At 42.9% G+C, this 57,061-nt stretch carries 59 protein-coding genes, 2 pseudogenes and 1 riboswitch (1 of these 62 cut by a window edge); of the genes and pseudogenes, 22 read left to right on the top strand and 39 right to left on the bottom strand.

The features are described from left to right. The 5 genes and pseudogenes from AC3EBE_RS02390 to AC3EBE_RS02370 all read right to left on the bottom strand — a co-directional run. Positions 1-632, bottom strand: partial view of a potassium channel family protein gene (locus tag AC3EBE_RS02390; protein ID WP_488593413.1) — the 5' portion only. The gene continues 25 nt to the left of window position 1, outside the view; 632 of the gene's 657 nt are visible here — the first part of the coding sequence; its start codon is at positions 630-632; its stop codon lies beyond the left edge, outside the window. A 12-nt stretch (positions 633-644) separates the two neighbouring features. Then, complete coding sequence (locus tag AC3EBE_RS02385; protein WP_488593412.1) at positions 645-1,985, bottom strand: TrkH family potassium uptake protein; 1,341 nt, start codon at positions 1,983-1,985, stop codon at positions 645-647. Positions 1,986-2,164: 179 nt separating this feature from the next. After that, positions 2,165-2,307, bottom strand: a riboswitch (cyclic di-AMP (ydaO/yuaA leader). 301 nt (positions 2,308-2,608) lie between these two features. Continuing rightward, positions 2,609-3,337 (bottom strand): annotated as a pseudogene (locus AC3EBE_RS02380) (amino acid ABC transporter ATP-binding protein). Between the two features lie 28 nt (positions 3,338-3,365). Then, the gene (locus tag AC3EBE_RS02375; protein WP_488593411.1) at positions 3,366-4,031 is read right to left on the bottom strand and encodes an amino acid ABC transporter permease; all 666 of its coding nucleotides are present in this window, start codon (positions 4,029-4,031) and stop codon (positions 3,366-3,368) included. A gap of 37 nt (positions 4,032-4,068) precedes the next feature. Further along, positions 4,069-4,848: a transporter substrate-binding domain-containing protein gene (locus AC3EBE_RS02370; RefSeq protein ID WP_488593410.1), complete on the bottom strand. Its 780-nt coding sequence runs from the start codon at positions 4,846-4,848 to the stop codon at positions 4,069-4,071. Positions 4,849-5,254: 406 nt separating this feature from the next. Here AC3EBE_RS02370 and AC3EBE_RS02365 point away from each other — a divergent pair, with 406 nt between their 5' ends. Beyond that, on the top strand, positions 5,255-6,148 hold the full coding sequence (locus AC3EBE_RS02365) for a diacylglycerol/lipid kinase family protein (RefSeq protein WP_488593409.1): 894 nt from the start codon (positions 5,255-5,257) through the stop codon (positions 6,146-6,148). Between the two features lie 108 nt (positions 6,149-6,256). Here AC3EBE_RS02365 and AC3EBE_RS02360 read toward each other — a convergent pair whose 3' ends face one another. The 7 genes from AC3EBE_RS02360 to AC3EBE_RS02330 form a co-directional block, all read right to left on the bottom strand. After that, complete coding sequence (locus AC3EBE_RS02360) at positions 6,257-8,083, bottom strand: M6 family metalloprotease domain-containing protein (protein WP_488593408.1); 1,827 nt, start codon at positions 8,081-8,083, stop codon at positions 6,257-6,259. A gap of 246 nt (positions 8,084-8,329) precedes the next feature. Then, positions 8,330-9,106 carry a sulfite exporter TauE/SafE family protein gene (locus AC3EBE_RS02355; RefSeq protein ID WP_488593407.1) on the bottom strand — a complete coding sequence of 259 codons (777 nt, stop codon included), beginning with the start codon at positions 9,104-9,106 and terminating at the stop codon, positions 8,330-8,332. Positions 9,107-9,186: 80 nt separating this feature from the next. Next, on the bottom strand, positions 9,187-9,414 hold the full coding sequence (locus tag AC3EBE_RS02350) for a sulfurtransferase TusA family protein (RefSeq protein ID WP_023626705.1): 228 nt from the start codon (positions 9,412-9,414) through the stop codon (positions 9,187-9,189). A gap of 82 nt (positions 9,415-9,496) precedes the next feature. Next, positions 9,497-10,618, bottom strand: coding sequence for an MBL fold metallo-hydrolase (locus AC3EBE_RS02345; protein ID WP_488593406.1), 1,122 nt, complete (start codon positions 10,616-10,618; stop codon positions 9,497-9,499). 43 nt (positions 10,619-10,661) lie between these two features. Beyond that, positions 10,662-11,240, bottom strand: a complete 579-nt coding sequence (locus AC3EBE_RS02340) for a sulfurtransferase TusA family protein (protein ID WP_488593428.1) — start codon at positions 11,238-11,240, stop codon at positions 10,662-10,664. 75 nt (positions 11,241-11,315) lie between these two features. Continuing rightward, positions 11,316-11,795, bottom strand: a complete 480-nt coding sequence (locus AC3EBE_RS02335) for a DsrE/DsrF/DrsH-like family protein (protein ID WP_488593405.1) — start codon at positions 11,793-11,795, stop codon at positions 11,316-11,318. Between the two features lie 530 nt (positions 11,796-12,325). Further along, the gene (locus AC3EBE_RS02330) at positions 12,326-12,460 is read right to left on the bottom strand and encodes a hypothetical protein (RefSeq protein WP_488593404.1); all 135 of its coding nucleotides are present in this window, start codon (positions 12,458-12,460) and stop codon (positions 12,326-12,328) included. Between the two features lie 146 nt (positions 12,461-12,606). Between AC3EBE_RS02330 and AC3EBE_RS02325 the strand changes: the two genes are divergently transcribed. From AC3EBE_RS02325 to AC3EBE_RS02300, 6 genes are all read left to right on the top strand, one after another. Further along, positions 12,607-12,729 (top strand): hypothetical protein, encoded by a 123-nt coding sequence (locus AC3EBE_RS02325; RefSeq protein WP_475094856.1) that lies wholly within the window; start codon positions 12,607-12,609, stop codon positions 12,727-12,729. A gap of 222 nt (positions 12,730-12,951) precedes the next feature. Further along, positions 12,952-14,325, top strand: coding sequence for a cbb3-type cytochrome c oxidase subunit I (locus AC3EBE_RS02320; RefSeq protein WP_488593403.1), 1,374 nt, complete (start codon positions 12,952-12,954; stop codon positions 14,323-14,325). A gap of 15 nt (positions 14,326-14,340) precedes the next feature. Continuing rightward, a complete protein-coding gene (locus AC3EBE_RS02315) occupies positions 14,341-14,883 on the top strand; it encodes a cbb3-type cytochrome c oxidase subunit II (protein WP_488593402.1) in 543 nt (180 codons plus the stop codon). Between the two features lie 126 nt (positions 14,884-15,009). After that, entirely contained in the window at positions 15,010-15,390 is a 381-nt protein-coding gene (locus tag AC3EBE_RS02310; protein ID WP_488593401.1) for a c-type cytochrome, read from the top strand. A 17-nt stretch (positions 15,391-15,407) separates the two neighbouring features. Then, on the top strand, positions 15,408-16,019 hold the full coding sequence (locus tag AC3EBE_RS02305) for a 4Fe-4S binding protein (protein WP_488593400.1): 612 nt from the start codon (positions 15,408-15,410) through the stop codon (positions 16,017-16,019). A 28-nt stretch (positions 16,020-16,047) separates the two neighbouring features. Then, a complete protein-coding gene (locus AC3EBE_RS02300) occupies positions 16,048-17,634 on the top strand; it encodes a beta-propeller fold lactonase family protein (RefSeq protein WP_488593399.1) in 1,587 nt (528 codons plus the stop codon). Between the two features lie 24 nt (positions 17,635-17,658). On the opposite strand, the gene AC3EBE_RS02295 is transcribed toward AC3EBE_RS02300, so the two are convergent. Beyond that, the gene (locus tag AC3EBE_RS02295) at positions 17,659-18,561 is read right to left on the bottom strand and encodes a LysR family transcriptional regulator (RefSeq protein WP_488593398.1); all 903 of its coding nucleotides are present in this window, start codon (positions 18,559-18,561) and stop codon (positions 17,659-17,661) included. Between the two features lie 43 nt (positions 18,562-18,604). On the opposite strand from AC3EBE_RS02295, the gene AC3EBE_RS02290 reads away from it, so the two are divergent. The 7 genes from AC3EBE_RS02290 to AC3EBE_RS02260 all read left to right on the top strand — a co-directional run bounded on the left by AC3EBE_RS02290 (position 18,605) and on the right by AC3EBE_RS02260 (position 23,454). Next, a complete protein-coding gene (locus tag AC3EBE_RS02290; RefSeq protein WP_488593397.1) occupies positions 18,605-18,790 on the top strand; it encodes a hypothetical protein in 186 nt (61 codons plus the stop codon). 519 nt (positions 18,791-19,309) lie between these two features. After that, positions 19,310-20,023: a cytochrome c biogenesis CcdA family protein gene (locus tag AC3EBE_RS02285; protein ID WP_488593396.1), complete on the top strand. Its 714-nt coding sequence runs from the start codon at positions 19,310-19,312 to the stop codon at positions 20,021-20,023. A gap of 26 nt (positions 20,024-20,049) precedes the next feature. After that, positions 20,050-20,754, top strand: coding sequence for a response regulator transcription factor (locus AC3EBE_RS02280; RefSeq protein ID WP_488593395.1), 705 nt, complete (start codon positions 20,050-20,052; stop codon positions 20,752-20,754). Next, positions 20,741-21,808: a sensor histidine kinase gene (locus tag AC3EBE_RS02275; RefSeq protein WP_488593394.1), complete on the top strand. Its 1,068-nt coding sequence runs from the start codon at positions 20,741-20,743 to the stop codon at positions 21,806-21,808. Before AC3EBE_RS02280 ends, AC3EBE_RS02275 begins: the two co-directional genes overlap by 14 nt. Before the next feature lie 51 nt (positions 21,809-21,859). Continuing rightward, the gene (locus AC3EBE_RS02270; RefSeq protein ID WP_488593393.1) at positions 21,860-22,261 is read left to right on the top strand and encodes an OsmC family protein; all 402 of its coding nucleotides are present in this window, start codon (positions 21,860-21,862) and stop codon (positions 22,259-22,261) included. Between the two features lie 6 nt (positions 22,262-22,267). Next, the gene (locus AC3EBE_RS02265) at positions 22,268-22,876 is read left to right on the top strand and encodes a hypothetical protein (RefSeq protein WP_488593392.1); all 609 of its coding nucleotides are present in this window, start codon (positions 22,268-22,270) and stop codon (positions 22,874-22,876) included. Then, positions 22,873-23,454, top strand: coding sequence for a redoxin domain-containing protein (locus AC3EBE_RS02260; protein ID WP_488593391.1), 582 nt, complete (start codon positions 22,873-22,875; stop codon positions 23,452-23,454). The genes AC3EBE_RS02265 and AC3EBE_RS02260 overlap by 4 nt, the downstream gene beginning before the upstream one ends. Before the next feature lie 413 nt (positions 23,455-23,867). Here AC3EBE_RS02260 and AC3EBE_RS02255 read toward each other — a convergent pair whose 3' ends face one another. From AC3EBE_RS02255 to AC3EBE_RS02225, 7 genes are all read right to left on the bottom strand, one after another. Beyond that, positions 23,868-25,295, bottom strand: a complete 1,428-nt coding sequence (locus AC3EBE_RS02255) for a bifunctional metallophosphatase/5'-nucleotidase (RefSeq protein WP_488593390.1) — start codon at positions 25,293-25,295, stop codon at positions 23,868-23,870. A 116-nt stretch (positions 25,296-25,411) separates the two neighbouring features. Beyond that, complete coding sequence (locus tag AC3EBE_RS02250; protein WP_488593389.1) at positions 25,412-26,533, bottom strand: MBL fold metallo-hydrolase; 1,122 nt, start codon at positions 26,531-26,533, stop codon at positions 25,412-25,414. Positions 26,534-26,554: 21 nt separating this feature from the next. After that, positions 26,555-26,944 (bottom strand): DsrE/DsrF/DrsH-like family protein, encoded by a 390-nt coding sequence (locus AC3EBE_RS02245; RefSeq protein WP_488593388.1) that lies wholly within the window; start codon positions 26,942-26,944, stop codon positions 26,555-26,557. Positions 26,945-26,958: 14 nt separating this feature from the next. Continuing rightward, positions 26,959-27,537, bottom strand: a complete 579-nt coding sequence (locus AC3EBE_RS02240) for a sulfurtransferase TusA family protein (protein WP_488593387.1) — start codon at positions 27,535-27,537, stop codon at positions 26,959-26,961. A 148-nt stretch (positions 27,538-27,685) separates the two neighbouring features. Next, a complete protein-coding gene (locus AC3EBE_RS02235) occupies positions 27,686-28,048 on the bottom strand; it encodes a hypothetical protein (RefSeq protein ID WP_488593386.1) in 363 nt (120 codons plus the stop codon). 142 nt (positions 28,049-28,190) lie between these two features. Beyond that, complete coding sequence (locus AC3EBE_RS02230) at positions 28,191-29,204, bottom strand: F510_1955 family glycosylhydrolase (protein WP_488593385.1); 1,014 nt, start codon at positions 29,202-29,204, stop codon at positions 28,191-28,193. Next, the gene (locus AC3EBE_RS02225; protein WP_488593384.1) at positions 29,201-29,773 is read right to left on the bottom strand and encodes a TVP38/TMEM64 family protein; all 573 of its coding nucleotides are present in this window, start codon (positions 29,771-29,773) and stop codon (positions 29,201-29,203) included. Before AC3EBE_RS02225 ends, AC3EBE_RS02230 begins: the two co-directional genes overlap by 4 nt. A gap of 110 nt (positions 29,774-29,883) precedes the next feature. Between AC3EBE_RS02225 and AC3EBE_RS02220 the strand changes: the two genes are divergently transcribed. Then, on the top strand, positions 29,884-30,141 hold the full coding sequence (locus AC3EBE_RS02220) for a hypothetical protein (RefSeq protein ID WP_488593383.1): 258 nt from the start codon (positions 29,884-29,886) through the stop codon (positions 30,139-30,141). Positions 30,142-30,860: 719 nt separating this feature from the next. On the opposite strand, the gene AC3EBE_RS02215 is transcribed toward AC3EBE_RS02220, so the two are convergent. The 6 genes from AC3EBE_RS02215 to uptA form a co-directional block, all read right to left on the bottom strand. Continuing rightward, positions 30,861-31,193: a hypothetical protein gene (locus AC3EBE_RS02215; RefSeq protein WP_488593382.1), complete on the bottom strand. Its 333-nt coding sequence runs from the start codon at positions 31,191-31,193 to the stop codon at positions 30,861-30,863. 57 nt (positions 31,194-31,250) lie between these two features. Further along, a complete protein-coding gene (locus AC3EBE_RS02210) occupies positions 31,251-32,138 on the bottom strand; it encodes a helix-turn-helix domain-containing protein (RefSeq protein ID WP_488593381.1) in 888 nt (295 codons plus the stop codon). A gap of 263 nt (positions 32,139-32,401) precedes the next feature. Beyond that, on the bottom strand, positions 32,402-33,658 hold the full coding sequence (locus AC3EBE_RS02205; protein ID WP_488593380.1) for a Ger(x)C family spore germination protein: 1,257 nt from the start codon (positions 33,656-33,658) through the stop codon (positions 32,402-32,404). Continuing rightward, positions 33,633-34,742, bottom strand: coding sequence for a GerAB/ArcD/ProY family transporter (locus AC3EBE_RS02200; protein WP_488593379.1), 1,110 nt, complete (start codon positions 34,740-34,742; stop codon positions 33,633-33,635). Before AC3EBE_RS02200 ends, AC3EBE_RS02205 begins: the two co-directional genes overlap by 26 nt. A 3-nt stretch (positions 34,743-34,745) precedes the next feature. Continuing rightward, positions 34,746-36,290, bottom strand: coding sequence for a spore germination protein (locus AC3EBE_RS02195; protein ID WP_488593378.1), 1,545 nt, complete (start codon positions 36,288-36,290; stop codon positions 34,746-34,748). Between the two features lie 415 nt (positions 36,291-36,705). Beyond that, positions 36,706-37,290, bottom strand: a complete 585-nt coding sequence (uptA, locus tag AC3EBE_RS02190; protein ID WP_488593377.1) for an undecaprenyl phosphate transporter UptA — start codon at positions 37,288-37,290, stop codon at positions 36,706-36,708. A 164-nt stretch (positions 37,291-37,454) separates the two neighbouring features. On the opposite strand from uptA, the gene AC3EBE_RS02185 reads away from it, so the two are divergent. Further along, complete coding sequence (locus AC3EBE_RS02185; protein ID WP_488593376.1) at positions 37,455-38,861, top strand: amino acid permease; 1,407 nt, start codon at positions 37,455-37,457, stop codon at positions 38,859-38,861. Positions 38,862-38,916: 55 nt separating this feature from the next. Here AC3EBE_RS02185 and AC3EBE_RS02180 read toward each other — a convergent pair whose 3' ends face one another. Further along, positions 38,917-39,111 (bottom strand): hypothetical protein, encoded by a 195-nt coding sequence (locus tag AC3EBE_RS02180; RefSeq protein ID WP_488593375.1) that lies wholly within the window; start codon positions 39,109-39,111, stop codon positions 38,917-38,919. 224 nt (positions 39,112-39,335) lie between these two features. Here AC3EBE_RS02180 and AC3EBE_RS02175 point away from each other — a divergent pair, with 224 nt between their 5' ends. Continuing rightward, the gene (locus AC3EBE_RS02175; RefSeq protein ID WP_488593374.1) at positions 39,336-40,331 is read left to right on the top strand and encodes a potassium channel family protein; all 996 of its coding nucleotides are present in this window, start codon (positions 39,336-39,338) and stop codon (positions 40,329-40,331) included. On the opposite strand, the gene AC3EBE_RS02170 is transcribed toward AC3EBE_RS02175, so the two are convergent. From AC3EBE_RS02170 to AC3EBE_RS02150, 5 genes are all read right to left on the bottom strand, one after another. After that, positions 40,325-40,732, bottom strand: coding sequence for a YugN-like family protein (locus AC3EBE_RS02170; RefSeq protein ID WP_488593373.1), 408 nt, complete (start codon positions 40,730-40,732; stop codon positions 40,325-40,327). The two genes, AC3EBE_RS02175 and AC3EBE_RS02170, sit on opposite strands and share 7 nt — an antisense overlap. 180 nt (positions 40,733-40,912) lie before the next feature. Continuing rightward, positions 40,913-42,262 carry a glucose-6-phosphate isomerase gene (locus AC3EBE_RS02165; protein ID WP_488593372.1) on the bottom strand — a complete coding sequence of 450 codons (1,350 nt, stop codon included), beginning with the start codon at positions 42,260-42,262 and terminating at the stop codon, positions 40,913-40,915. A gap of 287 nt (positions 42,263-42,549) precedes the next feature. Further along, positions 42,550-43,206, bottom strand: coding sequence for a class D sortase (locus tag AC3EBE_RS02160; RefSeq protein WP_488593371.1), 657 nt, complete (start codon positions 43,204-43,206; stop codon positions 42,550-42,552). 69 nt (positions 43,207-43,275) lie between these two features. Continuing rightward, positions 43,276-44,781: an LPXTG cell wall anchor domain-containing protein gene (locus tag AC3EBE_RS02155; protein ID WP_488593370.1), complete on the bottom strand. Its 1,506-nt coding sequence runs from the start codon at positions 44,779-44,781 to the stop codon at positions 43,276-43,278. A gap of 581 nt (positions 44,782-45,362) precedes the next feature. Beyond that, on the bottom strand, positions 45,363-46,526 hold the full coding sequence (locus AC3EBE_RS02150; RefSeq protein WP_488593369.1) for an iron-containing alcohol dehydrogenase: 1,164 nt from the start codon (positions 46,524-46,526) through the stop codon (positions 45,363-45,365). 199 nt (positions 46,527-46,725) lie between these two features. Between AC3EBE_RS02150 and AC3EBE_RS02145 the strand changes: the two genes are divergently transcribed. Then, the gene (locus tag AC3EBE_RS02145) at positions 46,726-46,959 is read left to right on the top strand and encodes a DUF378 domain-containing protein (RefSeq protein ID WP_488593368.1); all 234 of its coding nucleotides are present in this window, start codon (positions 46,726-46,728) and stop codon (positions 46,957-46,959) included. 39 nt (positions 46,960-46,998) lie between these two features. Here AC3EBE_RS02145 and AC3EBE_RS02140 read toward each other — a convergent pair whose 3' ends face one another. The 4 genes from AC3EBE_RS02140 to AC3EBE_RS02125 all read right to left on the bottom strand — a co-directional run bounded on the left by AC3EBE_RS02140 (position 46,999) and on the right by AC3EBE_RS02125 (position 51,235). Next, positions 46,999-48,192 carry an ornithine--oxo-acid transaminase gene (locus tag AC3EBE_RS02140; RefSeq protein WP_488593367.1) on the bottom strand — a complete coding sequence of 398 codons (1,194 nt, stop codon included), beginning with the start codon at positions 48,190-48,192 and terminating at the stop codon, positions 46,999-47,001. Between the two features lie 286 nt (positions 48,193-48,478). Continuing rightward, the gene (gene yugI / locus AC3EBE_RS02135; protein ID WP_488593366.1) at positions 48,479-48,874 is read right to left on the bottom strand and encodes a S1 domain-containing post-transcriptional regulator GSP13; all 396 of its coding nucleotides are present in this window, start codon (positions 48,872-48,874) and stop codon (positions 48,479-48,481) included. A gap of 122 nt (positions 48,875-48,996) precedes the next feature. Beyond that, positions 48,997-50,685, bottom strand: a complete 1,689-nt coding sequence (locus AC3EBE_RS02130) for a hypothetical protein (protein WP_488593365.1) — start codon at positions 50,683-50,685, stop codon at positions 48,997-48,999. After that, positions 50,678-51,235 carry an RNA polymerase sigma factor gene (locus AC3EBE_RS02125; RefSeq protein WP_488593364.1) on the bottom strand — a complete coding sequence of 186 codons (558 nt, stop codon included), beginning with the start codon at positions 51,233-51,235 and terminating at the stop codon, positions 50,678-50,680. Before AC3EBE_RS02125 ends, AC3EBE_RS02130 begins: the two co-directional genes overlap by 8 nt. Positions 51,236-51,527: 292 nt before the next feature. Here AC3EBE_RS02125 and AC3EBE_RS02120 point away from each other — a divergent pair, with 292 nt between their 5' ends. The 3 genes from AC3EBE_RS02120 (at position 51,528) to AC3EBE_RS02110 (ending at position 54,627) form a co-directional block, all read left to right on the top strand. Then, positions 51,528-52,871 (top strand): sodium-dependent transporter, encoded by a 1,344-nt coding sequence (locus tag AC3EBE_RS02120; protein WP_488593363.1) that lies wholly within the window; start codon positions 51,528-51,530, stop codon positions 52,869-52,871. Positions 52,872-52,959: 88 nt separating this feature from the next. Next, positions 52,960-53,208, top strand: a complete 249-nt coding sequence (locus AC3EBE_RS02115) for a helix-turn-helix domain-containing protein (protein WP_488593362.1) — start codon at positions 52,960-52,962, stop codon at positions 53,206-53,208. A 555-nt stretch (positions 53,209-53,763) separates the two neighbouring features. Next, positions 53,764-54,627, top strand: coding sequence for an alpha/beta fold hydrolase (locus AC3EBE_RS02110; protein ID WP_488593361.1), 864 nt, complete (start codon positions 53,764-53,766; stop codon positions 54,625-54,627). A gap of 19 nt (positions 54,628-54,646) precedes the next feature. On the opposite strand, the gene AC3EBE_RS02105 is transcribed toward AC3EBE_RS02110, so the two are convergent. After that, positions 54,647-54,907 carry a DUF1871 family protein gene (locus tag AC3EBE_RS02105; protein WP_488593360.1) on the bottom strand — a complete coding sequence of 87 codons (261 nt, stop codon included), beginning with the start codon at positions 54,905-54,907 and terminating at the stop codon, positions 54,647-54,649. A gap of 82 nt (positions 54,908-54,989) precedes the next feature. Between AC3EBE_RS02105 and AC3EBE_RS02100 the strand changes: the two are divergent. After that, a pseudogene (locus AC3EBE_RS02100) lies at positions 54,990-56,164 on the top strand (MalY/PatB family protein). A 46-nt stretch (positions 56,165-56,210) separates the two neighbouring features. Here AC3EBE_RS02100 and AC3EBE_RS02095 read toward each other — a convergent pair. Then, entirely contained in the window at positions 56,211-56,660 is a 450-nt protein-coding gene (locus tag AC3EBE_RS02095; RefSeq protein ID WP_488593359.1) for a hypothetical protein, read from the bottom strand. A gap of 202 nt (positions 56,661-56,862) precedes the next feature. Next, positions 56,863-57,061, bottom strand: a 199-nt coding sequence (locus tag AC3EBE_RS02090) for a hypothetical protein (protein WP_488593358.1), incomplete at its 5' end; no start/stop codon positions are given.

The raw sequence follows: 57,061 nt of genomic DNA, 5'->3' as shown, positions 1-57,061 counted from the left end.
AAATCTCCGTTTTCTCCGAGAACGATCAGGATGTCTTCGGCTCTTAATGTTTTTTCAGGGTCAGGGGAAATGTCTACCTTCGTACCTGTTTTTACTCCGATAACGGTGATATTGTATTTTGCACGGAGATTGATCTCGATCAGGTTTTTGCCTGCCATGCTCATTGGGAGTTTGATTTCTTCAATGCTGTAGTCATCTGAAAGCTCGATGAAGTTCAGTACGTTAGGTGAGGCCATCAGCTGATGTGCTACTCTTTCTCCCATATCTCTTTCCGGGAAGATGACTTTGTCTGCCCCGACCTTGAACAATACCTGTGCATGGTGCTTGTTGAGCGCTTTTGCGACGACATTGGCTACTCCCATTTCCTTGAGGATGAGAACTGTCAGGATACTTGCCTGGATGTCGTCGCCAATCGCAACGATAACTGTATCAAAGTTCCTGATTCCAACAGCCCTCAGCGTTTGCTCATCGGTTGAATCGCCGATTACTGCATGAGTGACGTGTTCCTTGTATTCCTCAATATATTGTTCTTTTTTATCGATTGCGAGTACATCGTTTCCTTCATTATAAAGGGAGGTCGCTACACTTGATCCAAAACGGCCCATCCCGATTACTGCGTATTGCTTTGCCATAAGTACATCCTCCTAGCCAATCATCACTTTCCCAGCCGGATAGCGGTAATGGTCTTCTTTTCTTTTTTTTGCTACTGCAAAAGCTAGTGTCATCGGACCAATCCGGCCTGCGAACATCGTAAAGGTAATCAAAATCTTCCCCATCGGTGACAGCTCAGGTGTCAATCCCATCGACAGGCCGACTGTTGCGAAGGCAGATACCGTCTCGAAGAAAAGCATCAGAAACTCTTTTCCCGGTTCTGTCACGGTCAACACCATTGTAACGGATATAACGAGAAAAAGTGCAATGAGTGTTACTGTCAAAGATTTATAAATAATGGTGTAGTCCATCCTTCTGCCAAAGAAGGTGACATCCTCCCTGCCACGGATCTGGGATTTTACCGCCCCCATCAGAATTGCGAATGTGGTTGTTTTGATCCCGCCGCCAGTCGAACCTGGGGAAGCGCCGATAAACATCAGAAAAATAATCAAGAATAATGTTGTTTGCGTTAAATCGCCAATATTTAATGTATTGGAGCCAGCAGTCCTTGGCGTAACTGCTTGATAAAGAGAACTCAAGAATTTCCCGGACATGGACAACGGTTTTAAAGTAGCCGGATTTTTGTATTCAAGCAAAAAGATCAGCACCGTCCCAATCAGCACCAGAATACCGGATACTGTAAGTACGATTTTAGAATGCAGTGAAATTCGTTTCGTGCTTTTGTATTCAAACAGCTCATTCATTACGATGAAGCCGATTCCGCCCAAACTGATCAGCGAGATAAGTGTAAAGTTAACCACCGGATCGTTCACGTACGCCGTCAGCCCGCGAAACTCTCCCATTAAGTCAAATCCTGCATTATTAAAATTGGAGACAGCATGGAAAAAGCCGAAGTAAATCGCTTTGCCGGCAGCCATATCATGGGCAAACCTCAGAGATAACAGGATGCCACCTGTAATCTCAATCAACGCTGTAAAAATAAGGATCCGTTTTACAAGCCGGACGACCCCTTCCACAGAGGTGTTATTCAATGATTCCTGGATGACCAGCCTCTCTTTTAAAGAGATTTTTTTTCCCAGGACGAAGGCCAGAAGTGTGGCAAAACTCATGAAACCAAGTCCGCCAATCTGGATCATCGAAAGGATGACTACCTCACCAAAAGTAGTGAAGGTATCTCCTGTATCAACAACTACCAGTCCGGTAACGCAGGTCGCTGAAGTGGCTGTAAACAACGCATCCATCCACGAGAGCCCTTTGCCATCTACAGTAGCAGCGGGAAGTGACAGCAGAATCGAGCCAAGCATTATGATGATCCCAAAACCCAGGACAAGCACCTTAGGAGGCTCAAGCTTTAAAAGCATTTTCCTGCGCATGTTGTTTCCCCTTCTTCCCTTAGTATGAGGAATTCTGTTCTTATTATTTCCTGCAGGAGCTTCTTGTTCAGCAAATGTAAATATCCGGATTATTTAAATCAGACAAAACAAAAAAGCCCTCAGAGGCTAACGGATATAGCCTTGTGGACTTTTGAACAGACTCGTCTCACAAGCTTCACCTTCCTCTTCTGCAACGCTTACGGAGTTAGCTGTCGGATTAGGGCTCAGAATAGCCCCGCCTTTAAAAAGGCTTCACCCCAAGTGGATCACCACCCACAATAGTTGGTTCCCCCGCTCCCATTGGATTCAGCGATTTAGAAATATGAAACTTATTCAATTGTCGCTATAGAATGAAATCTGAAACTGTTGTAATCATACTCCGGCGCACTTCTAGTTGTAAAGCATGAAAAGTAAGCTAAAAATGACTCTTTGAGCCCAAATTATACGAAAACATCCAGCATATCCTTGCTTATCTCACCGAATCACTGTTTTTCTTTGTTTTTTAAGGAGAATATCTAAACTTTGTTAGATCGGCTGAGGTTACTTAAAATTAGTATTTAAGATTTTGTCTGTTCAGCAAAAAAAGCAGCCCAGCTTTGCAACTGGACTGCCTGATAAAGCATTTATTTTAGAGCAGTAGTCTGGATAAATTCCTTCGTGCGCTCTTCCTTTGGATTAGTAAAGAATGCTTCTGGCTTTGCTTTTTCAACGATAATGCCTTCATCCATGTAGACGATCTAGTCGGCTACCTCACGGGCAAAGCCCATTTCGTGGGTTACGACCACCATCGTCATGCCTTCCTCAGCCAGTTCCTTCATGGTTGCCAGTACTTCTCCAACCAATTCCGGGTCCAATGCAGAAGTCGGTTCGTCAAACAGCATGATATCCGGCTTCATTGCCAGCGCGCGGGCAATCGCCACCCTTTGCTTTTGTCCGCCGGAAAGCTTGCTCGGATAGACATCCGCCTTGTCTTCAAGACCGACCTTCACAAGCAGTTCCTTTGCTTCTCTCACTGCAGCATCTTTAGAAACTTTTTTTACATGGACTGGTGCTTCAATGATATTTTCAAGTACAGTCATATGTGGAAAAAGATTAAAATGCTGGAATACCATCCCAACCTTTTGGCGGACTTCATTTATATCATGGGTTTCCTGGGAAACCTCCTTGCCCTCGAGAATGATTTTGCCGCTGTCCTTCTTCTCAAGGAAATTGATGCAGCGCAGCAATGTACTTTTACCAGAACCACTGGCACCAACAAGGCAGACTACGTCACTTTCTTTTACAGTAATATTGACATCTTTCAGGACATGCAGGTCTCCAAAGGACTTATTTAAATTTTCGATATGGATCATTTCTTTTGTATACACACAATTTCCCTCCTTACCTGTCACTTACGGCCAATCTCTTTTCAATCGCTCTCACTGCCAATGTCAAGATCGCGACAAGTACTAAATAGTAGAATGCTACGATTAATAGATAAGTCATTTCATCAAAGTTGTTCGACCCAAGTGTTGTTGCCACGTTGAACAATTCATTCATCGAGATGAAGGCTGCCAGTGAGGAGTCCTTCAGGCCGATGATAAATTGGTTGCCAAGCGGCGGCAGAGAACGCCTGAATGCCTGAGGCAAAATGATCCTTCTCATTGTCAGGGCCTTTGACATACCCAATGAACGTCCAGCTTCCATTTGCCCTTTATCGACAGATTGAATCGTACCACGGAAAATTTCAGCAATATAAGCACCATTATGGAAGGCCAGCGCCAATGCCGCAGCCCAGAAATCAGGAATCAGGAAAATCCCGCTGATCCCGAAATATAAAATGAAGATTTGGACGATTAATGGCGTACCCCTTACGAGATAAACATACGCATCGGAAATCCATTCGAGCGGTTTAATATTAGAAATTTTTAAGAGTGCAAAGAATAGACCTATCACGATCCCTACTAAAATTGATACAACGGTCAGCTGCAGTGTAAGCAGCATCGCATCGATAAACAGGTCACTGCTGTCTATGAATGTTTTAAAAAGATGTCCTATACTTGGCAAAGCTTTTACTTCCCTTCTCTATAAATTATCTATCTGTCTACTCTGGCTTCGTGGTGATATCCTCGCCAAAGTATTCCTCGCTGATTTTTGAAAGTGTGCCATCCTTGCGCAGCTTCTCAAGCGCTTCGTTAACCCGTTTTAAAAGCTGAGGGTTGTCCTTTGGCACAACGACAGCCTGCTCACTCCGTTCAATCAGCTGCCTTCCTTCAATCTGGAAGCCTTCCTTGGCAGCACTTTTCCCTGTGACGAAGTCGGTGATGACCGCGTCATGGCGGCCTGTGCTCAAGGCTTTCAATGCAGTGATATCACTGTCATACATCTTAATGTTTGGTGTATATCTGGAGGCTGTATCCGCATATGTTGAACCCTTTGCGACAGCAACTTCCTTTCCTTTTAAATCATCGACAGTCTTGATGCCGCTATCTGGCCTTACAAATATTTGCGGACCGGAATAGTAATATGGAGTTGAAAATAATACATGCTTGCTTCGCTGAGGGTTAATTGTGTGGCTGGCAACCGCGACATCAGCTCTCCCAGTCTTTACCCCTTCCACAATCCCCTTGAATTTCATCCTTTTTTGAACGGGTTTGAGTCCCATTTCTTTAGCGATTGCTTCTCCAACTTCGATATCAAAGCCTGTCATTGTTAAATCATCATTTAAATAACTGAACGGCTTAAATTCGCCGGAAGCAGTAAAAACTAACTCGTCCTTGTCAATCAGCTCTGTTCCATCCTGAAGCTGTTCCTTTTCGGCACAGGCGGATAAAAACAATGCTGAAAGCACAAGCACTGCAAAAAGTACCCATTTTTTTGGCATTCCCCTATGATCTCCTCTCTCTTTTTCGCTTGCTAGTTAACTAAATACCCTATATCAAGAGGCGATAATCATAAAATCCAAGGAGGTTGCTGTAAGGATGGGAGATATATGGGAATTGAGGTAATGAAATTTAAAGAGGTCTCCCTCTATAGGGCATTCATTGAATACTCCTCCTCCTGAATGTCCTATAGAACTCTCATAAAAGACTTTCACTGACTACTTTTCCTTCTGAATGTCCTATAGAGCCCCTATATTAGACATTCACTGACTACTCCCTCGCCTGAATGTCCTATAGGTACGCCGAGAAGGGGATTTTCCCCTATAAATAGATGGAATGGTTTATTGGATAATTTTTAAAGGTAAATAATAGAGTTAAGAGCTTCGGCAAAGATTGGAGGCAGATGGGATGAAAGCAATGATTATCATGAATCCGTCATCCGGAAAAGAAAAAGCGAATGATTATGTGCAAAAAATCGAAGAAACCCTGCGGGGGAAATATAGTCAGATAGATATTAGGAAAACAGAAAAAGAAGGAGATGCTGCGGCCTTTGCAACTGAAGCCTGCGTTGCCGTTTATGATGCAGTGATCGCGATGGGCGGCGACGGTACGGTCAATGAAGCGATCAATGGACTTGCCGAACAGAGCCATCGACCTGCTCTTGGAATTATCCCTCTCGGCACGATCAATGACTTTGCCAGGGCACTGAATATTCCTCTCGATCCGTATGAAGCAATTGCATTATTGGAGGATCAGCATACTGCTGGAGTGGATATTGGAAAAATTGATGAAGGTTATTTTGCCAATGTGCTTGCTGTCGGCTCTATTGCCGAAGCCTCCTACAACGTTACGGCTGAACAAAAGACAAAGTTTGGATCACTTGCGTATTTCCTTGAAGGTGCGAAGTCCTTCATCAGCGGTGAATCAATTCAATTGAAGGTTGAGTATGAGGATGGCAGCTGGGAAGGAGAAGCTTTCCTGTTATTGGCTGCTCTTACCAACTCGGTGGGCGGGTTCGAAGCACTCGCACCTGATGCGGATGTAAACGATGGAAAGTTCCATGCTTTTATTTTCAAAAAAATGAGCTTTCCGCGAATCGCCACGCTCATTCCTTCCCTGTTGAAGGGTGAATTAAAGGAAAGTGAGGAAATAGAATATGTGCGTACTTCATTCCTCAATGTTTCCTCCAATAAGGATCATGTAGTGAACATAGATGGAGAAGAAGGACAGCCGCTGCCTTTCCATGCGAAGGTTTTAACAGGGCATCTGAATGTTTTTGTCCCTAAGAACGACAAAGAATAGTGCAGGTTTCTCTCGCTACTTCCTTGCTGAACGCAGCTTTAAAAGAAACTCATATTGAGCCAGACATTAAAAAACCTGAACAGGACCGATCCCGTTCAGGTTTCTTGCTTATTTTACACTAGAGTTGAAATTGTAGAAGAATTTTGCAGTGATAGAACCGTCTTTATTCTCCTTAATGTCTGTTACATGGATGCCGGAATCAGCAGGTGTATCACTAAAGCCTTTCCAGAAGTAGTAAGAACCAGAGTGAACATTTCCTGATACAGGAGTAATTTTGCTGCCAGTCTTAAAGAAGTCAGCAGCATCTCCGCGGTTTAAATTCTTCTCTAGATCATATAATCCATCGGCCTGGAGGACAGATAAACCATAGTGAGTCACAACATCACCATTGCTTGCAGTTTGTGACTGATTGTACTGGAAGCGCTTGTTCATCCAGTTTTCAACGTTGTTTGGACGGAATCCTGCAGTTTGGTATAGGTTGATGACATTTTCATCCACATGCCATGCCACTAGTCCATGAGCATCCTTCCCTTGGCGGATCATCCCTTTGTTGAAGCCGTCCTGCTGCATGTTTTCAAACAGGAAGTACTCTGTTCCATTTGAGCCTGGAACTTCCATCTTTACAATGCCATTGTCAGCTTGTGCTTTGTTGACCGCTGGCAATGTAATTGTTTGGACACCATCTTCTGGCTTTACTTCAATAGGATCTACCCATCCAAGGAAGATCTTAGAGAACGGATCAAAATGGGTTGGCGAGTTGCCGCCATAGGCAGCATTATCAGGATAACGCATCCAGGAACCGCCAGCCATCATTGAGTAGTTTCCGACACCTTCAGATGTGTACACTGTATCGTAGAAATCAGGCAGCCCTAAAGCATGTCCAAATTCGTGGGCATAAACACCAGTCTGCACTGGGAATGGGCCAGTTTTCTTTTCGTCGCTATAAGTATTTGTTGCAGCATCGAAACCAGCAACGTTACCGCCAATACCCGGCTGGATATTGTAGTTATTGACGACAACTCCATCGTAGGTCATATCTTCTTGGACTGTTTTGTCAATCCAGTCACCTTGACTCATACCCTCATATTGAGGAGTCGTTTTTCCAGTTTCATAGTATTTACCATAGTATAAAGCACTCAGGAGACTCCACTTGTGGGACCAGAATTGGCCTGGGTCGCGGCTGTATTCAGCGCCTGTACCTTCATGGATTACGAATACATTCGGAACTTCTCCATCGACTGCATACTGAGAGAAATCAACCTGCTCATCGGCAGCCTTCAATAGGTCACGGACAAATTCACCAGTGTGTGCGTCACCGTTTACGTTGCCATTTACATACTTGCCGCCTTCAGCATATATTCCTTCCTGATCTAGATAGTAGGAAGCTCCCTTAGGCATCTCAACCCATACGAATTCAGTGTTTTCTTTTCTTACTAAGTTAACTTTTCCGTAACTTGATTCTTTATAAGCATTTTGCATGGTACGGTCTTTTGGCACATCTTTACCATCAAACTGCTTGAATTGTGGCAGTTCATATGGGTTGTACTCGGTTCCGAAAATCAAGTCCTCATAGTAATGCGGCGGGACTTGTCCAGGCATATCGCCTACCGGCTCGTCACCATCAGGGTATTTGGCTAAAAGCACGAGAACCGGGACATCCCCTGTCGCTTTCTTATATGCGACATGATTATCTCCAGGCTGCTGGAACTTGGCTCCCGCCTGTGCAGCTTTTTCCGCCGGGTCAACCTTGGAAATATCAATTCCAAGCTCCTTCGCTCTGTCGACTAGCTCCGGTGCAGCACCAACATGGTGTGCAAGACTGATTTCATACTTTTTCTGGGGGTTGGCAGCCGAATCAGCCGGACTGATTCCTGCGAAAACCGCACTGCCGGCTAATGCCAGAGTAAGTGCGGAAGTTGATAGGACCTTTAACATAATCTTCACTCCCTAGTAGAATTTATTTCTGTTCCCTAATAATAATAAATATTCAGTATATTCTAAATAGGAGGAAAGCATTGATTGATAGATTCCTTAGTGATGCGAAAGACTTATTTTTCAGTATTTCGACTAGATTTTCCCAATAAAAAGACTATAAAGTAATTATTGATTTCAATCATGCCATAGTCAGCTTTGCTCATTGGCAAAATAAAAAGGCTTCGCATGAGCGAAGCCTTTGATATCTTACAAAATGTCCAGCCAAATCTTGATTGCTGTACCTAAAATCAGAATTGCAAGGATGTATTGAAGGACTTTTGTATTTACTTTTTTACCTGCGGTAGCACCTAGTGGTGAAGCGATCAGACTCGCTACAACCATGATAAGTGCCGGTACAAAATCCACCTGGCCTGTAGCAATTTTACCTACAGTTGAACCGATGGAAGAAATGAATGTGATCGCCAATGAAGTAGCGATTGTCATCCTGGTAGGGATTTTTAGGACAACGAGCATGATTGGAACGAGCAGGAACGCACCTGCTGCACCGACAACCCCTGCTCCAACACCGACGATGAACGCGAAGAAGGCCGCCAGCCATTTATTGAATGTAACCTGGTCAAGCGGGATATCATCCACGTTCTTTTTAGGGACAAACATCATGACTGCCGCGATTAACGCAAGGACACCATATACGATGTTGATGCCGCCCTCTGACATGAATCTTGAACCATAGCTTCCGATCAAGCTTCCGACCAAGATGCTCGCACCCATGTAAATGATCAATGTCTTGTTCAGGTAACCGCCTTTACGGTAGGCCCAGACACCGCCGATTGTTGCGAAGAATACTTGCACCGCACTGATACCTGATACTTCGTGGGCACTGAAAGCGGCAAGTCCAAACAATGGTGGAATATATAATAGCATTGGATATTTAATGATGGAACCGCCGATACCTACCATACCAGAAATGTAAGATCCGATAAAACCAATTAAAAATATGACGATTAAAAACGTGAAATCCATTTGGCTTCCTCCTATAAACTATTTCTGATTCTTTTTTATGAATGAAACAGGAAAAGGGGGAAAATCCCCCCCTTTTTTAGTTAGGCTTTCTTCATCCAGAACTTGAACACACCGTTTTCTTCTTCGTGCTTAAGAAGTTCGTTTCCTGTTGATTGTGCCCAAGCTGCTAGATCTTTAACAGCGCCTTTGTCAGTTGTATGGATTTCTAATACTTCACCAGATTGAAGGTCAGTGATTGCCTTCTTTGTCTTTACGATTGGCATTGGACAAGCTAGTCCTTTTGCGTCTAATACTTTTGCTACGTTCATGTTAAAATTCCTCCTCAGTTGTCATTACAAGTTTTTTTGAATTGCCATCAGGAGAACTGGTCCCCTGATGGGAAAATACAATTTATCTTACCGCACAGCGGTTTGGCCCGATTTCCATTTCTCTTTGCTTTTCTTCATCTGGGTTGATTTTACCCATGTTTGTTTCACGGATTTCCTGGTATGCATTTGGCTGCGGTGGCAGGTTTTCCGTTACAAGCTTGCGGAATTCTGCTTCGTCTTCGATGTTCAAGCCATGGTTCTTAGCGAAAAGAGTGCCTAATTTTTCAGATACGCTACCGTCTTCGTTCAGCTCTTCAATGATCATGAAGTGCGCTGGAAGTACAACAAGCTCCTCGGAAAGCTCTTTGTAACGTGTGTAAAGTGAATTTCTAAGATCTGTTACCCAGTCCTCTGCTTTACCAGCAAGGTCCGGACGTCCAATTGAGTCAATGAATAGTATATCCCCTGATAGAAGATATTTTTCATCTACTACAAATGAAGTAGATCCGATAGTGTGGCCCGGTGTGTAAAGTGCGTTGATATCGATGTTTGTTTCGCCGATTTTCACGTTATTTCCATCTTCCAGAGGCTGGTAGCTGAATGTAACTTCCTCAGCGTCTTTTGGAGGCAGCCAGTAAGTTGCACCAGTTGCTTCAGCAATTTTTCTGCCGCCTGAAATGTGGTCAGCGTGCAGGTGAGTATCAAATACATGCTTGATTTCAACGCCAACCTCTTTAGCGAAATCAAGGTAAACATCAGTCATTCTTGTAGCATCGATCAATGCTGCTTCGCCGTTTGAAACGACAGCATATGAAAGGCAGCCTTTACCGATACGGACGAATTGGTACATTGCTCCGCCATCTTTAAGATCGCCAACCTTGACTGGCTCCAGATGCTCACTCCAGGCTTTCATTCCGCCCTGGAGGTAAGAAACTTCACGGCCCGCTTCCTCAAGCATTTCAGCAACCATGACAGATGATCCTTCTTTTGCACATACTACAAGTACTTCTTTATCAGTTGGGACCTTATCCAGGATTTCTTCTACACCATCAAGAAGATCAAAATATGGCACGTTCATATATTCGAAGTTTTCGCCTTCGATCTTCCAATCATTGAAGTCACTTTCATTACGTACATCAAGAATGAAAAATGGTTCTTTATTGAATACTTTTTTTGTCACTTCTTTAGACGTCATTGCTTTCATATCAACTCTTACCTCCTAGGGTATAATTTTTTCAAAAAAATAATTAGTTCACTTTTGATTCAGTCGGCCCATTCCATTCGGACATGCCTGGCACTACGTTCCAAACTTTTTCGAAGCCTTTATCGGACAACGTTTGTGAAGCCATATCGCTTCGATTGCCAGTACGGCAGACAACTAGGATTGTTTTGTTCTTATCCAGTTCTGAAACGCGGTTTTCAAGGTCACCGAAAGGAATTGAAACAGCATTGGGAATGTGTCCAAAAGCATATTCAGCAGGTTCCCTTACATCAAGGACAACAACATCCTCATTTGCTTCAAGCTTTTTGATCAATTCATCGTTTGATACAATGTTAGGATATTTTGTTTCTTCCTTTTCTTCACTAGCTCCGCCTTTGCGGATATAATGCTTAAGGACATCGCCTTCTTCAATTGTTCCAAGGTATTGATGGCCAGAGCTTTTCGCCCATGCTTGGATATCAGCCTTAGAACCTTTATCCGTTGCGAGCACTTCTAAAACCTCGCCCGGGTTTAAAGTATTGATTGCTTTCTTCGTTCTTACAATCGGCATTGGGCAGGCAAGCCCTTTTGCATCGACTGTGGAATTCGTTTTTACAGTTTCCATCATTTGACCTCCACTTAGGTATTTTCTATTTGAAGGAGTTCACATAGAGCATCATACTCTATGTGAACATCCTGTTTAGATGAACAGATTTACATTGCCATTTTCTGCATCAGCAAGGTATGCTGCTACACCGGCAAATTCAACACCATCCATGATCTCTTCTTGCCTTAGACCAAGCAAGTCGACGGTCATCTGGCAGGCAACAAGTTTAATATCCTGCTCCTTTGCCATTTCAATCAGGTCAGGAAGCGGCATTGCATTGTGCTTTTTCATTACATCCTTGATCATTTTAGGACCAAAACCAGCATAATTCATTTTAGAAAGGCCCATTTTGTTAGCGCCTCTTGGCATCATCTTGCCAAACATTTTTTCAATGAATGATTTTTCAACCTGGATTGGTTCATCTTTTCTTAATGCATTCAATCCCCAGAATGTGTGGAAGATTGTTACTTCGTGGTCATATGCTGCAGCTCCGTTCGCGATGATGTAAGCTGCCATTGCCTTATCATAATCCCCGCTGAATAAAACAATCGTCGTTTTCTTTCTCTCTTCCATTCTTCTCCCCCTGAAAAATTACCGCAATGGGTATTTTTTATTGTAAAAAAATATCTATCTTTTCTAACGTGGTTACGTTGTTAAATACCTCACAGGGTATATACTATAGAATTTCCGGTCTAATGTCAACAGTAAAAACGAATTTTTTATGAACTTTTTCAGTAACGCATTTTCCTGCTTATAAATTCCACCTTCAAGCAGTTATTAAATGTGGATCGTCCTGATAATTTAATCCTAATATTAATTTGCACAGCGAATTCAGCATTTGTTAATATATGCCCAGTAATGGTAGGCTGCGATTAATACTTGGAAATAGCAAAAGTATAATATCGATTTGTATGAAATTATAATAGAAGTTTAATTAAAAAGTTTTTTGAAGGTTCATTTGCGGATTACCAATACTTATATAGAAGAAAAAATTTTATTTGAATAGCTTTTACGGAGTTATGTTATTAGGAAGTATCCATTTTGAGGCTGGTATGGCACAACTTTATAATTAGCAGATTGTAAAGTTTGTGTTCCCATGCCTGTTATTCATCATCAAGCATTCTGTATTTGACACTTTCGTCATATAGGCCGGCTTTCTTGCTCCACAACCAAATGATTCCTGCCGATCCTGTAAAGGCAAACATCACTAACAGCAATATCCAGGCTCCTGCAACCATCGCTGCACCTCCTTAATTATTCAAGTATTCCATTCACCGAATTACTCTAACAGAAATTCAGGAAACCGTCCAGAGTATATTTTAGGGGTTGTGCATTTCCTGCTTTAGAATTACAATGTGGTCAAATTAAATAAGGAGGTACCACTATGGAACACCAGTCACTTGGTCTTTATTTTGATTTCCTTTATTACATCGGAGTGCCTATTCTAATCATCTTTATCCTTGATACGATACGTAAGAAGTACAATAAAAAAGAAGAGCAAAACTAAAAATACATTTAGCAGGACGGATTTATCCGTTCTGTTTTTTTTTGCCTGAATTGTAAAAAAAGCCGATATATTTCCAATTGAACTCTACGTATTCAACAATTGGATAGCCCTATAGAAAAGTTGAATCACTGAATTCAGAGATGCAATGTATCATTTAACATAGCAGATTGTGAAGAAATTGTGAAATATATGTGTTTATTTTATGAACAAGGGAGTGTCTAAATGTTTACAGATGAAAAATGGAGTTCTTCAAAGAACTGGTTCATTGCTGCTGTGTTTTGGATTATCGTCGGCATGAGCATGGGACTTCTTACTGCAACAAAGCAAATCTGGCCTGAGTTGCTGAACAACCGCTGGACTACTTACGGGCATATTCGTTCTGCCCACGTAATGCTTGTCATCTATGCATGGTTATCGATGGCATATGTAGGTTCAATGTTTTACATGGTTCCTAAGCTTGCTAAAACGACTATTTATAGCGAGAAGCTTGGAAATTTCGCACTGGTATTCTATAATATCGTAATTTTGGAAGGATTCTTCGCTTTGCTTTTTGGCCAGACCGAAGTAATCGAATACGGAGAATTCCCTCTATGGGTCGATGTTCAGCTTCTTGTAGCTATTGCAATTGTTGCTTATAACATTTTCAAGACAGTTGGACAGAGAACGGAAAAAATGCTTTATGTCAGCCTATGGTACTTCTTAGGTTCTCTTTTATGGCTTCCGCTGACATGGATTGTCGGAAACTTCCCGGCCCAATTGATTCCAAGCGGTGTGCAGCAAGGCCTGATGGGCTGGTTCCTCGGTCACAACGCAATTGGTCTTTGGATGACAACAGTCGGTGTTGGCCAGATTTATTACCTGCTTCCTAAATTGACTGGCCGCCCTCTGTACAGCCATCAATTATCCATGATTGGTTTCTGGGCAATCGCAACTTTTTATGTATGGAACGGTCCTCACCACTTGATGAACGGACCAATCCCTGGATGGATTTCAAAAGCAGGTGTCATCCCTTCCATCGTACTCTTAATCCCTGTATGGGCCGTATTGGCAAACTTCTGGGGGACAATGAAGGGTTCATGGGCACAGACAAGGTCCAGTGTACCGCTGCGTTTCACAATGGCTGGGACGATTTTTTACTTATTCGCATGTCTCCAGGGACCATTGCAGGCTCTTCCATCCGTAAGTTCAGTCATTAAATTCACTCACTGGACTGTTGGGCATGCACATATGGGACCATTCGGCGCATTTTCTTTCACATCATTCGCTGCAATCTATTACATTCTGCCAAAAATTGTCGGACGTGAAATGTTCAGCAAGAGAGCTATGGAAGCTCACTTCTGGTTTTCAACAGTTGGATTTTTGGTTTTCGCGTTTTCCTTATGGATCGCTGGCGTTGTCCAGGGATTCGCTTGGATCGATGGTGTACCATTCCTGAAGACCGTCTTGATGATGAAGCCTTACGTAGAGGGCCGCGCAATTGGCGGAACGATGATCTATGTAGCTCAATTCTTCCTGGCATGGAATATGTATAAAACTATTAAACTAGCAAAAATCGAGAAAAAACAGCAAGCACAGCAGCAAGCTGCTACTGCTTAAAGAGGAGGGAACACGTTGGAACGTAAACCATCAGCTGTATTAATCGTTGCTTTAATTTTATGGACATTCGGTGTTGCCGGTACTGTTATCCTTCCCCTCTTCGACCAGGAAATCAACTCTGCGACTGCAAGCGGTGAGCTTCGCAATTATCCAGAGGACTCTGCTGAAGCAAGAGGAAGAGAAGTTTATATCCAAAACGGCTGCCAGACATGCCACACACAGTTCGTAAGGGCATTGCCTGCCGATACAAACCAAAACCTTGGTCCCGTATCACAAGGCGGCGACTATAAATATGATTTACCCCATCTGTTGGGATCTAACCGTACTGGCCCGGATTTGATGTGGGTCGGCTTGAAATATAATGAAGACTGGCAGCGCCAGCACTTGATCGACCCTCAATCAACTAGCCCGGGCTCAATCATGCCTTCATTTGATTACTTGACCAATCAGGAACTTGATGACCTCGTTGCTTACTTGATGAGCCTCAAGCCAACAGAAGAAAGACTCGAGGAATACAAGAAAGAAATGAACCACATGAAAGAATCTGATCATAAGTAGGCTGCCAGGCCTGACCATCCCTTATAAATGGCTTTGTAAAGGCCAGCACAATCCATTTCCTTAGATTTAAGATGATCTAAGGAAATGCTGCATTATTTTAACCTATTTAAAAGGCAGGTGGATTTAATGAAAAAAGAACATAAAGAAGCCGATATCGTATCTGATATCAAGGTCGAACATAACAAAGTACCTAAGCTTTTGGTTGCCGTATTTTATGTCGTCGCAATATGGGCAATCGGCTACGCCCTCTTTATGCCCGGCAAATTGGCCGTTGAACCTGCTGCAGCACCGCAGGAAAACAAGGGAGAGCTTATTTTTGAAGGAACATGCCTGAATTGCCATGCGACCGGTGCGGCTCCTGACCTTAAAGGGGTTACCGATCGTCTGAAGGAAGAGGATATTAAAAACGTTATCAAGAATGGCCGTAATACAATGCCTGCCATTGGTCACCTTTATACAGATAAAGAAATCGACAAAGTCTATGAATACTTAGAGGATTACAGATAACAGAAAGGGGGATACACATGGGTAAAAACATAAGCAGATGGGCATTTTTTGTCATTATCTTTACCCTTCCATTTTGGAATGGCTTCAGGATGGACATTGATAACGAAAAACTGTTCCTTTTTGGCTTTCAATTAAGCTATGAAGCAGGATACCTGTTTTTCGTATTTCTTTTCCTTTTCCTGATGGCTTTCCTTGCGCTTTCCATGATTGTATACAGGGCTTTCTGCCAATATGCGTGCCCGCATAATACATTCAGCATGCTGTTAAATAAAATCGAGGCTAAATTAGGCGATAAAGGAAAGGCTGTAACATTCCTGCTGAGCTTGATCGTCAGCCTATTCATGGCTTACGCATCAGTCAGCTATTTCTACGATCCAATGACCATTTTGGAGTCATTAACGAACTTTAAAATGGATAAATACTTCTTCCTTGTGACGTCTACAGCTGTACTTTATACAGCTCTATCCTTCAAGGCAAGAAATTCATTCTGCAAGGTATGCCCTTATGGACTTGCCCAGGGGATTTCCCGTGTAGAGGATAAAACAAAATGGCTTTCACATCCTGGTGTATGGATTACCTGGGGAACAACCACTGCCCTTGTACTGATCCTGCTTGTCGGATGGTTTTAATTAATTTCAAAGTGAGGTGATTCTCTTAATGAAAAAGCTTCTTAAATTATCAGCATTCGCACTATTGAGCATTTCTCTTACTGCCTGCTCTGAAGCAGCAGTTAAAAATACATCTCTTGATGATGTGAACAAGAAAGAACTCCCTGATGTTGTTAAGGACTATTCTTCGAACTGGTGGAAGGATCAGCCAAACGGCAACGCCGATACAAACAAGGATTGGAACGGAGAGGGATGGATTTTATCCGCAAACGAAGTAAGTAATGGTGTTGCGATCGCCGATATCAAGACCGGTAATCCGGTTAAATATATCCAGAGCTCAGGCACACCGCACCACATCCACCTGAACAAGGACCAGACATGGGCGTTTGCAACTCAACGCTATGGCACGAGTGTACTCGCCATTAATATGGAAACACTCGAGTATCATAATATTGATTTCCCTGGGTTTGATAAGCCCCCTGCCCCACAGCATATGACGATGTCAAGAGATGGCAAGTACGCTTTCACATCTCTCAACGGTGTCGAAGCTGTTGGGATGATTGATGCCAAGACAGCTAAATTAGTCAAGGTATTTAAAGGTGTCGGCAAAAAGCCTAGGGACCTTAATGTAACTCCTGATGGCAAGAAGCTTTTCGTAAGCTTGCAGGCCGAACCTTTCATTACTGTTATTGATATTGAAACCGGTGAAATGAGGTTCCTTGAAAGAACGGAGACTGACTACGGAAAAGGAACTGGTTCCGGTCTTGATATGTCCAACGACGGCAAATATGTTGCTGTGGCTAACACAGCAGATGATGAAGTTGCCATCTACGACGCGAAAACAGAGAAGCTTCTGAAAAAGATCGGTGACATCCCAAAGCCAGTTAACCTGAGCTTCATGGGTGAAACACATGACCTTGTTACCGGCAACCGCAATGATGGTTCTATTTCCATCATTGATACAGAAAAGCTTCGCCTGGTTAAAACTGTAAAGACTGGTGCAGGTACTAATATTGCCTACCTCGGCCCAGACGGCTATTGGTATACTTCACAGAATGGTGCTGGTTACCTGACAGTCATGGACCCTGAAGACAACTATAAGATTGTCCGCAAAATCTGGGGTGTCCAGAACATTCACTGGTTATCTTGGAGCCCAGATGGCAGCATGATGTTCGGCTCCAACTGGGGAGATAAGACACTTACAAAGATTGATATGACGAAAAAGAAGGATTTCAGACAGACCATTCGTGTTGGTTTGAATCCTAATGGCATCGCGCTAAAAACAAACGTGCCCAAGGATCAGCTTTTAGCTTACCAGAAAGGCAATGAAGAAGAAGCTAACAGAATTAAAAAAGCATCTAATCTCGTGTTCCCTGAGGCCAGAAATGATAATGAAGATGCGTTCCTCAATACATGTCTTCAGTGCCATGATATCGGCCGTATCATGAAAAATGCCAGCAAGGATGCTGATCAATGGACTTCCGTCGTAGACCGCATGAAAGGAAATGGTGCGAAAATGACGGATGACGACAGACAAAAGATCATTGACTATCTGGCATCTGGCGAGCATAAGACATTGAAGATCCAAACGGAATTAGAGCTTGAATTAGCTGGTAAAGAAGACAGCGGACAATAAAGTTCAATTAAAAATCCTAATGCCTTAACACGGGGCATTAGGATTTTCATCTAACTGTACGATATGTTTCCATAGACGTTCATGCAACTCAGACTTAAACTGCTCGTCCTTCCTAAGCAGGTAAAATGGACGGTATCTGTCCCTGTCGCTAAAGCGGCTGACGCTCAGCTGTCTAGTTTGGATTTCAGGACAAATGGCCAGTTTTGAAAACACGGCTACTCCCAATCCATTTTTCACGCCTTCTTTTATCAATGTATTGCTGTTATAGACAAGGACTGATTTGGGCTCAATACCTAGTCCCTTCCATAAATCCAATGTGGCCTGCCTCATTGCACAGCCTGGCTCTCTGATCAGCCATGTCAGCTCCTCGAGCTTTTTCGGTTCCTGATTATTTGGGTCAATGCGAAGCTGGGGAGATACACCAAGAACAAGCATGTCATCATAGAATTCGTGGGACACAAAGTTATATCTGCCGGCCTGCCCTTCTACCAACGCGAGGTCGATTTCTGAGGCATAAAGCAAATCTGTAATATGGACCGAGGTCCCAATCGTTATTTGGATTTGGCTGCTCGATATATCCGGATTCATTTTGATGAAATCCTGGACCATTTTCGAGATCAGGCATTCACCGATCGTATTGCTGCAGCCAATCTTGATGACCTGGGCAGTGCTGCCCTCGGCCAGCCTGGATTCCAATTTATCATTTAAGGCCAGAAGCTGCTGCCCATATTCAAACAAGGTTTTCCCTGCTTCTGAGAGGACGATTTTCCGCTTTCCTCTTATGAACAATTGCTTATCATAGTAAGCTTCTAACTGGCTGATTTGATGGCTGACAGCGGGCTGGGACAAATTCAGCATTTTTCCTGCCTGGGAGAAGCTCTCATATTTAGCCGCTGCAATAAATGTTTTTAAATGTTCCAAGTTCAATATGATCGCACCCCTTTATTAAAATTGAAACGGAGGGAATAAAATGAAAAAAGCAGATATCATCGTCACAGTCATCGTATTGTCTGCATTTATCTTCGGGTTGATGTACTTTACGAAAGACGATTCCATTACCTACCGCGATGTTAAATTCGAAATCGCATCAATGGCCCTATTATCCGCTGTTTCCCTGTTCACGTATTTTGGAATCAGACGGAATTTGAATCACTAAAAGAGAATTATACCATATAGGGTGTATATGAAATGTAAAACCTGGGATTATTCCCGGGTTTTATTTTTTTGGTTTATTTTAAGTCTCTGTTAAAGCTGAGTGTTGTTTTTTAAACCCTGTTGATTGTAGTGGAAGGCGCGCAGACTCCTTCGGGATGAAGCGGGACAGGTGAGACCCCGCAGGAGTGAAGCGACGAGGAGGCTCACCTCACGCCCCAAGAAAAATTCGCTCTTGAAAAAGCCGGCAATTGGGCTTTTTCATAATTTTTCAGAGGAAAGCGAAGCGCCTGGAACGAAAATCAACAGCCTTGTTTAACAGAGCCATTTTTAAAAACAGTATATGGTCAAGCATAAGATTCATTCCCCAGGAAAAAGTGATAAACTATAAGCAAATCCCATTATACAACATTTCACTTTACATACCAATAGGGGTATAATAAATAATTGAGTTGTCTAATCTTAATTAATCCTTAACAATCCCGGAAGAATATAGTGTTTATAAAAGGAGTGATATTGAATCATGAATGAAGTTGGATTATTTTTTGCATTTACCGCTGGTATTTTATCATTTTTCTCACCATGTGTATTCCCCCTCCTTCCTGCCTACATAACGCATTTGACAGGCGGAAAGATTGAAGGCTCAAAGGTAGCGGTCGACCGCGCAACCCTGTTCACACGTTCATTTGGTTTTATCATCGGGTTCAGCCTGATTTTTATTGTAATGGGAGCATCAGCATCCTTCCTTGGCCAGATGTTCGCTAACTACAGAACGATCGTCATGCAGATCGCCGGCCTTCTGATTATAATTTTCGGACTGCAAATGGCTGGGCTTTTGAACATAAAATTTCTAATGATGGAAAAGAAGATTCAATCAGAATCGAAATCGAAGGGTGTATTCAGCTCTGTCTTTCTTGGTATGGCTTTTGCCAGCGGCTGGTCCCCTTGTGTAGGACTGGCGCTCTCGTCCATCCTGCTGCTCGCGAGTTCATCTGATACTCTGTATCAGGGAATGTACCTGCTGACTTCTTACTCTATTGGCATGGCAGTTCCTTTCCTGGTCATTTCATTCGTTATTTCGTATTCATTAAAAGCGATCAAGAAAATCAACAAGTATTTATCAAAGCTGGCATTTGTAAATGGAATGATTATGGTAGGAATGGGCTTTTTGGTCCTATCCGGACAGATGCAAAAAATCAGTGCATGGCTGTCTGCTTATACCTTGTTTGAATTTTAGATTCTGGAGCAGCTGCCAAAGGAGTGATGTTCATTTTGAATAAAGACCTGATTGGCAAGAGTGTACTAGTTGTTGAAGATGATCCGAAAATCAGGACATTGGTGAAAATTTACTTAATGAATGAAGGCTATGAAGTCCTGGAAGCCGATAATGGTAATGTGGCGATGGAAATGATCGAACGTTATGATCCATGCATCCTGATTCTTGACCTGATGCTTCCCGGCAAGAGCGGCGAGGAAATTTGCCGCTGGCTCCGCAATGACCTGGAAAGCATGATGCCTATCATTATGCTGACAGCCAAAGCTTCGGAAAAGAGCAGGATAGAGGGCTTTAAGATGGGCGCGGATGATTATATCGTCAAGCCTTTCAGCCCCGCTGAATTAATGGTACGCATCGAGGCCGTCCTAAGAAGGACAGCAAGCAGATGCGGCAAGCTTACTTTTACCGGATTGACGATCAAACCGGCTAAAGCTGAGGCACGGGTCGATGGCGAGCTGCTTGACTTGACCAACTTCGAGTTCAGGCTGCTCCACATGTTCATGCAGCATCCGGGACAAATTTTATCACGGACACAGATTCTTGATACTATATATGAAAATAACGAGAAAGCTGTCACGGAGCGTACGATTGATGTCCACATCAAAAATCTCCGTGAAAAAATAAAAGAAAAGACACCTAAGGATTATATTCAGACAGTCAGAGGAATGGGGTATAAGTTTGCGGCGAATTAAGGCAGTTGCAAATCTATTGTTGTCAAAGCTCGTAGCCGTGAACAGCTTTGTCGTCCTGCTGGTCATCATGCTTGCAGGAATCTCGGTAAAGGATTATGCCTGTTACCTGGTCAACCAGGAACAAGTGACTGGCCCTCAGCTGGTAGATACCTTGAATTCCTTTTTGGTAAAGGTCAGCGTCATCGCTTTTATCACTGCTGGCCTTGTCCACTATTTTTCAGTCAGGCGGATTGTCAAACCGGTTAAATCAATGTCCGCAGCGGCCAATACGATAAAGGAAGGCAGGATTCCTCCCGCGATCATCCCTTCAGCAAAGGGTGAACTGGGAGAGCTGGTAACGAACTTCAATGCGATGACAGAAACCTTATCCGCAGTCCAGACGAGGCGCGAGGAAATGCTCAGGGATATTGCCCACGAACTGAGGACTCCCCTTACCAATATAAATGGATATCTTGAAGCACTTCATAATGGGGTCCTTACCGGTGACAAGGAGTTATTCGGTTCCCTGCTGGATGAATCCCGGAGAATCACCCGCATTGTCGATTTGATTTCTGAGCTGGACGCATGGAATAAGGAAGTCTATTTTCTCGAAAAACAATTCGAAAAGATAGACATGAAAGAAGTGATGTCAGAATCTCTCGCCGCTTTCCAGCTTAAAATTGGCAAAGGCTTTGATTCCTATCACCAAAATATGCTGCATTCCGTGGTTTATGGCCATTCGGACGGGCTTAAGCAGGTGATTTCTAATCTTCTTCAAAACATCATAGACTATGATACAGGCAGGCACTTAACAATCGAAGCCAAGTCTCTTGGAAAGGCCTATATGATTACTTTTACACATACCGGTAAGTATATTGACCCTGATAAAAAAGAGCTTATATTTGAGCGTTTTTACCGGATGGAAGATTCCCGAAGCACGAAGTCCGACGGTGCTGGCCTGGGGCTGGCCATCGCTAAGAGCATAATTGAAGCCCATGGCGGCGAAATTGGGCTTGATACTGATGGTTTTAACCATTCATTTTGGATCAAACTTCCACTTCATACCGCTTCTTAATCATTCCTTAACAAAAGCAGTTTATTGTATGGGAAAAAGGAGCGATCATACATGGACTTTACTTATTATAATGAAAAATTAATTGGCCAGCTTGAATATGGATTCCTTCCTGTTTCACCGAACTCTGAAATGGGCTACAGGCCTTTTGAACTCTTTGTTTCTTCTTTGGTGGGCTGCAGCACATCCTTGCTTGCAAATATTTTAGTGAAAAAGAGAATAGAATATAAGAGAATTGACGTGAACGTTACAGCTGTAAGAAATAAGGACGAGGCTAACCGGATTGAACAACTAACCTTTGATGTCAGAGTTCAGACCGAAGAAACTGGAAAAGAAGATCAGGCTGAGAAGCTTGCCAGCCTGGTGATAAAAAATTGCGGCATGATCCAATCGGTCATCGGAAGCATTGACATCCGTTACCGTATTGAATTTACGCCAGACCAACTCAAAAGGTGATGCTGCTTGAATTATATAACGATCGGCAGATTCACGCTGCCTGCAGATTTGCTTGCAGCCTTTGCCGCGATATTCCTCGGAGCCATGGTATACTGGCTTAAGGAACGAAAAAGCATTGGCGATTGGTATTGGAATAGTTTCTTTATCTATATCGCCATCTACAAATTAAGCTATGCTATCTTCAATTTCAGCATGTTCATTGACACCCCCCTCTCCCTGGTTTATTTCAACGGCGGAACGGGAGGGCAAATTCTGGCATTAACAGGAATTGCGGTCTATTTATTCATCAGCTCAAGGAAAAAGGAAAACAGCAGCAAGCAGGAGTTATTGCCTGCTTACTTAAGCTTTTTCATGCTTTATGAAATTGCTTTATTTGCTCTTTCCTATGATATAAAAGCTGCTGCGGTACAAGCGGTGATTTTTGCAGGTTTCCTTGTAGTTTATTTTAAAGATTTCAGGCTTAAGGAACAGCTTGGAATTTTATTCTTAATGGCAGAAGCATTAATATTGAGCCTGTTTTCAGATTTGCTGCTGGCAGAGAATCTCTTAATAATCGGACTTGGAGTGTTTTTGCTCGTTTTTCAACGTATTAATAAGGAGGAATTACAGCTTTGAATAAAAACCTTTTATCGTTTGCCATCCTGGCACTGGCAGTGGTGATTCTAGTGGTGAATATCTGGAAGCCGGATTCTACTGAGAGTGAAAAGAAAACGGCTGTGCCAACTGAAGAAGTATCAGGAGAGGAAGACATCCCGGGCGCAAAGCTTTCTGCACTTCGTGAAGGAGCAGAAGCACCTGATTTCGAACTGACGACTCTTGCTGGAGAAAAAGTCAAACTGTCTGACTATCGCGGAAAGAAAGTAATCCTGAATTTCTGGGCAACCTGGTGTCCTCCATGTAAGGCCGAAATGCCGCACATGCAGAACTTCTATGAAGAAAATAAAGACAAAGGCGTCGAAATCGTTGCGGTCAACCTGACCAACATGGATAAGGGAATGGAAGATATTAAAACCTTTGTTAAGGATTACGGTTTAACATTTCCGATTCCCCTTGATGAGGAAGGTGTAGCAGGTACAACCTATCAGGCTTTCACGATCCCAACAAGCTATATCCTTGATGAAAACGGCGTGATCACGAAAAAAATCGTCGGACCAATGGATGAGAACATGATGAAGGAATTAACCGGAATTTAATAAAAAGTCGCGGCATGCCAATGATGGCTGATGCCGTGGCTTTTTTTTCTGGGTTAAAGACCATTGGTGCTATAATAAACAATAATTATTGCAGCCAATATGGCCGATTTGTTATATAAAAAGAAAAAAACAAGAAATTTGGCAGGCTCTTTTGTTCATTTGAGGTTTGTTTTAATTGGAATTTCCCGTAAAAATCAAGATATCGACGAAATCGCAGCACTTATCGGCGGAAATTTAATTTTATCGACGAATTTTACATTTATATCGACTATAAAACAATTATATCGACGAATTGGAAATTTCGGCCGATTTTTTCCAGAAAAAAAGGTAACCAATAAACCTCTTGGCTGCCTGCACTAGCAAATTACGATAAAAGCTGTTGGCAAAGGAATCCAAACAACAAGGAAACCCCGTTAAATACTCAAGATCTTCGGTGTATCATCTGCTTTAAAACTTCCTTTGTCTTTCAAAAATTCTTTAATCACATCAACTGCATGGACGCCATGATAGGTTTTATCTGCCTCAGCTCCTTTAAATAGCTGTTTGCCTCCCCCTGTAATCTTGTATTTTTTATTCAGTTCGATCTCCTTGCCGCCAATCAGAATCTTCTGGATTCGATTTCCCTCGGGATTATACGGCTTGAAGGCCATGAACAAGCCGGAAGACCTTAAAATGTAACCGCCCTTTTGTTTGAACGGATCTCTGGAAAACACCATTTCGAGATTCTTTTCAAGAGCCTGCAATAAACGTTCCCCTGTCATATCCATCGTGAACATTTCAGGGTTCGTGGGAATGATCGTATGCAAATCGTATTCTGTAATTTCTCCTTCAGGGATTGGGGTTCCATAACGCCAGCCATGTGAAAAGGCAAGGTCGCAATCGAATGCATGCATATATGCATCGGTGATCAATTGATCCATCGGAGCTTCATTAAGTGTCATTCTATGCAAAATGGACTCTGTGCTGCCGACGATGTTATTTCGCTCCTGTGAGAAAGGTTCCAAAATATCAGCTATAAGCCTGGCCATCTCGTCATCTTCAGGGCAGCTTTCATCTACCGCGATCAATTCATAATGGGAGCTTTTGATTTTTCCATCTTCAAATATTATGTCGAGCTTTCCCAGAAAGGATGAACTGGACCCTGCCTGTACCACAATCGTGTTGTTTACTGTGATCGGCTGTTCAATCCGATCATGGCTATGTCCAGATAAAATAATATCGATGCCGTCAATCATTGAAGCCAGTTCTGCATCCAGCGGAAGTCCCATGTGGCTGAGCAGCACAACTAGATCTGCCTGGTCCTTCAGTTCCTCTACGCACTTGCGAGTTTCTTCTACGCCTTTAGAAAAAATAAGCCCCTTGGAGAAACTATCCGGCATGGTCTCATCAACATATGGATAAGTCAAACCTATGATTCCGACTTTGACGCCATCCATATCTTTAATTGTGTATGGTTTTAAAAAGGTATCTTCAGCATCTTCACTTTTAACATTGCAAGCCAATGTCGGGAAAGGCAGCCTGCTTGCAAGAGATTTGAGCTGCTCCTTTCCAAATGCGAAATCCCAGTTCCCCGGTACCCATCCATCCAGCTGCATTTTTTCCAACGCGGGCAGAAGTCCCTCCCCACGGGTCGATACCAGTGGCAAAGTTCCATGAAAAAGATCGCCGCCATCAAGGAACAGTACATTCCCTTGCGCTTTCAAATCCTTAATGTACTTTGCAATCCGCGGGAATCCTCCTGTTGGTTTTAGCTGAGGGGTATTATCTACCCAAAATAATTCCTGATGAAGATCAAGGCTGCCATGAGTATCATTCTGTTGGATAATCGTCAATTTAGTCATACTTTCTCCTCCTCATAAACTTTTTTCATAAACCTCCTGCTTGCCTGAAGCTTATGAAAAAAGCCTATTTATAGTTGAAAGGAGCACCATAAATTAGGTACTCCCTTCTATTTCTTTTATCGGACCGCACATCGGTTAGGACCGATTTCCATTTCCCTCTGCTCATCGATATCTGGATCGATTTTACCCATATTTGTCTGCCTGATTTCCTGATAAGCGTTAGGCTGGGGCGGCAGGTTTTCGGTAACCGTTTTACGGAAGGCATCTTCACTGTCGATCTGCAGACCATGATTCTCTGCATACAGAACTCCCAGCTTTTCAGATACACTGCCGTCATCGTTCATTTCATTGATGCCCATATAGTGGGCTGGAAGAACAAGGAGTTCATCAGCAAGCTCTTTATAGCGCTTGTACAATGTCTCTCTTAAATCGCCCACCCAATCCTGTGCCAACCCAGCAAGGTCAGGGCGTCCAATCGAATCAATGAACAGAATGTCACCGGTCATCAGATACTTGTCATCCACAATGAAGGATGTACTTCCAATTGTGTGGCCCGGTGAATACAAGGCGCGGATGACTGTGCCTCCAACCTTGATTTCATCTCCATCCTGAAGCGGTTCATAGTGGAAGGTTACTTCCCCGGCATCTTTTGGGGGGAGATAATATTTGGCTCCCACTTTTTCCGCCAGCTTTCGTCCCCCGGAAATATGGTCGGCATGAAGATGCGTATCAAGCAGGGCTGTGAGCTTATAATCCTTGCCTGACATAAACTCTTCATATTGCTCAATCATCCTGTTCGTATCAATGATTGCAGCTTCCCCGTTCGATTCAAGAAGGTATGAAAGACAGCCCTTTCCAATCCGGACAAACTGGTAGATTGAGCCCCCGCCGTTAAGGTCGCCTATTTTAACTGGCTCTAAATGCTCACTCCATGCCTTCATTCCGCCCTCTACAGAATAAACGTCCTTGAATCCCGCTTCTTCAATCTGGTCAGCGACAAACTCAGAAGAACCACCCTTGGCACAAATGACATAAATGTCTTTTTCCTTAGGCAGAACATTCATGATTGGGTCAATACCTTCAAGGAGATCGAAATACGGTGCGTTATGAACCTTTACTTGGCGCCCTTCGATTTTCCAATCATCAAAGTCATCAGTATTCCTCGCATCCAGGATAAAAAGATCCTCATGATTGATGACTTTTCGCGCTAGTTCTTTTACTGAGATGGTCTTGGCCATTTTGCTCCTCCTTTCAGATGTTTAGAACGTCAGCGTTATATCCGCATCACTTGCAAAATGCAGGAAGGAAGCAGCTCCGCCGACATCAATTCCATCAACAAAAGCTTCCTTCTGGAGCGTCATAACGTCCATTGTCATCTGGCAGGCGATCATTTTGACACCCATTTCCTGCGCCATTTCTACAAGCTGGTCTACTGGCGGAACATTCTCCCTTTTGAAGCCTTCCTGGAAATGCTCTGTTCCCGGAGGCATCGGCAGCTGTTTGTGCATTTCTTTATGGATCAAATTCAGTCCTTCAAACGTAAAGAAGATTCCTACTTCCGCATCTGTAGCTGCTGCTGCAGTTGCGATATTGAATACTTTATATGCATCGAACATTCCGCCGTTAGCGGCGATGATAGCTACTTTCATTATCTGGTTCCTCCTTATTTTTCAACTGTTGTTTCAGTTGGGCCTGTCCAGTCCTTCATTCCAGAGACAACATTTATAGGTTTTTTGAATCCTTTTTCTGCCAGCTTTTTCGCTGCCATATCACTTCTTGAGCCGGAACGGCAGATCACATAGACATCTTCATCTGGATTCAGCTCATTAAAACGCTGCTCAAGTTCTCCAAGCGGGATGGACTTAGCATTTGGAATATGGCCGAAAGCATATTCTGCAGATTCCCGTACATCTAGAACCGTGATTTTTTCGTCACCCTCAAGCTTGGCCATAACCTCTTCAAGAGTGGCTGTGTGAGGATGAGGAGAATCATTGGTTAGCTCTTCATTACTCGCCTTGCGCAAGTAATGCTTCAGTACATCTCCCTCGGTTATTGTCCCAAGATATTGATTGCCTGTACTTTCCGCCCAAGCTTTTAAGTCTGTCGTTGAACCTTTATCAGTTGCCTGTACCTCAATGACTTGTCCAGGCTCTAATTCATTCATCGTTTTTTTCGTTCTGACAATAGGCATAGGACACGCGAGCCCCTTTGCATCCAAAACCTTATCCGCAGAAATTGACATAGTAATCCCCCTTCCTACTGAATAGTATTGATTGCACACGGCAATCCATACTGAAAAAATTTTCCCTATACCTATACCTCATACGGTAAAAAATATGCGTGGTTTGCGAAAAAAAACAGCAGCCTGTATCTTTTGGCTGCTGTCCGTCCTATGCTTTTGAATAATAGTGATTTGGAAGGTACGGGCTGGTATAGCCTGTTCTGGTCATCCAGGGAATATAGCTGACCGGATTTACGGTTATCGCATATTTAAACATGTTGTTCATCATGCTGTCCATGCCCATAAAAGAGATAGTCATGACCATATACATTGCCTTGATGGTATTAAACTGCGAAAGTTCTGTAACATATACAATCCTGTTCGCCATTTCACCGATTTGGCCTTCTGTCCACAAAATTCTGTCTGCCATGAAACCAATTTGATTCTCTGTATATAAAACCCCATTCAGAGCCTGGGTGAAGGTATCCGCACCCATTTGCCCCACATAGACGATCGCTTTGCTTGTCGCCATCGCATTCACCTCCCGCTAATCAGACTATGTTGTGGAATTTGTTTAGGTGTATGGCTAATAATGAAGCAAATACCTAAGGGGTGCAGTGCAGGCGAAAAAAGAAAAAAAAATGCCACAGCAGACCAGCCTGTGGCATTAAAATTTATTCAATTCTCCCGTTCACCAGCAACTGCTTCCATGACTTTCCGCCATCTTCGGACTGATACAAATCATTAAGGATTGTAATGAAGGCAATTCTGCCTTCATTCTTTGCATCAGCAGCAATATAGGTAATTGGATTATCATATTTCAGTGTCGGAATTGGAAGTTCCTCGGCTGTTTCTGGCTGTGCATCTTTCAGCTTAACTAGCTTAATTTTATTTTGCTGAACAGGCGATATAAACAATGATTCCTGAGAATAGGCAGCTGCAGTAACCATTTCATAATCGCCCAGCCTCTTCATGTTTTTTCCGTAATCGTCCGTGATAAAGACTCCTTCTCTTGTTGACATTGCAAAAGTGGAGCCTTTTTCGGGATGGGCTGCAATGATACCAAGACTATCGGCATCGAGGCCCTTTAGCTCAACTGGCTGCCAGCTTCCTGCTGCATCCTTTGACACATAGACTCCCCTGTCCAGCTTTGAATTAGCCTCTTCATTGATCAAATACAGTACTTGATCCTTGAAGCTTGCTGACAGGAAGTGAAAATCACTTTCTCCATAGAAGGCGACTTTATCCAGCGACTTACCATTGTCTGTACTTTTAATGAGTCCAAGAGGATTTTTTAGATCAGAGCCCTCTTCAGGATGACCGCTCGCATAAAAGCCGTCCTCAACAGCCTGGAATCCCATATAATCATGATTCTCACTTACAGTTTCAAACCATTGGCCATCTTTAAAAATTTTTATTCCATTGTGAGAGGCTACATAAAGGCCCGCATCATTCCCCGGGTAGCCAATTCCGTGCACATGGTCGATCTGCTGCGCTACTGCCTTGACGATAAAATCCTTACCCACATTTTCGTTTTTTGTGTCACTTGATTCCTGCTTTGAATCTGTTACCGTTTCTTCCTGAGCCGTTTTTTCATTTTCTGCTTGTTCTTTATCATTGGCACACCCTGTGAATGCCAGCAGTACTGCCGCAAAGGTTATTATCACTTTGTTGTTAAAGGTTTTCATTTTTGCATCCTCCGATTTCTTTTCTTTGATGTCCAATAATAGTAGCAAACACCAGCAGCAACAGCAAAAGCAGCTGCGGCCATCTGGTATTCCCCCTTCCAGCCAAGGAGTGTATGTACTGAGTAAGCCTCTATAAAGAGGGCAGGAATTTTGCCAACAGTGCTGGATACCATAAAAGCTGCAGCACTCATCCTGCTAAATGCAGCTGCAAGGGTAACAAGTCCTGAAGGGACAAATGGAAAGATCCTAAGCAGCAAAACCAGGATGAATGCTTCTTTCCCACTGGTAGTTTTTAATTTTTCAATCCATTTATGGGAACGTGTATTTTCCTGTTTGCTGCTTAATTTCTTCATGCCGAGACGATACAGGAAAAAGCTGATTACCGCACCAGAAGCCTCCCCTAAGATAGAAAGCAACAGTCCGCCGGAAAAACCAAAATAAATGATGTTGGCAGCTGTCAGGAACGCACTTGGAACCACCCCAGCGACGGAAATCAGGATATTTACCAGAACACTGACCAAAATAGCCAGCCAGACAGGCATTCCTGTCATAAATTCTAAAAAAGTCATACAGCGCCCCCGTTATTGCTTTAAAGTTCAACAATTTGTCACTGCTTCTGCTGAGTTTTTGCATAATCATTTTCTATGATACAGACATAAACACAAAGGAGCTGATTCGTGTGAAATCCGCCATTTTAACCATCTTCAGTGCCTCAATAATCTTCGGCGCAACTTTGACAGCCTTTGCAGAAGAACCAAAAGAAAGCAATGAAATCATGAATTTCGGACAAATGAAACCACTGATGGAAAAAATGCATCCAGATCTCTCGGCTGATGAATTGAAGCAAATGTATCGTGATTGCCACGGCACAAATGGCGCAATGCCAAGCAAGAACTTCAATATGATGGATACCAGCCACATGGACATTGTAGATTAGAAGTATATTTTGGACAAAATAAAAAGGTTCTGGAATCCCGCCAGAGCCTTTTCTTGCTGATTCTTCTATTATAGTGCAAAAATGTGCAGAAAGTATGAAACATGCTTGTTTGGATGATTGCTGGCGCGGAGGAATAATTTTGGGAAGAGTGATTGGGAGTTTGTTTTTATTTAGAAGCACTCGGTGATGATTTTAAATCTTGATTGCAATATTAGAACCACTTGGAGACGATTTTATATCTTGGATTGCTCTAATGGCCCTTATTAGAACCATCCGGAATCGTTTTTTCTTCGTGGATGGTCCTAATCGGCTTTGTTAAAACCATCCGGGGACGTTTTTTCTTCCTGGATGGTCCTAATCAGCCTTGTTAGAACCATCCGGAATCGTTTTTTCTTCATGAATGGTCCTAATGGCACTTAATAGAACCATCTGGGGCACTTTTTTCTTCTTGAGTGGTTCTAATCCACCTTATTAGTACCACTCAAAGACGATTTTCTTCGTGAAAGGTTTTAATGACCCTTATAAGAACCACTTGTTTATCACACTAAATTGAAAAAGAATAGCTGTTACCTTAATAATATTTTATTTAAAGGTGTCTGATATTTAGGCACCTTGTGTCGTTATCAACAACAAAGTTTACGAAAACAGCCAAAAAAATACAAAGCGCTCTTCCATTAAAAACAGCCAGCTTCCTCTACGGAACCGGCTGTTTCATTCGTTTAGGCTAGGTTGTCACCAATGCTATGCTGTGATGGCAGGTCGGCTACCTGGATGCCACCGGTTGTGTGCTGCGATGGCAGGTCGGCTACATTTGTGCCTCCAACTGAATGCTGGGATGGCAAATCAGCTACGGTACTGCCGCTTGAGTGCTGCGAAGGAAGATCCTCTGTTTGCGCCCCGCTGGTCGAGTGCTGGGATGGCAGGTCCGCTACATTTGTGCCTCCAACTGAATGCTGCGATGGCAGGTCGGCTGCATCAATCGATGGATAGTTCAAGCCAGCTGCACCAACAATCGCGGCGGCAATCGCAGTAACCAATAATACTTTTTTCATGGTGAACCTCCTTCCTGATGGATATTTGTTCAAGTTATAAATAACTTAAAACCTTTACTAAGAATGTTTTAATAGCTTATCCATCTCTGTTAATACTAATCTAGCAAACTTTTCATTTTGCTGAAGCTGAAAAATCGTCACGGCCTTTTCCAGGTATTCTTTTCCTTCTGGTAATTTACCCAATTTTATGAAATTCATGCCTGTTTGATAGTGAAGTTCTCCAAATAAATACATATTTTCTTCATATATACAGTTATCGATCCCTTTATTGCAGTAAATAAGTGACTGCTCATATTTCTCAAGCTTCGATAATGCCTGTGCAAGTCCGTATAAAATTTTTAGCCAGATACTCGAGTCGAGCACTTGCGGAAGGGCAGTTAAATTATCCAATGCCTCGAGGAAGACTTCAACCGCTTGATCCAGATTGCCGTGATCTTTTTCAATTATGGCGATGCTGGTCAGAATCTCGATTTCGCGCTCTGTCATTTGCTTTCTCTCTGGATTTGTCAGCGTTAAAGCTTCAAGCAGCAAGCTCACGGAACGGTCTTTATCACCTTCGAGATAATAAACGCAGATTCCCTCATGCCATATTAAAAACTGCCTGAAGGATGTATGCTTGAACAGCGGGTTATCCTGCTCTTTTTTCAGGATTTCATTTATGGCTGCGTAGTCACGATCTCTTTTATATTTCTTGATCAATTGCATAACTGAAAATGCATAGTTATATGTATCAGTGGAAGCGATGTCAAAAAAGTGGTTCAGTTCCACATCTAGCTTCACTGCCATTTTATATAGCTGGTCTAACGTTGGATATTTCTTTTCTTTTTCAAATTGAATTATATCCTCTTCAGAACAAATGCCCTCTGCTAATTCAGGCACGGAGAATCCTTTAAACTCTCTCATTGATTGAAGTATTTCTCCGAAGCTATATCCAACCAGGCTCATTCGTACACCCCATTTAATATTAATTACATCTATATTATCATAATGTTGAAAACTTTTAAAAATTCAACTAAAAACCAGGATGTATTTTCATCCTGGTTCACAGCTTCATTTTACAAAAACATAATATGTTAAAGAAAGGGATACTGCTGAAAGAAGGATTACCACAATCGAACCGGGCTTATTTTTTTGCTTCCACAGTGTTGCTGCAAATGCCGCCGAATACAGAAAGACCAGTGTGACAGATATCCAGACTACCCAAATCACTAATCTCTCACCTCTTTAAGCTCTGGGAGTTTTGTCTGTCGGCCAAACTCGCCAAAGCGGATTTCTACTTTAACCTTAACGTCCGCTTCAGGATAGGATTTCATCCAATCATAGTCCCGAAATTCTTTCAATGTACCAAATTGCTTTCTTATTGGAATTGAAAGGTGGAAGGTATCTCCTTTAAATTCTTCCTGAGTCCTTTGGATGAATTGGGTGAAGTTGTATTCAATCTTTTCCGTCATAGACTCCTTCAATCTTTCCATCTTCTTCGTGTTTTTTGCATAGTTAATCATGCTTGGGTCACTTAAAACCTCGATAAATAAAGGTACTCTTATTTCTATTATGGAACGTCCAAATTTTTGCTTAAATTCAAAGGTGTTCTGTTTCCGCTCGGATATCCTTACTGATATTCGATACTTTTCATCAAAAGGGTCAAGGAATGTGGTCCTGATATCCTCAGTTTCCCATGTATTATCAAGCAGGCTGGAGATCCTTGTTTCTTCTCCCGTAATCTTGCCAATCATCATTCCTTCCTTAAATACTGCTGAACCAATAAATTGGGTATTGTTTGTTTCCCCCTCGACCTGGATTTCGCCTGCCAGGAAATCATCATCGGATCTTTCCGATCGTTCTTTTTCTGCCTTTTGTGTCGTTGCATAGATCGCTAAGAATAAATCAGCGTCACTTTCGGTTATTCGGAAAAAATCATTTAGGTCTGTATCGGGAATCATCCCGGTTTCTTGGCCTCTCTCAATCATGAACTCAAAATATTTATGAGGACGGGTTTCGAGCCTGGGTTTATTGGACCTGATAAATTCAGCAGCCTCTTCTTTGGATACAATGAACTGTGTGCTTCTTTTTATTTCACGGTCCTTTGCTGCAGCATAGACCCATCTAATAAAATTCGGGTCCTCCGCTAAGTCTTCTGAAACAATTAGCACCCTCAGAAGGTCATATGAAATTTCCTTTGCAATCACCGTGTTGGCGGTACTTCGCGAAGATATGAAATCATCTGCAGCAATGGTGATGATTTCCTGTGGCGGCTCATTTGTTCCCCCGCCAGATTGCTGTGAACCCACCTCGGGATTGGCAATCATGTATGTGACCTTCACTTTGCCTTCCACTTCATGCTTATCTAGCCCGATGGCAATAACGTAAGCTTTTTGGTCCAATTCCTTTTGGTCCCAACACCCGGCCAGAGGCAAAATCCATAACGCCAGAAGAATGAATTTAACTGGATTCTTTAATGGTGCCATTCTTAAAGTCCCCCCGAATTTTGGCAATTAGCCACATAAGTGGCGGCAGGAATAAGAACGCTGGACTGAGCAGCATTAAAATCTTTTGCCTCATGGTATAAAGGACAATCGACGGACTGTCTGGCATTAGCCCCAAAAGAATTACCATGACAGCCAGCAACGGGATTAGATACTCAAATTCTTTTATTTTTAAGATGCCTCCCAGCATGATCGCACTTAGGTAAAGGTAGAAGGAAAACCTAATGAAGGTTGCGACAAGCCAAAATGGAAAAAACAGTGTCTCGACATTTGTGAGAAATCCAATTTGTATGTAACGGATGGTTTCATGGAAGGGGTAGCTAAGCATTTCAGCTGTGGTGTAATCAAAAAGCATCACAAAGGTCCCCATTGCCAGGCAGATCTCAAGCGTTACGAATATCAGGGATAAGTACGTTCCGCGCTTATAATCCTTAAAATTTGCAACAAGCGGGGCAATAAGCCCAATAAACAGAAAATCGGCAAAGATCGAAACATTCTTTGCAGATGCTTTCAGGATTTCCAGCTTGCCTTCACCCCAAATTGGAAAAAGAAAGGCAAAATGTCCAGATTTCAAACTGAAAATAATCGCGATAAAAAGGGTGATCTTTAAATAAGGAAGAAGCAGCCAAGATACAGCGCCAATTTGCTCAATCCCCCGCTTGGCACCATAGGCACAAACAATAATTAAAAGTGCATAAATAACATATATCGGTGTCTTGGTAAAATACATCGTTCCAATAATATCTACATACATACCTGAATCCACTATTAAGGCAGCGGTGCCCATGATCAGGATCACAATAGAAACCAGGGTTCCAATAAACTTTCCAAATAGATGGATGATTACTTCATGAAGATTCTTATCCTTATGGACAGAGAACACTTTTATTAACAGGATAATTGGAACGGCAGACACTAACCCAATGACCAGGACTGCCAGCCAGCCTGCATTCTTGGCATTTTCATATATAATTGCAGGGGTATCATCACTAAGCTTTGATCCAACAGTGAGGGCAATAATGGCCATATATTCTTTTAAACCGATCTTCCCCTTATTTTGCTTCATTATTTATGCCTCATCGCTCTTTTTTTGTATATCAGAAGGTTTTAAAAATCCCGGTCTCAGTTTTTCATTTTTTATCAGCCTGCGAAAGATCGTATCCTTTGAAGATTTATAATTTGGAGATAGCGGAGCTAGATAAGGGACTCCAAACGATTTAAGAGACACCATATAAAAAAGGCCAAAAACAAACATCGCCGTCATTCCGTAAATCCCGATTACCGCCGCAGACACAATAAAACCGAAACGGATCAATCTCACTGCAAAGTTAAGGCTCAGATCCGCAACAGCGAAGGAACTTAATCCTCCGAGTGCAACGACGATAATTACAATGGGGCTGATGATATTAGCCTCAACAGCAGCCTGTCCAAGAATCAGCGCCCCAACAATTCCAATCGTTGGACCAATCGGGCTCGGTACACGTAATCCTGCCTCTCTGATCAATTCGAATGCCGCTTCCATGATCAGGATTTCGATGACCGCCGGGAACGGTACTTTTTCACGGGAGGAAGCGATTGCCAGCAATAAATCAGGGGGAATCATTTCCGCATGATATGTAGTGATCGCAACGTAGATCGCTGAAGTAAAAATGGTAATGAAAAGAGCAACCATTCTCAAAGCCCTAGTGAAATTTCCGTATAGAAACCGCAAATAATGATCCTCTGGACTATGAAAAAAAGACCAGAAGGTGGCTGGCAAAACAAGGCTGTCAGGAGAATTATCCATCAACAAAATGATATAGCCGTCCTCAAGGAATGACGCGGCCCTGTCTGGTCTTTCTGTTGTCAGAATGCTGGGGAAGAGCGAATAATTTCGTTCTTCGATGTATTCCTCAAGAAGGGACAGATTCTGGATTGAATTCACCTCTAGACTTTTTAGCCTTTCCTTGACGTTATCAACCAGTTTTTCATTGGCAAGTCCACGTACGTAGAGGACAAAAACATCATTATGAGAGCGCTGTGATACTTCCACGGCTTCCACGATTAAATTTTCGTTCCTGATTTTTTTCCTCAGCAAGGAGATATTGGCGACTGCCTTTTCGTTAAACGATTCTTTAGGACCCTTGATGAGAATTTCATTTTCCGGCTTTTCAATCCCACGGCTTTGCATATCAGGGCAGTCCATGACATAAGCCCTTGCCTCACCATCCAATAGAAAAACTGCATTGCCTCTATTGATTTCTTTGACAGCATCTTTAATAATAGAAATTTCATGGACCATCTGGACTGAAACAATATCGCGGATCAGTTTATTTTTGGATGTATTCTCTGTCAGTGGCTTAAGAATACTTTCTTCAATACTCTTCACATCGGTAATCGTACTGATAAAAATAATGGCTGCCTGCTTATTCAATCCTTCAACAAACAACTCTCTCAGTTTTACATCCTTGTTATCCGGAACGCTGTAAATTTGTTTTAGAATGGCAAGATTGGATTGAAGATTGCTGCTGATTTCTTTTTCCTTGAGATCCGCTTGCTCTCCAGCAATCTTTGGCTGCTGGGAAGCTTGTTTTTTCTGCTGTTTCTTGAACAGATTTAACATTTCCGCTAACATACCAATCTTCCCCCTGCAGGTTTGACCCAGCTTTTCCTTTTGTTAACATTTGCTAATCTGCTAATTTTTATGAGCTTAATGTAAAAAAACAAATTAATTATGTATGAATTTATCTTTTGAGGTTTAATACAGAGGTTCTGGTTATAAAAAAGAGTTACTGGTGAAATATTCTGAGTTACTGGTGAAAAAACAGGAGTTACTGGTGAAAAAACAGGACTTACTGGTGAAATATTCTGAGTTACTGGTGAAAAAGCCTAAGTTGCGGGCAAACTGGCATGATCTAATTACATTTTTTCTGGGAATGTTTAAAAAAATCTATTTTTTTAATAAATCTTCCTGGATTCATTGATATTTTGTCTTAATATTACTTAATAACAAACACCAAAAAACCCAGGATCCACTCCTGGGTTCGTCTTCAGCTCTTTTTCCTTGATGCCACTAAGTATACTATTCCAGCTCCCAAAGCAATGATCGCAACTGGGATGATATAAGGCTTTGCCACATCCTTGATCCCCGCCCAGTTTTCCCCTAGGACAATGCCTAAATATAAAAAGAAAATGGTCCACGGGATTACTGCAGCGACGGTGTAAAGTGTAAACTTCACGAACGACATTCTCGCAATGCCAGCAGGAATCGAGATGGCATGCCGAACAACAGGGATGAATCTTGCCGAGAAAATCACACCTGGTCCATACTTGTTGAACCATTGCTCAGATACGTCTATGTGATGCTTATTGATTAAAAGGTATTTTCCGTATTTTTCAAGCACAGGCCTGCCGCCATAATATCCAAGCCAGTACAAAAACAGCTGTGCGATCGTTCCCCCAATCGTACCTGCTATGACAGCGCCGACAAATCCGATTGTTCCCTGGGAAATCATATAACCACCATAGCCAAGGACGATTTCACTTGGAATCACTTCAAGCATCAAACCCAGGGCGATGCCCAGGTAACCCAGGCTTGATAGCAAGTCCAATACATTTAAAATAAATTCCTGCACAGGAAATTCCACTCCATTCTTTTTACTTGCATTGATTCATTATAAATCTCTGAGGGAAAGCATGTAAACTGCTGAAGCACGCACTCTCGCTATCATGTGTTTTTTTATCTAAAAGAAGCAAACTAGCCTTATAGAAAATTGGTAGCTATAAGGAGTAGATCAGCATGGAAAGCAAGAATAAATTAAGTGTCTGGATCTTAACAGCCCTGGTGGTTGGCAATATGGTGGGTTCAGGCATCTTTATGATCCCGCGCTCATTGTCTGAAGCGGCGAGCCCGCTAGGTGTTTTACTGGGCTGGCTTTTAACAGGATTTGGCGTCTTGATGACAGCCCTAGTGTTTGGGAATCTCGCATTGCGGAAGCCAAACCTTACCGGCGGTCCGCAAATCTATGCCAAGGAGTTATTCCGGGCCGGTTCACATGCCGGAACTCTCTCGGGCTTCATGGCTTCTTGGGGATACTGGATTGGCAATTTTGCCGGGAACATTGCGATTATCACTACATTTGCAAGCTATTTGTCGACCTTCTTTCCAATACTAACAAGCAAGGCAGAGCTTTTCAGCGTCGGAAATACGGCCATCACCACTGGAAATTTATTGACGTTTATCGTATGTACAATTTTGTTATGGGGAACGCACTTTATCATTTTGACTGGTATGGAACATGCCGGAAGGATCAATTTCCTTGCCACTGCTGCAAAGGTTTTAGGTTTTTTCCTTTTCATCATAATTGGTTTGTTTGCTTTTCAAAAAGCGAATATCGTGCCGTTCTCTGCACCCCGATTTGATGAAGCAGGCCGATCCATTGGATTATATGGCCAGATCAACAATGCTGCGATTACAACACTTTGGGCATTTATCGGCGTAGAGTCCGCTGTAGTCTTTGCATCGAGAGCAAGGCGGCCAGCAGATGTCAAACGGGCCACAGTGCTCGGTTTAATGATTGCGCTAATCATTTATATAGGCATCAGCATGCTCGTCATGGGTATGCTTGATCAAAAAACACTCACAACATCAGAAAAGCCGCTGATCGATGCAATAGAAACTGTGCTTGGGCCATTAGGAGGCAAAACCCTGGCAATCCTTGGCCTGGTCAGTCTATTTGGCTCTACGATTGGCTGGGTGTGGCTGAGTGCAGAAGTGCCTTATCAGGCTGCGAGGCAAGGACTTTTCCTTCCTTCATTTTTAAAAGAAAATAACAAAGGGCTTCCCACTACCTCTCTGGTCATCACTAACCTGTTGGGGCAGCTGTTCATCTTTTCAACGATTTCTAATTCCATCGCAAATGCCTTTGACTTTATTATTTTTATTGCGACTTTGTCCTATTTAGTCCCATATTTTATCTCTTCGGTTTTCCAGCTGAAGCTTGTCCTTACCGGAGAAACCTACACGGACACGAAATCCAGAATTGTTGATGGCATTATTGCCGGCATCTCCACTCTGTATTCCATATGGGTCATCATAGCAGGCACTTCGGACATAAAAACCTTTACATTCGGAGTCATTCTCCTTGCCAGCGGGATATTCTTTTACAGAAGGGTCGCACCACAGAGGCTCAAGGAGCTATCATAAACACAGAGAAAGAGCCTAACGCATAACAATGAGGTAGGCTCTTTCCTTATAATTATTAACGCCATCCACCGCGCAGCAGTGCCCTAAATGCAATATATATGATGACTAAAGCAAAAATTAGGATAACAAGGATTCCAATTATTTTAAGAAAAGGCAATGCAAAAAGTGCAGCAACTGAAGCTGGCGCGAATCGAATAAGTGCATATCCCGCCAGAATGGCAGCAAGGAAAAGCCAAACAATTTGATTCATCTTAATCCCTCCTTTACTTACAGCTTATGTACAAACCGAATTTCAGGTACGGGCTAACGCACATTTTGGGCGCAAATGAGCCGAAACGACTGGTTAAAAATCAGACTGTTCGCCGACAATATAATTACATAATTTTCAATTGCTGGCTGTTTTTTATTTTAAAAAAAGGGAAAAGGAATGAATATTTTCTTACATATCCATTTATTGAAAAAGGGGGAGATCGAGTGACGAACCAGATTTATATACGCTTTATCCGGCTGCCGATTTTAATGAGGTTTTTACTCATCGCGGCATTGATCATCTTCATATTTGGGGCTGTGGTACATTTTATTGAACCACATAGCTTTCCTACGGTTTTTGATGGTGTGTGGTGGGCCATTATCACAGCATCTACAGTCGGTTATGGGGACTATTATCCTGCAACATTGGCGGGCAGGATCACTGCCATTCTTCTATTGCTGGTGGGTACAGGCTTTCTGTCGTCCTATTTCATCCACCTGTCGGCGTCAACCGTCAATAAACAGAATGAATACCTTGAGGGCAAGGTTGCTTTCAAAGGAAATGACCATGTTATCATCATTGGCTGGAATGAACGCTCAAGGTCAATCATCCATACACTTTCAGACGAAGGCCGTTCCATCATCCTGATTGATGAATCACTTGGGGCTAATCCAATCAAGAATGAGAGAGTCCATTTTATCAGAGGGAGATCGAACAGGGATGATGTGCTCCTGAAGGCGAGGATCCAGACAGCCAGGAAGGTCATCATCACTTCAGATCAAAACCTGGATGAGCTCCAGGCAGATATGAATACCATCCTGACCCTGCTGGCGATAAAAGGCTTGAATCCCGATATACGCTGCATTGCCGAAATCCTCACAAATGAGCAGGTCAATAACGCGCGCAGGGCCGGAGCTGATGAGCTGATCCTGACAAATGCCTTGACGAGTGCTGTATTCCTGAACAGCATTTCGTCAGCTGATTTTGTAAATCCGCTCCTTGACTTATTAGGTGAATTGAACGGGAAGCATCTGGCATACCTTCCAGCTGACACCAACATCATCGATATGAGATTTCAGGAAGCCAGTGAGTATTTAATGAAAAAAAGGAATATTACCTTGATCGGCGTAAAAAAAGGGGATGACATCAGCGTCAACCCCATTAACAATATCAAAATTGAGTATGACGACCAGCTTCTGGTCATTACAAATGATCAATGATTCAATAGTGCAGCCTCTGCTTCCTTGACGAGGGATTTTCCTACTTCGATGTACTTATCAGGAAAGCTTGCATCTTTGTCGACCGGCTCCTGGAACTGGTTGAAAGAGGCACTGGCATTGCCGATGGTCGCATGGTCGTCAAGCCCCCGCTGGTATTTGTGCGATAACAGGAAAGGCCTCTGCAATTGGACAGTACAGCCTCTTGAATCCAGCTGGCCATCAATTGATTTGAAAGGAAGCCGCAAAAATTGGTAGCCGACTTCGTCATCAATTTTGTAATCAAAGGCACCGTGGTCATAATCCCAGTTGCCGCCTATCGAATAGCCCAGAGGCTTTAGCATCTGCTCCAATTTAAACAGATCAAAATGTTTGCCTTCAAGTTCAGATGGAATTTCAATCACTGGATATTCCGCCTTTCTGTGCATTTTAAGGTTAGTGTTAACCAAACAGAAGTTTTTCATTATCGTTTAATTAAAAGCCTTTTGCCAGAAAAGTTACCAGTTCGCGAAACATTGTTATTGGGGAACTCGCGCATAAACTAATAAAAGGAGTACCTACTGATAAGGTACTCCTTTGTCATGTTATTTTAAGCGTTTTTCAAGCTCAGCTTTCTTTTCTTCAAAGCCTGGTTTTCCAAGCAGGGCGAACATATTTACTTTGTATGCTTCAACGCCTGGCTGGTCAAACGGATTGACACCTAGAAGATAGCCGCTCATTGCGCATGCTTTTTCGAAGAAATACACAAGGTAGCCGAATGTGTATTCATCAAGCTGCGGAATGGTTAATACAAGGTTCGGAACGCCTCCGTCTGTATGGGCAAGCATCGTGCCTTCGAATGCCTTGTTGTTAACAAAATCAACTGTCTTTCCTGCCAGATAGTTCAGGCCGTCAAGATCGCTTTCCGCTTCTTCGATCATCATTTCATGGCGTGGCTTCTCAACCTTGATGATGGTTTCAAAAAGGTCGCGGCGGCCTTCCTGGACATATTGTCCAAGTGAGTGAAGGTCTGTAGAGAAGTTTGCAGAAGACGGATAAATTCCCTTCTGGTCTTTTCCTTCGCTTTCGCCGAACAGCTGCTTCCACCACTCAGAGAAGTATTGCAGTGATGGCTCATAGTTAATCAGCATTTCAATTGTTTTTCCTTTATTGTAAAGCGCGTTGCGGACAGCAGCATATTGGTAAGCAGCATTCTCTTCAAGCTCTGAGTTGCTGAAGTCTTCCCTTGCCTGAGCTGCCCCCTTCATCATCGCTTCAATGTCTGAACCGCTGACAGCGATTGGCAGCAATCCAACTGCAGTCAGGACAGAATAACGGCCGCCTACATCATCCGGAATCACGAATGATTCATAGCCTTCTTCGTCAGCAAGCGTTTTTAGTGCGCCGCGAGCTTTGTCAGTTGTTGCATAAATGCGTTTGCGGGCTTCATCAGCACCGTATTTTTCTTCAAGCAATTTGCGGAAGATACGGAATGCGATCGCAGGCTCTGTAGTTGTTCCTGACTTTGAAATAACATTGATGGAGAAATCTTTGCCTTCAAGCAGATCCATCACATCTGTCATATACGTGGAGCTGATATTGTTGCCAATGAAAATAATTTGCGGAGTCTTGCGCTTTTCTTTTGGAAGTGCGTTATAGAAGCTGTGCTGTAAAAATTCAAGAGCAGCGCGTGCCCCCAGATAAGATCCGCCAATCCCGACAACTAGCAATACATCGGAATCACTTTTGATTTTTTCAGCTGATTTCTGGATGCGTGAAAATTCTTCTTTATCATAGTCCACAGGCAAGTCGATCCAGCCTAAAAAGTCACTGCCTGCGCCTGTTTTTTCGTGCAAAGAATGATGTGCAACTTTAACAAAATCCCTTAAGTATGTAACTTCGTGTTCACCAAAAAAGCTTAACGCCTTTGAGTAATCAAAACGAACATGTGTCATGTCTGATCCTCCATTTAATTGTATTCTCTATCACTTTAACGAAAGCTTCCTCAAGAATCAAGAATCACAAGCCAGTGTAAGCGTGACCAATTGTGAAATATTTTCTAAAGTTGAAGGCTTCCATCAAATTGAGCAAATTACTATGTTATTTTTTTCCTAGTTCTAGGATTTTAAACCTTACATCCGCTAAACATGGCTGCTGATTTCCATTCCAGGCGATTCGTTTTTCTCTGAAGACTACACTTAAAAACACAAAAAGCCCGGGCTATTAACCCCGGACGGTTATATTAAGGCATTTTCGCCTTTATGATCAGCCTGTGTGTTGCCGTATCGATTGGTGTGCAGGTGATAAGCGTCAGAGTTTTTTCATCATTGCGGCCATTGAGCACGGATAAGTCATTCGGCTGCACTACGAGGGTTTCGTAGACCTCATACTGATATGTTTTGCCCTGGTCCCTGACGGTCACGATGTCTCCCCTGCCAATTTCATCAAGACGGTTGAACATTTTCCCATAGGCTCTGCTGCGGTGCGCGGCAATTGCGCTGTTGCCCGTGTTTCCCGGAAGCGCTGTTCCCTCCAGCAGGCCAGCCCCTACATCAAGATTCGCCATCGATGCACCCTTTAAAACAGGCAGTTTCAGGCCAATCTTATCAATCTCAATGACCCCAAGCATTCCCGGCTGACTGTTCTGTTCCTCAGCTATCTTTTTTTCATCCTTTTCAATCAGGGTCTCGTCTTCATTGGTTTCCGCCTTTGTTTCTACACTGAATACTTCTTCCAGTTGGCCAAGGCTGGCTGCAGCTTTGGGTTCATCCTGTGCCTGTTCCTCCCAATTGTCAATCATTTGCTTCTGGCTGTATGAAGTATATAAATCCTTGATAGCCGGATAAAAGAAGATCGTAATACCAGCCAGTATCAACAAGATCGATAGTACTTTTTTCAAATTATTCACCTCTATCATCAATCAACTGAAACAAGAGAGGAACGCATCCTCTCCCGTTCTGGTGCCAGACTAGTTTTTCAGTGGATTCCTGAACCTGAGCAGGATACCTCCCGCGGCAAACAGAAGCCCAAGGATGTAATAAATCATTCTGCTGCTTTCACCGGTTTGCGGCAGGACATCTCCATACATGCTTTGTGAATCTGCGCCTCCGGGAGGATTCCCATTGCCAGTATTGCTTACTGGGGCTGGTGTTGCGCTCTCATTTTGTTCCTCACCAACAATTTCTCCCTGTATGCCCCAGTTCAGCTGGACAGTTAGCATACCCTCAACAAGCTGTACATTTTCTGCCAATTGGGCAATCGGAATCAATTTTGTTTGTCCTTCGCTGCTCAGCTCAATTCCTTTTATCTTATCCAATGTAGCTTCTGCTTCTAAAATAATTGTCCATACACCGTTAACAAGCTTGAATTCTATCCTTTTTCCATCGATCAGCACAAGGAATGCCGAATCGATTTTCCCTTTGCTTTGATCAATCTTAAGGGTTAATGTCTTGAAAGTATTCTCTATCGGCATTTCACAGCTTTCAAGCCAATAATTGATTGACCCTTCGGCCTCGGTGCCTACTTTCATTTCACTGACCGGGACAATGAGCTCTCCGCCTTCAGCTAGCGTAAACTTAAAAGCCGTAACATCGTCTTTTACAAATTCTCCGCCATCCAGCAATTTATACAATGGCGACTTGCCTGGGTTGGTCATTACTTTCCACTCACCCTTTACCTCAACAAAAACTTGTGAGGCAGGCGGGACACAATCCTTCAGATGTAAATGAATCTGGGTGTTTTTGTTTGTATCTTTTTCCTGGGAAGTCCCTTCTTCCTCAGGGATATCACAGTCTTCAAGCCAATAGTTGATTGTTCCTTCAGCCTCGACACCTGCTTTCATTTCACTGACTGGAACAGTCATTTCCTCACCATTTGCAAAAACAAGCCTGAAGGCTGTTACATCATCCTTTACATATTCCCCGCCATCAGGCAATTTGAATAATGGCGAGCTGCCCGGGTTGGTCATTTCTTTCCACTCACCCTTTATTTCCACAAAAACACTTGCTGTTGGATTGATACACTTGTCGAGGTGCAAATGGATTTGCGTGCTTTTATTCGTGTTTACGTCGCTGCTTGAAACAGTTGCTGCCTTAGCTTTTTGATCTTCCTCTTTAGTTTGGGATGCTTGGGCAGGTTTTTCTTCAGGTGTTGAGGCCTGCTCAGTTTTCCCTTCAGGTTTCTCTTCAGTTTTTTCTGTGGACTGTGGTTCCTTTTGCTGAACCTGTACCGGGGTCTTTTTTACAGTGCTGGCGTTATCCGCTTTTTGGCTGTTTTCGGGTTGATTTTTTTCGTCTTTTGACGGTTTAGATTCACCAGATCCTTTAACTTCATGTTTGGAGGATGGTGCTTCTTTTTCATTTTTTACCGCTTGTGAATGGCCATTTTCTGCTGCAAAAGCACCAGCTGCAGGAAAAATGATTGCGAGTAACAGCATGAAGGACAACAGGATAGATACGTGTTTCAGAGCTTTCAAATCTTCATTCCTCTTTTCGTTAAAATATTTTAATTAAAAATAGGCATGACAAATAAGGCTGAATATTCAGTAATTTTAAGAAAGAATTATTTTCTTCAATTCGAACATTCAGCTAACCCTTGACAATAAAGACAGAAGGAACTTTTCACATATGACTCAGGAATAGGATGTTTTATTAGTGCCCAGGTCGAGCTGAAAAACAATGATGGAGGTAACCTAGAAGATTATTGATGACCTGCTTCAGTTGAATTTCTTGGTGAAGGTAACCTAGAAGGCCTATTGACGGTCTGCTAGAGCTTGATTTTCTTCAGAATGGCAGCTAATAAGCACAATTTCCCGAATATGAAATGTTTTCCTTCCGTCCCATTGTCTTACAGTTAGTGAATTACCACAATGAACCATCTTGTTAAACATAAAGTCCTAGGAATAATATTGGTAAATATTTCCCCTGTTTCGTTTTTCCTTCAAATAACGGGCTAAAATAAGTACATTTATTGGTTGTTAATTTTGAATGCCAAGAGGAATGTCCTATAAACAAAGAAAAAGGACCCGGAATAACCAGGTCCTTCTTAAAACTTCTCTTATAAAGACATACGATAGATGTCCAGTACATCGTTACGTTTTAATTTGGCGAAGTTGCCAAATTCACCATTTACCATTGCTTTGTCTGCCATTACTTCTAGCTTGCTGTCATCAATGTCATAATCTGCAAGGCGTGACGGAGCTCCAATGCTTGACCAGAATTCGCGAAGCTTTTCAATTCCTTCCAGGCCTGCTTCTTCATCTGTCTTTCCTTCAGGGTTGACGTTGAATACTCGGACAGCCATCTTCTTGAAACGCTCTGGCTTCACCTTCAGATTGTGCTTCATCCAATTCGGGAACAGGATGGCAAGTCCGCCGCCATGCGGAATGTCATAAACAGCTGATACTGCATGCTCGATGTTATGGGTTGCCCAATCACCGCGGTAGCCCATATTCAAGATCCCGTTCAATGCCATTGTGCCTGCATAAAGGATGGTGGCACGATGTTCATAGTTCTCCAGGTCTTCAAGCAGTTTAGGAGCTGTTTCCATAACCGTAAGCAACAGTGATTCACACATTCTGTCCTGGAACTCAGTATTCTCAGTCAGATGGAAATAGTGCTCAAACACATGGGACATCATATCGACTATTCCATAGATGGTCTGATCCTTTGGAACCGTAAACGTATTGACCGGATCAAGGATGGAGAATTTCGGGAATGTCACCGGGCTTCCCCAGCCATACTTTTCATTTGTTTCCCAGTTCGTGATAACAGAACCTGCGTTCATTTCTGAACCAGTCGCCGCCAGCGTCAACACTGTTCCAAATGGCAGTGCTTCTGAAGCGAAGACCTTCTTGATTACGAGGTCCCATGCATCGCCATCATATTTCGCCCCTGCCGCGATTGCTTTGGTGCAGTCAATAACACTTCCGCCTCCAACTGCAAGCAGGAAGTCAATTCCTTCTTCCTTACAGATTTGGACCCCCTTGCGGACAGTAGATATGCGAGGGTTTGGCTCTACTCCGGCCAACTCAAACACTTCAGCGCCGATTTCCTTTAATTCATTCATGACAGAATCATAAAGCCCATTCCGCTTAATGCTTCCGCCTCCGTAAACAACCAGAACTTTTTTGCCATATTGAGGTACTTCATTTTTTAATTCCTGAAGCTGACCTTTTCCGAATATTAATTTTGTTGGATTGTAAAATGTGAAATTATCCATTTAAATCACCTTCCTTAACGCCAATTATGTTCTTTTTTAAAAGCCAATGCAAAAATATTGCACTCCTTAATGTTCTCCAATGTGCTCTAAAATGTTACAGATTTTTTTCAAAGGGTATCGTAAAAGTATAGCGAGGATGAATAATAATCTTCCTGCTGAACAATCTATATACGAATCCATTTTTAAGGAGGAAAGATCCATGAGCGGAATTCAACGTATTGCACTAGTTCTTACAATTATCGGGGCTATTAACTGGGGCTTAGTCGGATTCTTCCAATTTGATCTTGTCGCAGCGATCTTCGGCGGCCAGGATTCAGCATTGGCCAGAATTGTGTATGGCTTAGTAGGACTAGCAGGCTTAATCAATCTTGGACTTTTATTCGCTCCAAGCGAAGCAGAGGAAAGAGCAGCTGAACCTAGAACAACTCGATAAAAAGAGTGAAAAACCCGCCTGTTGGCGGGTTTTTGCATGTTAAGACAATACTTTTTTAATTCGCTCAATCGCCCAGTCCAAATCCTCCTGGCTGATGACAAGCGGTGGAGCAAAGCGAATGACCGTATCATGCGTTTCTTTGCAAAGCAATCCTTCTTCCTTTAGTTCCTCACAGTATCTGCGTGCAGGATCGGTCAATTCAACACCAATGAATAAACCACGCCCACGTATATCCTTAATTTTCGGGTTTTCGATTTCACGAAGCTTCCTGACAAAATATTCACCCAGTTCAAGTGAGCGGTCCGCAAGCTTTTCATCAATCAGTACATCGAGCGAAGCAATTGACACAGCGCATGCCATTGGATTACCTCCAAAGGTAGAACCATGTGAACCCGGGTTGAATACTCCGAGGATATCGCTGTTTGCTACTACGCAGGAAATCGGGAATACCCCGCCTCCAAGCGCTTTGCCAAGGATATACATATCCGGCTCGATTCCTTCCCACTCGCAAGCGAACATTTTCCCGGATCTGGCAAGGCCAGCCTGGATTTCGTCAGCTATAAGCAATATATTGTTTTCTTTGCAAATTTCATGAGCAGCTGCCATAAAACCTTCAGGAGGTATGACGATGCCTGCTTCACCCTGGATAGGCTCAATAAGGAAAGCAGCTGTATTTGGTGTGATTGCCTGCTTCAACGCTTCAAGGTCACCATATGGAATCAATTTAATCCCCGGGAGCATCGGGCCGAATCCGCGCTTGTATTCCTCTTCAGATGAAAGAGAAACCGCTGTCATTGTTCTGCCATGGAAATTTCCGATACAAGCGATGATCTCTGCCTGGTTTTCTTCGACACCCTTTACATCATAAGCCCAGCGGCGTGCTGTTTTAACGGCTGTTTCCACAGCTTCTGCACCTGTGTTCATCGGAAGGGCCATTTCTTTATTTGTTAATTTGCAAATTTTCTCATACCATGGACCAAGCTGGTCATTATGGAAAGCGCGTGAAGTCAGAGTCACACGATCAGCCTGCTCTTTAAGTGCCTGGATAATCTTCGGATGACGGTGGCCCTGATTTACCGCAGAGTACGCACTAAGCATGTCCATATATCTATTGCCTTCAGGATCTTCTACCCAAACTCCCTCAGCCTTTGAAATGACAATCGGCAGCGGATGATAGTTATTCGCACCATATCTCTCAGTCTGCTCAATCAAAGAACTCGTTTTTGTAATCATGATTATTCCTCCGTTCCAATGGAAAATTGGTTAAGACACTATATATTGTAACCTGTAGTCTTATCGGATTGTAACCCCATAAAATAAGAAAAATCGGAATTGTGGGTGAGTTTAATATCAAAGGGAATTTGGAACTCTTCTCTTGAAGGGAATTTCGCTGTTCATATGGGATTAAAGCAGTTGAGCTCCCAAATTTGCCACGCGAATTGTTGTAATGATGGGAGCAAAATACATTTGCGCAAATAAAAAAACCGGACAAAATCTGTCCGGTTTCTCATATTAGCTCTTATTTCTTAGCCATATCTGACTGCGCGATCCACTCTTGAAGCTTATCCTTCAAAGTGTTGAAGCCTTGTGCTGAATCATCCTGGTATTGAACAACAGCAGCTGGGCGCTTAGTGCGCGGTTTCTTTGGAGCGCGTTGAACTTGCTCAGGCGCTTCTTCTGTTGCACGGATTGATAAGCCGATTTTTCCAGCAGCTTCATCAATTGACAAAACTTTCACTTTCACTTCGTCGCCAACTGAAAGGTGCTCGTTAATGTCCTTAACATAACCGTGTGTAATTTCTGAAATGTGCACAAGACCTTGTGTATTTTCGTCTAATGCAACGAACGCGCCGTATGGCTGGATTCCTGTAACTTTACCTGTTAAAACACTGCCTACTTCGATTTTCTCTGACATGGAAACACTCCTAAATTTTGTTTTATTTTATCCCATTAATACGCAATAAAAAATTATATCATATTTTATAGCTTTTATCAAAAGGAATCGGATAATTCTATTTAGGTATTTCCATATTTTGATTATTGAAGCGGGAGATAGTGTACCTTCCAGACATCATTTTCTTTTACCATTTGAAACACTGGTGCATCGCGGCGTTCTTTATAATGTAACCGCACACCAGTTATTTGTTCAGAATCTGCTTCGGAATAATAAAGTGTAGCATGGTCATACCCTTCCAGCATCTCACTAAGCTTGATCCCGGCAGCCTGCATTTCGGACAGGTACTGTTCTTTTGACGGCAAGGCATCATTTTGAGTATACAAAGCATATTTGGTTTCATAATCCTTTATTTCATCAGCGTAGAAGTAGAGCTGCATGATTTCAAACGGACCATAACCCCTAAGCACACTGTCATCTTTACTGGCTGCAAACTCCTTAAAGGCCGCCTCAAGGTCAGGGCTTAACGGGAGGATACTCTTTGTAATCATCAATTCTGACTTTTCAGGAGTCTTTATGTTCAAATATTTCGGGTAGATCACAGCCCTCATTTGTGTCTCTGGGTAATCCTTGAAGTGATTCCTTTCAAGCTGGTCATAGAAAATCTTGAGTGATGCGCCTGTATCTGTATTAGGATATGTGTCAATTACGTATTGATAAGCATTTTTGACCTCTTCTTTTAAAACATTATTCTCATTGAATATTGGTTTGGCTGGGTGCCCCATCACAAAAAGGCCGTAAAGAGACTGGGCGTCATTCTTCATCCATTGACTGACAGTTGTATCCTTAATAACTTTGGTCCCCTTTTCAAGGTTTACTAAAACATCCCCTAAGGTTTTGTAGGAGAGGACATTCCCTTGCAAATCCTGGACACGATTGCTTCTGATTTTCAAATAGTATATAAAATCGGAATTCCCTTCTGGTTTCAGCTTTTCAGCAACACTCAGATAATCCACATAAATCTCAAATTTTCCATCCACTTCCCTGAAGGCATACCCATTTTGGACTGCACCTTCGGCAAGCTTTTTCAGGCCTGGGGAGGAAATACCCTTACCGCCTGCATTCAGCTTTTCAACGACCTCAGCTGCACTGGCCTGTTCCATTTCTTTATCAAACTCCCACTCATAGAGGACCAGAGATTGCATATAAGCACCCCAATAGGACTCCAGCTGGACAAGAAGATTATACTCCTCTTCCCTGCCGTATCGATCACCGACACCCTGGGACAGCTTTTCCATGATTTCAGCTGGCATTGTGAACGCGGCAGCAATACCCTGCCTGATCTCCTTTGATTTTTGCTCAAATTCTCCCCGGTTAAAACTTTCCGGATCCTCAAGTACTTCAGACTCAAATAGGGCAATATCATCAAGGAGATTCTGGTACAGCATGTTTTCGAATCCTGCCCCAAAACCTAATTGCTCTTTTGTATATGTCTGTCTTTCCGAATAGTATGCCTGCAATTCCGTAATTTTTTCCTTTACTTCTGATTCAGCAAGTGCACCGGCCTTCTCTCCGGATGCCTGATGAACACCAGGTTTTTCCTTGGTGGATAAGCCAATGCCAACGATATATTGCATCATCAGGATTCCAGCGATCATTCCTACCCCGATGAAGCTTGCCGCATACGGAAGGTGGATCCATTTCTTTTTGTTATTTCGCTTTTGGTCCTTTTTAATCGCCGCAAGGACCTGAGAACGGTTTTCTTCTTCTGGCAGTTCATTATAGGCCTTTTTCAGGCTGTCGAGACGCTGCTCCAATAATTGATCATCCATGAATCTCACCCTCTCTCTTTTCGGCAATAGCCAAAAGTTTTTTCAGATGCTCTTTGCCCCGCAAAAGCCGTGTTTTTACATTTGCCAGAGAAATCCCTGTGATATCTGCAATCTCGTCATAGCTTTTATCATGGAAATAAAAGAGTACGATGGGAACGCGGTATTTTTCGTCAAGCTTTTGGATGCATTCATGGAGGACTCTGTCTTCTTCATAGCGGAGGACGCTCTCCTCGGCAGTTATTCCGGTGGCGGTCCGTTCCTTTTTGAACTTGAGTACCTTTTTGATTTGTCTCTGTTTATTCCTTGCGAAATCCCTGGTGACATTCAATGTGATTTTATATAGCCACGTCGTGAACTTGGCCTGCGAAAATTGGTCCAGGAAGCGGTAAACCCTGACAAACACTTCCTGGGTGATATCATCTATATCGTCATAACTGTTCCCGAGCTGGAAGGCAAAGCGTTTTACCGTCGGAGTGTAGACATCAATCAACTCCGCGAATGCCTGCATATTCCCATTTTGGGCCCTAAAGACTAATTCATCTTCATTCATTTGGATCCCCCAAACTGATTTCTCATTTATTCACTAAAAGGTTTTTTGGATTCAGAAATTGAGTTAAACGGTGAGCGCGAGCACGGCCGATCATCGCTGCTCCTGTTTTTGAGTTTTCAACTATAAAACGATGGTTTTTTGAATTTGTTTCAAAAAAATAGCAAAAACCTAAATATATGGTTTTAGGTCTCTGAGTGCTATGCTTTTTTCTAATAAAATAGTATCATGGAGAAATAATTTTCTGTTTTGTCAGAAAACGATTGATCAACAGTCTTTAAAAAGGAGTTTTTTCATGGACAAGCAAGAACAATGGACCTCGAAGCTTGGTTTTATCCTCGCAGCGGCAGGATCGGCCATCGGTCTCGGGGCAATCTGGAAGTTTCCATATATGGCGGGCACAAATGGGGGAGGCATATTCCTTATCATCTTCCTGCTTATGACGATTTTTATTGGAGCGCCGATTCTCCTGGCTGAATTCATCATTGGCCGGCACTCACAGAAGGATGCCGTAATGGCCTATAAGCACTTGGCACCTAAGAGCGCGTGGCCGCTGCTGGGCTATGGCGGCGTGATTGCGTCGTTTATCATTCTCAGCTTCTACAGCGTCGTAGGCGGCTGGATCCTTTCATACTTAGGAAGAAGCCTGACTGGCTCCTTGTCTGGGCTGACCCAGGCAGAGTATGGAAGCACTTTCGAAAAAATCATCGCAAGTCCTGTAGAGGCTGTGGGCGTTCAGCTCCTGTTCCTGCTTATGACCATATGGGTCGTCCAGGGAGGAGTGCAGCAAGGGATTGAGAAGGCAAGCAAATATATGATGCCAGCTCTATTCATCATTTTCATCATTCTGGTGATCCGATCGCTGACTCTTGACGGCGCGATGAAGGGGGTCGAATTTTTCCTCAAGCCTGATTGGTCTGCCGTTACAGGCGAGACCATCCTCCTTGCACTCGGCCAGTCTTTTTTCGCCCTGAGTGTTGGGCTTTCAGTCATGGTCACGTACGCTTCATATCTTTCCAAAGGTGAGAGCCTTTCGAAATCGGCCTTTTCAGTTGTCGGTTTGAACATCTTTATCTCAATCCTGGCCGGTCTTGTTATTTTTCCGGCAGTATTCGCATTGGGCTTCGAGCCGACAGCCGGTCCCGGCCTGGTCTTCGTCGTACTGCCTGCCGTATTTGAACAGCTGGCCTTTGGAGGTTTGTTTTTAACCATTTTCTTGGTTTTGCTTTTGTTCGCGACACTGACATCCGCCTTTTCAATATTGGAGATCATCGTAGCCGTTCTTTCAAAAGGAGATACAGGGAAAAGAAAGAAATATTCATGGATTGCTGGTTTGCTTGTTTTTGCTGCCGGTATTCCTAATGCTTTATCGTTTGGAATACTATCAGATGTGAAGTTTTTCGGGAAGACCTTTTTCGATCTCTCTGACTTTGTGACAAGCAATATCGCACTGCCGCTGGGGGCATTTTTCATCGCAATTTTTGCAGGCTATGTGCTGCCAAGGAAACTGGTAAGGCAGGAGCTGGAGACAGGTGGTGAAAAAAATCAGCTTTTATTTAAAATATGGTATTTCTCGATCCGGTACATCGTCCCAGTCGGAATTGGCATTGTCTTTTTGCAATCAATAGGCATATTGTAAAGTTAGAAAATGTTCACAAAATCAGCTTTAGCAAACAGGTTATTTTGATAAAATTATAATAGGAGATATTTTCTGGAGGTGAGAATCGATGAACACGATTGGCCAGAATATCAAGACTTATCGGGAACAAAAAAAGATGACACAGGAAGAGTTAGCCCTCAAGGCCAGGGTCGGAACAAAGACAATCGCACGATACGAAAGCGGAGAGCAAACTCCTAATCCACAGACAATCATGAAACTGTCGACAGTGCTTGACGTCCCTGCTTCCGTGCTGATGGGACAGCAAATTTACGCTGTGACACCATCTGAAGCAGACCCTGCAGCAACCGGTCTTTAAAATCCTATCCAAACAGCGGGCAGAAACTTTCTGTCCGCTTTTTTTAAAAAAAAATTCTCATTGGAATGTATAGCATTCTGGCAAACTGGTTAACCTTAAGGTATAAGGCTTTCTAGTATTCCCCCCCTTTTTTAATGGGCACCCGCTGCGGGTGTCCATCTTTTTTTGTTTTTGGCTGATTTTTAAATCCTGTTGCTCTTCGTTCCAGGCGCGCAGACTCGTTCGGGATGAAGCGGGACAGGTGAGACCCCGGAAGAAATGGTCCGAAAAGAAGGGACCATTTTTCCCCGTAGGAGCAAAGCGACGGGGAGGCTCACCGCACGCCCCAAGAAGAATTTGCTTATGAAAATGCCGGCATTTGGGCTTTTTCATAATTCTTCAGAGGAAAGCGAAGCGCATGGAATGAATATCAACAGCCTTGTTTTTAAAGACTCAGACTAGATAAATACAGGGTTTAACATTTTTTCAAATTATGCGTGTTAAGTTCCGCTTCGCGGGGAAAATAAGTGTCATACCTTACATAATTCGTCTTTAATGTCAGGAGTGAAAGCCGATATGGAAGAAACCACATATGCGAGGAACAGAACCATTAACGGGATCGACCTTTATTATGAACACTATATTCATCCCACATCTGCCGAAACGCTCGTGCTGCTTCACGGGTTCCTATCCTCTACTTTCAGCTTCAGGCATTTGATTCCGCTGCTAAAAGAGGATTATAACGTCATTTCCGTGGACCTGCCGCCTTTCGGGAAAAGCGGGAAAATCTCAAGCTACAAGTATTCGTATAAGAACATGGCCAAGACTGTCGTTGACTTGATGCATTCGCTTGAAATCAGTCAATTTAATGTTGTCGGCCATTCAATGGGCGGGCAAATCGCCATGAACATCCTTCTGCATTTTCCAAATCAAGCAAAGAAAGGGATTCTGCTTTGCAGTTCTGGCTATTTGAAAAAAGCAAAGCTGCCACTTGTTTTGTCTAGCTATATTCCCTATTTTCACCTGTACGTGAAATTCCACCTCGCCAAGTCCGGGGTAAAGCAAAATCTGCAAAATGTCGTCTATGATCATTCCATGATCAATGATGAAATGCTGTATGGCTACTTATCGCCTTTTTTAGAGGATGATATTTTTAAAGCATTGACGATGATGATCCGCCATCGTGAAGGCGATTTGGCTCCGGAGGAATTAAGAAAAATCGATTCGCCATGCCTGATGATCTGGGGAGAGCACGATCGGGTTGTCCCAGTGAGTGTCGGCAGACGTCTGAAAAAAGACCTGAAAAATTCGGAGCTTGTCATATTGAAGGAGACCGGGCATCTTGTTCCAGAAGAAAAGCCATATGATGTCCACCGGCTGATTAACAAGTTTATCGGTGCAGAGGATAAAATCGAAGCAACTGCAAACGGCAGCCGATAATGGCTGCCGTTTCACAGTCTTATAAGGAACAAATGTCTTCGTTTTTAATGGCCAGCAAAGTATTGGCCATCATTAAGCATTCATTGTATGGCAGTACTTTTCCAAAGGAGAATTCGAACACTGATTGAATCCTTTTGGCGATTTTGTCTGCATCATCAAAATCATGGAGAGCCTGCAGGATATCCGCGATTTCCGGATCGAATCCGCCTTCACCAACTTGAACGGGATCCCATTTATTCAAAACCTCAATTAGTTTGTATGTAAGTTCCTTCGATTCCAAATCAATCACCTGATATTTTTTTAATAATATTTTATCATAAAGAAAGTAAGATATAAATTTCAGAAAAGGCGGTGCGTACATAGTGAGCAAGATTGATTTTAACAAAGTGCATGACCGGAGTGAAACCCATTCGGTAAAATGGGATGCGACTGAAAATGTGTTTGGGACATCCGATGTCCTGCCGATGTGGGTGGCAGATATGGATTTCCAGCCACCTGAAGACGTGATTAACGCAATCAAGAACCGGCTCGACCATGGAATTTTCGGGTATACCTTTGTCCCGCTTCCGTGACTGAGGCTTTACAAGACTGGCTGAAGAAACGCCATGGCTGGGAAGTTGATTCATCTTCTGTATTATACAGTGAAGGCGTCGTTCCTTCGATCAGCACAGCGATTCGAGCTTTTACTGAAAAGGGTGACAAGGTGCTGGTGCACACTCCTGTGTACCCGCCATTTTTTAACATGGTAAAAAATAATGACCGGACACTAGTGACTTCAAGGCTGAAGTATGAGAACAGCAGGTTCGAGCTCGACCTGGAGGATTTCGAGGCAAAGCTTGAAGAAGGTGTTAAGTTATTCATTCTTTGCAATCCCCACAATCCAGGCGGCAGAGTTTGGACGAAGGATGAACTCGAAAAAATCGGTGACCTATGCCTAAAGCATAATTGCCTGATTGTTTCCGATGAAATCCATTCCGACCTAGTGTTCAAGCCAAATGTCCATGTCCCGATTGCAGACATCAAAGAAGAATTCAAGGAGATTACCTCTACCTTTGTCGCACCGAGCAAAACCTTTAATTTAGCAGGAATGCAGGCTTCTGCAGCAATCATTCCAAACAAGGAATTGAGGGAAAAGTTCAAGAACGTCCAGCAGCAGCAAGGCTTCTTTACCTTGAATACCTTTGCCATTACCGGGATGGAGGCAGCCTACCGCCATGGTGAAGAATGGCTTGAACAGCTGCTTGAATACCTTGATGAAAACATGGAAATCACTGCTCAATATATTAACGAAAATCTTCCGGCGCTTAAGCCAATGAAAGCCGATGCTACCTATCTTCTCTGGGTCGATTGCACTGAATTGGGATTAAGCGACGATGAAATCAAAGAAAAGCTTCTGTATAAGGGCAAGCTTGCTCTTGAACCAGGCGCCAAGTATGGCGAGGGCGGAGATGGCTTCGTAAGGATGAATCTTGCCTGTCCGCGCGATACATTGAAGGAAGGCTTGGAGAGACTGAAGAGGGCTTTTAGCAACGAATGAAAATTAGCCAGCCCCGTTTGAGGGCTGGCTCATTTTATATATTGGATCAGGCACTGACTTGAAGTGCCTCATAGTAAGGTTCTAGCGAATAAGCGATAATCGTTTCCATCAAGGGATGAATGGTTTCGGGAATCAGCCTTCGCGCATAATCCCAGGCATTCTCCTCTATCTTTAGTGCAATTCGTTTGCTTATAAATTCATTGCTGCACATGTCCATTTCATCTATCAGATCAATTAGCTGACCGTCCTCCGCATGCCCGATCTCGTGCGCAAAAACGATGCGCAGATAATCCTCAAACCTATCCAATGATGAAAAAATCTGCAGGCATTGCGCCTTAATTTCTTCGATATATAAAGTAATCGTATGTGAGCCAAGATTGTACTTTCCTCCCGCAAACCGGTCTCCAGGAAAATAATCTTCAAGCTCCACTTTCACACTGCTTCCCGACTGGCTCAGAATCTCATCAACTATAGTCTCTATCTGTAAATCAGTCAATTTATACCCCTACTCATTTTTAGAATATAAATTGTATTATAACGCTATTGCAGAATAAAGAAAACATGACTTTTACCCCGATTTGGATTAGAGTAAACCTACTCTCGGCATTTTTTTAGAATAGCTCATGGTTTATTAAAATTCTGTTGAGGTCAATCTATGCTTTTGTAAGGCTTGATAGCAGATTTGAAAGCAGTATAAGTCAAGTCCTGATTACTGTGTAAAATAAATGGCAAGTGTTTTCTACCTGAACCTTTTCATTTTTTTTGCGAAACTTCCATGGATTTTTTTCTTCATCTCCAGGGAGGGATGTCAAATGGTTTTCAATTTGACATGCCTCCCTGGAGATGTAATCATCCATGATGGAAGTGAAGCAGAAAATACGCCTAATTAGTTCTACC

The organism is Mesobacillus sp., assembly GCF_057785455.1.
This window is presented reverse-complemented; position numbering and strand designations above follow the sequence as displayed.

Bases quoted from the DNA above. Each gene is read 5' to 3' on its own strand.
- AC3EBE_RS02385 (WP_488593412.1), bottom strand. From the start codon at position 1,985: ATGCGCAGGAAAATGCTTTTAAAGCTTGAGCCTCCTAAGGTGCTTGTC.
- AC3EBE_RS02205 (WP_488593380.1), bottom strand. From the start codon at position 33,658: ATGGCACCATTAAAGAATCCAGTTAAATTCATTCTTCTGGCGTTATGG.
- AC3EBE_RS02335 (WP_488593405.1), bottom strand. From the start codon at position 11,795: ATGGAAGAGAGAAAGAAAACGACGATTGTTTTATTCAGCGGGGATTAT.
- AC3EBE_RS02345 (WP_488593406.1), bottom strand. From the start codon at position 10,618: ATGAAAGCAATGACGTCTAAAGAAGTGACAAAAAAAGTATTCAATAAA.
- AC3EBE_RS02125 (WP_488593364.1), bottom strand. From the start codon at position 51,235: ATGAATGAAGATGAATTAGTCTTTAGGGCCCAAAATGGGAATATGCAG.
- AC3EBE_RS02200 (WP_488593379.1), bottom strand. From the start codon at position 34,742: ATGAAGCAAAATAAGGGGAAGATCGGTTTAAAAGAATATATGGCCATT.
- AC3EBE_RS02325 (WP_475094856.1), top strand. From the start codon at position 12,607: ATGGAACACCAGTCACTTGGTCTTTATTTTGATTTCCTTTATTACATC.
- AC3EBE_RS02140 (WP_488593367.1), bottom strand. From the start codon at position 48,192: ATGATTACAAAAACGAGTTCTTTGATTGAGCAGACTGAGAGATATGGT.
- AC3EBE_RS02245 (WP_488593388.1), bottom strand. From the start codon at position 26,944: ATGAAAGTAGCTATCATCGCCGCTAACGGCGGAATGTTCGATGCATAT.
- AC3EBE_RS02285 (WP_488593396.1), top strand. From the start codon at position 19,310: ATGAATGAAGTTGGATTATTTTTTGCATTTACCGCTGGTATTTTATCA.
- AC3EBE_RS02130 (WP_488593365.1), bottom strand. From the start codon at position 50,685: ATGGATGATCAATTATTGGAGCAGCGTCTCGACAGCCTGAAAAAGGCC.
- AC3EBE_RS02350 (WP_023626705.1), bottom strand. From the start codon at position 9,414: ATGAACGTAGCAAAAGTATTAGACGCAAAAGGACTAGCTTGTCCAATG.
- AC3EBE_RS02215 (WP_488593382.1), bottom strand. From the start codon at position 31,193: ATGAAAAAAGTATTATTGGTTACTGCGATTGCCGCCGCGATTGTTGGT.
- AC3EBE_RS02110 (WP_488593361.1), top strand. From the start codon at position 53,764: ATGGAAGAAACCACATATGCGAGGAACAGAACCATTAACGGGATCGAC.
- AC3EBE_RS02310 (WP_488593401.1), top strand. From the start codon at position 15,010: ATGAAAAAAGAACATAAAGAAGCCGATATCGTATCTGATATCAAGGTC.
- AC3EBE_RS02360 (WP_488593408.1), bottom strand. From the start codon at position 8,083: ATGTTAAAGGTCCTATCAACTTCCGCACTTACTCTGGCATTAGCCGGC.
- AC3EBE_RS02145 (WP_488593368.1), top strand. From the start codon at position 46,726: ATGAGCGGAATTCAACGTATTGCACTAGTTCTTACAATTATCGGGGCT.
- AC3EBE_RS02165 (WP_488593372.1), bottom strand. From the start codon at position 42,262: ATGACACATGTTCGTTTTGATTACTCAAAGGCGTTAAGCTTTTTTGGT.
- AC3EBE_RS02280 (WP_488593395.1), top strand. From the start codon at position 20,050: ATGTTCATTTTGAATAAAGACCTGATTGGCAAGAGTGTACTAGTTGTT.
- AC3EBE_RS02120 (WP_488593363.1), top strand. From the start codon at position 51,528: ATGGACAAGCAAGAACAATGGACCTCGAAGCTTGGTTTTATCCTCGCA.
- AC3EBE_RS02290 (WP_488593397.1), top strand. From the start codon at position 18,605: ATGAAAAAAGCAGATATCATCGTCACAGTCATCGTATTGTCTGCATTT.
- AC3EBE_RS02330 (WP_488593404.1), bottom strand. From the start codon at position 12,460: ATGGTTGCAGGAGCCTGGATATTGCTGTTAGTGATGTTTGCCTTTACA.
- AC3EBE_RS02180 (WP_488593375.1), bottom strand. From the start codon at position 39,111: ATGAATCAAATTGTTTGGCTTTTCCTTGCTGCCATTCTGGCGGGATAT.
- AC3EBE_RS02300 (WP_488593399.1), top strand. From the start codon at position 16,048: ATGAAAAAGCTTCTTAAATTATCAGCATTCGCACTATTGAGCATTTCT.
- AC3EBE_RS02365 (WP_488593409.1), top strand. From the start codon at position 5,255: ATGAAAGCAATGATTATCATGAATCCGTCATCCGGAAAAGAAAAAGCG.
- AC3EBE_RS02355 (WP_488593407.1), bottom strand. From the start codon at position 9,106: ATGGATTTCACGTTTTTAATCGTCATATTTTTAATTGGTTTTATCGGA.
- AC3EBE_RS02270 (WP_488593393.1), top strand. From the start codon at position 21,860: ATGGACTTTACTTATTATAATGAAAAATTAATTGGCCAGCTTGAATAT.
- AC3EBE_RS02225 (WP_488593384.1), bottom strand. From the start codon at position 29,773: ATGACTTTTTTAGAATTTATGACAGGAATGCCTGTCTGGCTGGCTATT.
- AC3EBE_RS02185 (WP_488593376.1), top strand. From the start codon at position 37,455: ATGGAAAGCAAGAATAAATTAAGTGTCTGGATCTTAACAGCCCTGGTG.
- AC3EBE_RS02255 (WP_488593390.1), bottom strand. From the start codon at position 25,295: ATGACTAAATTGACGATTATCCAACAGAATGATACTCATGGCAGCCTT.
- AC3EBE_RS02115 (WP_488593362.1), top strand. From the start codon at position 52,960: ATGAACACGATTGGCCAGAATATCAAGACTTATCGGGAACAAAAAAAG.
- AC3EBE_RS02230 (WP_488593385.1), bottom strand. From the start codon at position 29,204: ATGAAAACCTTTAACAACAAAGTGATAATAACCTTTGCGGCAGTACTG.
- AC3EBE_RS02210 (WP_488593381.1), bottom strand. From the start codon at position 32,138: ATGAGCCTGGTTGGATATAGCTTCGGAGAAATACTTCAATCAATGAGA.
- AC3EBE_RS02235 (WP_488593386.1), bottom strand. From the start codon at position 28,048: ATGGCGACAAGCAAAGCGATCGTCTATGTGGGGCAAATGGGTGCGGAT.
- AC3EBE_RS02150 (WP_488593369.1), bottom strand. From the start codon at position 46,526: ATGGATAATTTCACATTTTACAATCCAACAAAATTAATATTCGGAAAA.
- yugI (WP_488593366.1), bottom strand. From the start codon at position 48,874: ATGTCAGAGAAAATCGAAGTAGGCAGTGTTTTAACAGGTAAAGTTACA.
- AC3EBE_RS02320 (WP_488593403.1), top strand. From the start codon at position 12,952: ATGTTTACAGATGAAAAATGGAGTTCTTCAAAGAACTGGTTCATTGCT.
- AC3EBE_RS02250 (WP_488593389.1), bottom strand. From the start codon at position 26,533: ATGGCCAAGACCATCTCAGTAAAAGAACTAGCGCGAAAAGTCATCAAT.
- AC3EBE_RS02240 (WP_488593387.1), bottom strand. From the start codon at position 27,537: ATGTCAATTTCTGCGGATAAGGTTTTGGATGCAAAGGGGCTCGCGTGT.
- AC3EBE_RS02195 (WP_488593378.1), bottom strand. From the start codon at position 36,290: ATGTTAGCGGAAATGTTAAATCTGTTCAAGAAACAGCAGAAAAAACAA.
- AC3EBE_RS02305 (WP_488593400.1), top strand. From the start codon at position 15,408: ATGGGTAAAAACATAAGCAGATGGGCATTTTTTGTCATTATCTTTACC.
- AC3EBE_RS02340 (WP_488593428.1), bottom strand. From the start codon at position 11,240: ATGGAAACTGTAAAAACGAATTCCACAGTCGATGCAAAAGGGCTTGCC.
- AC3EBE_RS02370 (WP_488593410.1), bottom strand. From the start codon at position 4,848: ATGCCAAAAAAATGGGTACTTTTTGCAGTGCTTGTGCTTTCAGCATTG.